General features: G+C 57.6%; 57 protein-coding genes (2 of these 57 cut by a window edge). 28 read left to right on the top strand and 29 right to left on the bottom strand.

Annotation, left to right across the window (positions count from 1 at the left end):
• Positions 1-334: the 3' portion of a hypothetical protein gene (locus C8265_RS10190; RefSeq protein WP_108483886.1), read on the top strand. 65 nt of this gene lie to the left of the window's left edge; the window shows 334 of its 399 coding nt (coding positions 66-399); its start codon lies beyond the left edge, outside the window; its stop codon occupies positions 332-334.
• A 493-nt stretch (positions 335-827) separates the two neighbouring features.
• Here the strand turns inward: C8265_RS10190 and gyrB are convergent, their stop codons facing one another.
• From gyrB to mutM, 8 genes are all read right to left on the bottom strand, one after another.
• Positions 828-3,245: a DNA topoisomerase (ATP-hydrolyzing) subunit B gene (gene gyrB, locus C8265_RS10185; RefSeq protein WP_108483885.1), complete on the bottom strand. Its 2,418-nt coding sequence runs from the start codon at positions 3,243-3,245 to the stop codon at positions 828-830.
• Positions 3,246-3,325: 80 nt separating this feature from the next.
• Positions 3,326-3,946: a LysE family translocator gene (locus tag C8265_RS10180; protein ID WP_108483884.1), complete on the bottom strand. Its 621-nt coding sequence runs from the start codon at positions 3,944-3,946 to the stop codon at positions 3,326-3,328.
• Complete coding sequence (recF, locus tag C8265_RS10175) at positions 3,943-5,031, bottom strand: DNA replication/repair protein RecF (RefSeq protein WP_108483883.1); 1,089 nt, start codon at positions 5,029-5,031, stop codon at positions 3,943-3,945. Before recF ends, C8265_RS10180 begins: the two co-directional genes overlap by 4 nt.
• Positions 5,032-5,087: 56 nt before the next feature.
• Complete coding sequence (gene dnaN, locus C8265_RS10170) at positions 5,088-6,206, bottom strand: DNA polymerase III subunit beta (RefSeq protein ID WP_108483882.1); 1,119 nt, start codon at positions 6,204-6,206, stop codon at positions 5,088-5,090.
• A gap of 103 nt (positions 6,207-6,309) precedes the next feature.
• Positions 6,310-7,671 carry a chromosomal replication initiator protein DnaA gene (dnaA, locus tag C8265_RS10165; RefSeq protein ID WP_108483881.1) on the bottom strand — a complete coding sequence of 454 codons (1,362 nt, stop codon included), beginning with the start codon at positions 7,669-7,671 and terminating at the stop codon, positions 6,310-6,312.
• 591 nt (positions 7,672-8,262) lie between these two features.
• A complete protein-coding gene (gene rpsT / locus C8265_RS10160) occupies positions 8,263-8,526 on the bottom strand; it encodes a 30S ribosomal protein S20 (protein ID WP_108483880.1) in 264 nt (87 codons plus the stop codon).
• Positions 8,527-8,680: 154 nt separating this feature from the next.
• Positions 8,681-9,457, bottom strand: a complete 777-nt coding sequence (locus C8265_RS10155) for an enoyl-CoA hydratase (RefSeq protein ID WP_108483879.1) — start codon at positions 9,455-9,457, stop codon at positions 8,681-8,683.
• A 64-nt stretch (positions 9,458-9,521) separates the two neighbouring features.
• Positions 9,522-10,373, bottom strand: a complete 852-nt coding sequence (gene mutM, locus C8265_RS10150) for a bifunctional DNA-formamidopyrimidine glycosylase/DNA-(apurinic or apyrimidinic site) lyase (protein WP_108483878.1) — start codon at positions 10,371-10,373, stop codon at positions 9,522-9,524.
• A 77-nt stretch (positions 10,374-10,450) separates the two neighbouring features.
• Here mutM and ubiE point away from each other — a divergent pair, with 77 nt between their 5' ends.
• Positions 10,451-11,206, top strand: coding sequence for a bifunctional demethylmenaquinone methyltransferase/2-methoxy-6-polyprenyl-1,4-benzoquinol methylase UbiE (ubiE, locus tag C8265_RS10145; protein WP_108483877.1), 756 nt, complete (start codon positions 10,451-10,453; stop codon positions 11,204-11,206).
• Position 11,207: 1 nt separating this feature from the next.
• Positions 11,208-12,746, top strand: coding sequence for a 2-polyprenylphenol 6-hydroxylase (ubiB, locus tag C8265_RS10140; RefSeq protein WP_108483925.1), 1,539 nt, complete (start codon positions 11,208-11,210; stop codon positions 12,744-12,746).
• Here the strand turns inward: ubiB and C8265_RS10135 are convergent.
• The 3 genes from C8265_RS10135 to C8265_RS10125 are packed head-to-tail and all read right to left on the bottom strand — an operon-like array spanning position 12,720 to position 16,682.
• On the bottom strand, positions 12,720-13,595 hold the full coding sequence (locus C8265_RS10135) for a phosphotransferase family protein (RefSeq protein ID WP_108483876.1): 876 nt from the start codon (positions 13,593-13,595) through the stop codon (positions 12,720-12,722). The two genes, ubiB and C8265_RS10135, sit on opposite strands and share 27 nt — an antisense overlap.
• Positions 13,596-13,642: 47 nt before the next feature.
• Entirely contained in the window at positions 13,643-14,326 is a 684-nt protein-coding gene (locus C8265_RS10130; RefSeq protein ID WP_108483875.1) for a flagellar hook capping FlgD N-terminal domain-containing protein, read from the bottom strand.
• 10 nt (positions 14,327-14,336) lie between these two features.
• Complete coding sequence (locus C8265_RS10125; protein ID WP_108483874.1) at positions 14,337-16,682, bottom strand: flagellar hook-length control protein FliK; 2,346 nt, start codon at positions 16,680-16,682, stop codon at positions 14,337-14,339.
• A gap of 106 nt (positions 16,683-16,788) precedes the next feature.
• Between C8265_RS10125 and C8265_RS10120 the strand changes: the two genes are divergently transcribed.
• The 6 genes from C8265_RS10120 to C8265_RS10095 all read left to right on the top strand — a co-directional run bounded on the left by C8265_RS10120 (position 16,789) and on the right by C8265_RS10095 (position 20,579).
• The gene (locus C8265_RS10120) at positions 16,789-17,064 is read left to right on the top strand and encodes a rod-binding protein (RefSeq protein ID WP_240611040.1); all 276 of its coding nucleotides are present in this window, start codon (positions 16,789-16,791) and stop codon (positions 17,062-17,064) included.
• Positions 17,061-17,402 (top strand): flagellar biosynthesis protein FlgN, encoded by a 342-nt coding sequence (locus C8265_RS10115; RefSeq protein ID WP_108483872.1) that lies wholly within the window; start codon positions 17,061-17,063, stop codon positions 17,400-17,402. Before C8265_RS10120 ends, C8265_RS10115 begins: the two co-directional genes overlap by 4 nt.
• A gap of 224 nt (positions 17,403-17,626) precedes the next feature.
• Positions 17,627-18,928 carry a flagellin gene (locus C8265_RS10110; RefSeq protein WP_108483871.1) on the top strand — a complete coding sequence of 434 codons (1,302 nt, stop codon included), beginning with the start codon at positions 17,627-17,629 and terminating at the stop codon, positions 18,926-18,928.
• A gap of 87 nt (positions 18,929-19,015) precedes the next feature.
• Positions 19,016-19,378: a flagellar biosynthesis regulator FlaF gene (gene flaF / locus C8265_RS10105; RefSeq protein ID WP_108483870.1), complete on the top strand. Its 363-nt coding sequence runs from the start codon at positions 19,016-19,018 to the stop codon at positions 19,376-19,378.
• Positions 19,375-19,779 carry a flagellar biosynthesis repressor FlbT gene (flbT, locus tag C8265_RS10100; protein ID WP_108483869.1) on the top strand — a complete coding sequence of 135 codons (405 nt, stop codon included), beginning with the start codon at positions 19,375-19,377 and terminating at the stop codon, positions 19,777-19,779. Before flaF ends, flbT begins: the two co-directional genes overlap by 4 nt.
• Positions 19,776-20,579: a DUF1217 domain-containing protein gene (locus tag C8265_RS10095; protein WP_108483868.1), complete on the top strand. Its 804-nt coding sequence runs from the start codon at positions 19,776-19,778 to the stop codon at positions 20,577-20,579. Before flbT ends, C8265_RS10095 begins: the two co-directional genes overlap by 4 nt.
• A 12-nt stretch (positions 20,580-20,591) precedes the next feature.
• On the opposite strand, the gene C8265_RS10090 is transcribed toward C8265_RS10095, so the two are convergent.
• Positions 20,592-21,968 (bottom strand): FliI/YscN family ATPase, encoded by a 1,377-nt coding sequence (locus C8265_RS10090; RefSeq protein ID WP_108483867.1) that lies wholly within the window; start codon positions 21,966-21,968, stop codon positions 20,592-20,594.
• An 85-nt stretch (positions 21,969-22,053) separates the two neighbouring features.
• Here C8265_RS10090 and C8265_RS10085 point away from each other — a divergent pair, with 85 nt between their 5' ends.
• Genes C8265_RS10085 through C8265_RS10045 form a run of 9 tightly spaced genes read left to right on the top strand, consistent with a single transcriptional unit; the run spans position 22,054 to position 26,634 of the window.
• A complete protein-coding gene (locus tag C8265_RS10085; RefSeq protein ID WP_108483866.1) occupies positions 22,054-22,443 on the top strand; it encodes a FlgB family protein in 390 nt (129 codons plus the stop codon).
• Positions 22,444-22,458: 15 nt separating this feature from the next.
• A complete protein-coding gene (gene flgC, locus C8265_RS10080) occupies positions 22,459-22,848 on the top strand; it encodes a flagellar basal body rod protein FlgC (RefSeq protein ID WP_108483865.1) in 390 nt (129 codons plus the stop codon).
• 35 nt (positions 22,849-22,883) lie between these two features.
• Positions 22,884-23,171: a flagellar hook-basal body complex protein FliE gene (fliE, locus tag C8265_RS10075; RefSeq protein ID WP_108483864.1), complete on the top strand. Its 288-nt coding sequence runs from the start codon at positions 22,884-22,886 to the stop codon at positions 23,169-23,171.
• A gap of 6 nt (positions 23,172-23,177) precedes the next feature.
• A complete protein-coding gene (locus C8265_RS10070) occupies positions 23,178-23,444 on the top strand; it encodes a flagellar biosynthetic protein FliQ (RefSeq protein ID WP_108483863.1) in 267 nt (88 codons plus the stop codon).
• Between the two features lie 2 nt (positions 23,445-23,446).
• The gene (locus C8265_RS10065; RefSeq protein ID WP_108483862.1) at positions 23,447-24,163 is read left to right on the top strand and encodes a flagellar hook-basal body complex protein; all 717 of its coding nucleotides are present in this window, start codon (positions 23,447-23,449) and stop codon (positions 24,161-24,163) included.
• Between the two features lie 20 nt (positions 24,164-24,183).
• Positions 24,184-24,969, top strand: a complete 786-nt coding sequence (flgG, locus tag C8265_RS10060; RefSeq protein WP_108483861.1) for a flagellar basal-body rod protein FlgG — start codon at positions 24,184-24,186, stop codon at positions 24,967-24,969.
• The gene (gene flgA / locus C8265_RS10055; protein ID WP_108483860.1) at positions 24,966-25,394 is read left to right on the top strand and encodes a flagellar basal body P-ring formation chaperone FlgA; all 429 of its coding nucleotides are present in this window, start codon (positions 24,966-24,968) and stop codon (positions 25,392-25,394) included. Before flgG ends, flgA begins: the two co-directional genes overlap by 4 nt.
• Before the next feature lie 10 nt (positions 25,395-25,404).
• Positions 25,405-26,127: a flagellar basal body L-ring protein FlgH gene (gene flgH / locus C8265_RS10050; RefSeq protein ID WP_108483924.1), complete on the top strand. Its 723-nt coding sequence runs from the start codon at positions 25,405-25,407 to the stop codon at positions 26,125-26,127.
• Between the two features lie 9 nt (positions 26,128-26,136).
• Positions 26,137-26,634 carry a flagellar basal body-associated FliL family protein gene (locus tag C8265_RS10045; RefSeq protein WP_108483859.1) on the top strand — a complete coding sequence of 166 codons (498 nt, stop codon included), beginning with the start codon at positions 26,137-26,139 and terminating at the stop codon, positions 26,632-26,634.
• Positions 26,635-26,665: 31 nt separating this feature from the next.
• Here the strand turns inward: C8265_RS10045 and C8265_RS10040 are convergent, their stop codons facing one another.
• The 9 genes from C8265_RS10040 to C8265_RS10000 all read right to left on the bottom strand — a co-directional run bounded on the left by C8265_RS10040 (position 26,666) and on the right by C8265_RS10000 (position 35,871).
• The gene (locus C8265_RS10040) at positions 26,666-27,022 is read right to left on the bottom strand and encodes a hypothetical protein (protein ID WP_108483858.1); all 357 of its coding nucleotides are present in this window, start codon (positions 27,020-27,022) and stop codon (positions 26,666-26,668) included.
• Positions 27,019-28,107, bottom strand: coding sequence for an EscU/YscU/HrcU family type III secretion system export apparatus switch protein (locus C8265_RS10035; RefSeq protein ID WP_108483857.1), 1,089 nt, complete (start codon positions 28,105-28,107; stop codon positions 27,019-27,021). Before C8265_RS10035 ends, C8265_RS10040 begins: the two co-directional genes overlap by 4 nt.
• A complete protein-coding gene (locus C8265_RS10030) occupies positions 28,104-28,877 on the bottom strand; it encodes a flagellar biosynthetic protein FliR (protein WP_108483856.1) in 774 nt (257 codons plus the stop codon). The genes C8265_RS10035 and C8265_RS10030 overlap by 4 nt, the downstream gene beginning before the upstream one ends.
• On the bottom strand, positions 28,877-30,964 hold the full coding sequence (gene flhA, locus C8265_RS10025; protein WP_108483855.1) for a flagellar biosynthesis protein FlhA: 2,088 nt from the start codon (positions 30,962-30,964) through the stop codon (positions 28,877-28,879). The genes C8265_RS10030 and flhA overlap by 1 nt, the downstream gene beginning before the upstream one ends.
• Positions 30,965-31,247: 283 nt before the next feature.
• Positions 31,248-33,389, bottom strand: a complete 2,142-nt coding sequence (locus C8265_RS10020) for a hypothetical protein (RefSeq protein ID WP_126623163.1) — start codon at positions 33,387-33,389, stop codon at positions 31,248-31,250.
• Positions 33,386-34,249, bottom strand: coding sequence for a flagellar motor stator protein MotA (motA, locus tag C8265_RS10015; protein ID WP_108483853.1), 864 nt, complete (start codon positions 34,247-34,249; stop codon positions 33,386-33,388). Before motA ends, C8265_RS10020 begins: the two co-directional genes overlap by 4 nt.
• Before the next feature lie 96 nt (positions 34,250-34,345).
• A complete protein-coding gene (locus tag C8265_RS10010) occupies positions 34,346-34,933 on the bottom strand; it encodes a MotE family protein (protein ID WP_108483852.1) in 588 nt (195 codons plus the stop codon).
• 14 nt (positions 34,934-34,947) lie between these two features.
• Positions 34,948-35,370: a hypothetical protein gene (locus C8265_RS10005; protein WP_240611039.1), complete on the bottom strand. Its 423-nt coding sequence runs from the start codon at positions 35,368-35,370 to the stop codon at positions 34,948-34,950.
• Positions 35,371-35,379: 9 nt separating this feature from the next.
• Positions 35,380-35,871, bottom strand: a complete 492-nt coding sequence (locus tag C8265_RS10000) for a flagellar basal body-associated FliL family protein (RefSeq protein WP_108483851.1) — start codon at positions 35,869-35,871, stop codon at positions 35,380-35,382.
• Positions 35,872-35,988: 117 nt separating this feature from the next.
• Here C8265_RS10000 and fliF point away from each other — a divergent pair, with 117 nt between their 5' ends.
• From fliF to fliP, 4 genes are read left to right on the top strand one after another with little or no spacing between them, the layout of a single operon-like run.
• Positions 35,989-37,608, top strand: coding sequence for a flagellar basal-body MS-ring/collar protein FliF (gene fliF, locus C8265_RS09995; RefSeq protein ID WP_206050320.1), 1,620 nt, complete (start codon positions 35,989-35,991; stop codon positions 37,606-37,608).
• Positions 37,608-38,222, top strand: coding sequence for a FliH/SctL family protein (locus C8265_RS09990; protein ID WP_108483850.1), 615 nt, complete (start codon positions 37,608-37,610; stop codon positions 38,220-38,222). Before fliF ends, C8265_RS09990 begins: the two co-directional genes overlap by 1 nt.
• Positions 38,215-38,514 carry a FliM/FliN family flagellar motor switch protein gene (locus C8265_RS09985; RefSeq protein ID WP_108483849.1) on the top strand — a complete coding sequence of 100 codons (300 nt, stop codon included), beginning with the start codon at positions 38,215-38,217 and terminating at the stop codon, positions 38,512-38,514. Before C8265_RS09990 ends, C8265_RS09985 begins: the two co-directional genes overlap by 8 nt.
• Positions 38,515-38,517: 3 nt before the next feature.
• On the top strand, positions 38,518-39,246 hold the full coding sequence (gene fliP / locus C8265_RS09980) for a flagellar type III secretion system pore protein FliP (RefSeq protein WP_108483848.1): 729 nt from the start codon (positions 38,518-38,520) through the stop codon (positions 39,244-39,246).
• Between the two features lie 147 nt (positions 39,247-39,393).
• Here the strand turns inward: fliP and C8265_RS09975 are convergent, their stop codons facing one another.
• On the bottom strand, positions 39,394-40,647 hold the full coding sequence (locus tag C8265_RS09975; protein ID WP_108483847.1) for an aminotransferase class V-fold PLP-dependent enzyme: 1,254 nt from the start codon (positions 40,645-40,647) through the stop codon (positions 39,394-39,396).
• A gap of 195 nt (positions 40,648-40,842) precedes the next feature.
• Here C8265_RS09975 and C8265_RS09970 point away from each other — a divergent pair, with 195 nt between their 5' ends.
• The 5 genes from C8265_RS09970 to C8265_RS09950 are packed head-to-tail and all read left to right on the top strand — an operon-like array spanning position 40,843 to position 46,404.
• Complete coding sequence (locus C8265_RS09970) at positions 40,843-42,162, top strand: NAD(P)H-dependent oxidoreductase (RefSeq protein ID WP_108483846.1); 1,320 nt, start codon at positions 40,843-40,845, stop codon at positions 42,160-42,162.
• Complete coding sequence (locus C8265_RS09965) at positions 42,159-43,160, top strand: thiamine pyrophosphate-dependent dehydrogenase E1 component subunit alpha (RefSeq protein ID WP_108483845.1); 1,002 nt, start codon at positions 42,159-42,161, stop codon at positions 43,158-43,160. Before C8265_RS09970 ends, C8265_RS09965 begins: the two co-directional genes overlap by 4 nt.
• Positions 43,157-44,146, top strand: coding sequence for an alpha-ketoacid dehydrogenase subunit beta (locus C8265_RS09960; protein WP_108483844.1), 990 nt, complete (start codon positions 43,157-43,159; stop codon positions 44,144-44,146). The genes C8265_RS09965 and C8265_RS09960 overlap by 4 nt, the downstream gene beginning before the upstream one ends.
• Complete coding sequence (locus C8265_RS09955; RefSeq protein ID WP_108483843.1) at positions 44,146-45,393, top strand: acetoin dehydrogenase dihydrolipoyllysine-residue acetyltransferase subunit; 1,248 nt, start codon at positions 44,146-44,148, stop codon at positions 45,391-45,393. Before C8265_RS09960 ends, C8265_RS09955 begins: the two co-directional genes overlap by 1 nt.
• 48 nt (positions 45,394-45,441) lie before the next feature.
• Complete coding sequence (locus C8265_RS09950; protein ID WP_240611038.1) at positions 45,442-46,404, top strand: sugar-binding transcriptional regulator; 963 nt, start codon at positions 45,442-45,444, stop codon at positions 46,402-46,404.
• Here C8265_RS09950 and C8265_RS09945 read toward each other — a convergent pair.
• From C8265_RS09945 to C8265_RS09920, 6 genes are all read right to left on the bottom strand, one after another.
• Positions 46,401-47,741, bottom strand: coding sequence for an HAD family phosphatase (locus C8265_RS09945; protein WP_126623162.1), 1,341 nt, complete (start codon positions 47,739-47,741; stop codon positions 46,401-46,403). The genes C8265_RS09950 and C8265_RS09945 overlap by 4 nt on opposite strands.
• A gap of 80 nt (positions 47,742-47,821) precedes the next feature.
• A complete protein-coding gene (locus C8265_RS09940; RefSeq protein WP_108483841.1) occupies positions 47,822-48,568 on the bottom strand; it encodes a 5'/3'-nucleotidase SurE in 747 nt (248 codons plus the stop codon).
• Positions 48,556-49,731 carry an MBL fold metallo-hydrolase gene (locus C8265_RS09935; RefSeq protein ID WP_108483840.1) on the bottom strand — a complete coding sequence of 392 codons (1,176 nt, stop codon included), beginning with the start codon at positions 49,729-49,731 and terminating at the stop codon, positions 48,556-48,558. Before C8265_RS09935 ends, C8265_RS09940 begins: the two co-directional genes overlap by 13 nt.
• Entirely contained in the window at positions 49,731-50,810 is a 1,080-nt protein-coding gene (locus C8265_RS09930) for an ABC transporter ATP-binding protein (RefSeq protein WP_108483839.1), read from the bottom strand. The genes C8265_RS09935 and C8265_RS09930 overlap by 1 nt, the downstream gene beginning before the upstream one ends.
• Positions 50,798-52,501, bottom strand: a complete 1,704-nt coding sequence (locus C8265_RS09925; RefSeq protein ID WP_108483838.1) for an ABC transporter permease — start codon at positions 52,499-52,501, stop codon at positions 50,798-50,800. Before C8265_RS09925 ends, C8265_RS09930 begins: the two co-directional genes overlap by 13 nt.
• 8 nt (positions 52,502-52,509) lie before the next feature.
• Entirely contained in the window at positions 52,510-53,490 is a 981-nt protein-coding gene (locus tag C8265_RS09920) for an ABC transporter substrate-binding protein (protein WP_108483837.1), read from the bottom strand.
• 286 nt (positions 53,491-53,776) lie between these two features.
• Here C8265_RS09920 and C8265_RS09915 point away from each other — a divergent pair, with 286 nt between their 5' ends.
• Positions 53,777-55,444 carry a Na/Pi cotransporter family protein gene (locus tag C8265_RS09915; RefSeq protein ID WP_108483836.1) on the top strand — a complete coding sequence of 556 codons (1,668 nt, stop codon included), beginning with the start codon at positions 53,777-53,779 and terminating at the stop codon, positions 55,442-55,444.
• Positions 55,445-55,523: 79 nt separating this feature from the next.
• Here C8265_RS09915 and cysQ read toward each other — a convergent pair whose 3' ends face one another.
• Positions 55,524-56,303: the 3' portion of a 3'(2'),5'-bisphosphate nucleotidase CysQ gene (gene cysQ, locus C8265_RS09910; protein ID WP_108483835.1), read on the bottom strand. 18 nt of this gene lie beyond the right edge of the window; only the last 780 of its 798 coding nucleotides appear in the window; its start codon lies off the right edge, out of view; its stop codon occupies positions 55,524-55,526.

The following is a 56,303-nucleotide window of genomic DNA, read 5'->3' as shown; positions in this document are numbered from 1 at the left end:
TCCCGGCGAATTCGGGATGGAGCAGGACATCTGCGACGTGACGTTGTGGTTGAACGAGAAATCTGAGGAGCATTCGCTTCTTCTCTGGATCGACCGACATTATTTCTATCACGGTCCGGAAATTGCCAACGTGAAGGTGCTGACTGTGCCCAAGCACCCCGAGCCTCTGACCGCAATGGCGCGCGATGCATTCGTCGCGCTTGGTTATGTGATCGAAAACAGCGGCGCGGATACCTATGGCTTTCCGCTCTATGATGGCCATCATTCGCGGCACGAAGCCATTCAGGCCTTCGCGCGGATCGAAGCCGCCTTGCGAAGGTGGCGATCAGCGTAAACTTACAACCATAATTTCATCCGAGGGCGGCGCGAGTCGCCCTTTTTTCATGCCTGTCGTTTCTCGACCTGGCGACCGGTCCGACTTTGCGCTTCAACGTCACAGAGAGCACTCCGAACCCTGGCGGTGCAACCCTACCTGTGAAATAGCGCACAGCTGACACCAACCGTTCATGCACTATCCGCATTTGCGTCAACCGGGGTGAATCCCGATGCGGTAATCCACACGATCTAAAAAGATCGCGGTTGCGCAAGAAAATATCGAAATTTGTTTTGGCATCCCTGTTCCCGGAACCATCTCTCTCAGGACAGAGTCAAACCCTGCGAACATGGGTGTAGACCCAAAGAACGCGAAAACCGGGCGATGCCGCCCGGGATGACACCGCCGGTTTGTTTATCTTGTTCAGTTCCCACCTTTGCGATGACGCAAACTTATGGGCAAATCGCGCAAACCTTTGGGCATCGCGCACGATTACACGCAATCCTACAACCGTCTAAAAATCGAGATTTTCGACGCTCAGCGCGTTTGCGCGGATGAAATCGCGGCGGGGTTCGACCACGTCGCCCATTAATTTGGTAAAGATATCATCGGCTTCGGCCACATCTTCCACCTTGACCTGCAACAGCGTGCGCGCCTCGGGGTCAAGGGTGGTTTCCCATAACTGATCGGGGTTCATTTCGCCCAAACCTTTGTAACGTTGTAGGGTTAGACCCTTTTCGCCCTCTTTCAAAATCGCCGACAGTAAATCCAGCGGCCCATAAATCGGCGTTTCGCGGTCTTTACGCACCAGACGGGCCGGTTGGCGATATACCTCGTGCAAGGCTTCGGTTTCACCGCCCAATCGCCGCGCCTCGCCAGAGCGTAAAACCGCCCCGTCCAGCGTGCGCACCTCTTCGACACCGCGCAACAGGCGGGTCAATTTGATGCCGTGATCCTGGGTGATGCGCCCCTGCCAGCCCTTTTCATATTCCTCGGCGATCAGATCCAGACGCTGTGCCACCTGATCGGCCACGCCTTGCAAATCAGCATCGGCAGCGCCAGTCACAAAAGCGCCGGCAATTGCCGCCTGTTCCAGGATCTTCGGCGGATAATGGGTTGGGAACGCTTCGATAATCCGTTTCAGGGTGCGCGCACCATTGACCACACGGGCCAAATCGGCGCCAACGATTTCTTCGCCGGTTTTCAGGCGCAACATCGCGCCTTCGACCCCTTGATCGATCAGATAATCATCCAGCGACGCCTGATCCTTCAAATACACTTCGGATTTGCCGCGCGCCACTTTGTACAGGGGCGGCTGCGCGATATAAAGATATCCGCGTTCGATGATTTCGGGCATATGTCGGAAAAAGAAGGTGAGCAAAAGCGTGCGAATATGCGCGCCATCCACATCGGCATCAGTCATGATGATGATCTTGTGATAGCGCAGCTTTTCAATATCGAACTCATCGCGCCCGATGCCGGTGCCAAATGCGGTGATCATCATGCCAATCATGTCTGACCCCAGCATTCGGTCAAACCGCGCCCGCTCAACGTTCAAAATTTTACCGCGCAGGGGCAGAACCGCCTGGTTATAGCGTGACCGCCCCTGTTTGGCCGACCCACCCGCACTATCACCCTCGACGATGAAAACTTCGCGCAGGGCCGGGTCTTTTACCTGACAATCGGCCAGTTTTCCGGGCAGGTTGGCCACATCAAGCGATGTCTTTTTGCGGGTCATTTCGCGGGCCTTGCGCGCTGCCTCGCGGGCCAGGGCCGCCTCAACCACCTTGCTGATGATCTGTTTGGCCAGTTGCGGGTTTTCTTCGAACCACTCGGCCAGCTTTTCATTGACCAGGCTTTCGACCGCCGGGCGCACCTCGGAACTGACCAGTTTATCTTTGGTCTGGCTGGAGAATTTCGGATCAGGCACTTTGACCGACAACACACAGGTCAGACCTTCGCGCGCATCATCGCCGGTGAAATTCACCTTTTCTTTTTTGGCAATGCCCGATGATCCGGCATAGAGGTTCATCGTGCGGGTCAGCGCGCCGCGAAACCCGGCCAAATGCGCGCCGCCGTCGCGCTGGGGGATGTTGTTGGTAAACGGCAGCACCATTTCGTTATAGCTATCGTTCCACCACATGGCGATTTCCACGCCGATGCCGTCTTTTTCGCCGACCATATAGATCGGTTCATCGAGGATCGAAGATTTCGACCGGTCCAGATATTTAACGAATTCCTTAACACCACCGTCGTAATACAGCTCGGTGCGCAGGGGTTCGGCGGGGCGTTCATCTTCCAGGATGATCCGCACGCCGGAATTGAGAAAGGCCAATTCGCGCAGGCGATTTTCGAGGGTTTTGAACACGTAATCAAGGTTGGAAAAGGTTGAAAGACTGGCCAGAAACCGCACTTCGGTGCCTTTGCGGCCATTGGCATCGCCCACAACCTCAAGATGATGCACGGTATCGCCGCGCTCAAACCGCACGTAATGTTCTTTGCCATCGCGCCAAATGCGCAGCTCTAACCAATCAGACAGGGCGTTGACCACCGAAACACCCACGCCGTGCAAGCCGCCCGAAACCTTGTAACTGTTCTGGTCGAATTTGCCGCCGGCGTGCAGCTGGGTCATGATGACTTCGGCGGCGGATACGCCTTCTTCCTCGTGGATGCCCACCGGAATACCGCGCCCGTTATCGCCCACCGAAACGCTGCCATCGGCGTGAATTTTCACGTTTACCGCATCGGCGTGACCGGCCAACGCCTCGTCGATGCCATTGTCGACGACTTCGTACACCATATGGTGCAGACCCGAGCCATCGTCGGTGTCGCCGATATACATGCCCGGACGTTTACGCACGGCATCCAAGCCCTTGAGAACTTTGATAGAATCCGCGCCATATGATTCGGGAATGTTGGGGGTATCGGTCATGCTGGCCTGCTGTTGTTGTTATGCCCGATTTATAGGGCTTTTGGCCGGGGTTGTCACGCATTCGCCACAAGATTTAGCGCCTAAGTCAGCGGAATCACACAGCCCACAGCAATCAGCAACCAACCCGCCGTCAGGTTGGTGCGGCGCAGCGCCTTGGGCGAACTCAGCACCCGGCGCGCCCGGTCGATAAAGACGGCAAATGCCAGATTGCAAATCAGCGGCAGGATGATCGAAATTGCCACCACCACGGCTATATCGGTGGCGGTAACCCGGGTCAGATCAAAAAAGCCGGGCAGCACACCCATGTAAAACAAGATCGCCTTGGGGTTGCCCAGAATCACCGCCACGCCGGCGGCAAATCCGGCCCATTGGCCGGGGCGTGTCAGGCGTGAATCTGCGCCCACCTGCCGCCCGGCGTTGCGGATCAACACCGTACCCATCAACAAAAACACACCCGCCGCGACCCATTTCAGCACGACCATGAAGCCGGCAAAGACCGACACGATCCAAGTGACCCCCAGAATTGCCAACAGCGGCCAGAGCGCATCACCGATCGCCACACCCAGAGCAAGCGGCCAGGCGGCGGTAAATCCGCCGGAAAGCGCGCGCGCCGTTAGGGCCACCCAAACCGGCCCCGGCGTCAGAAACAGCACCACCAAAGCCCCGGCATACAGCGCCAGATCCCATGCTCCAATCGTCATAATTTCACAACCTGTGACTGCCCGGCGTCTTCGCGCACCTCAAGATACTGCGCGCGCTGCCCCAATGCAGCGAATAATTCAGGCCCGGTGCCGGTCATCCAGGCCTGTGCGCCCAGCGCGCAAATTTCGTCAAACAGCGCGGCGCGCCGGTCAGCGTCCAGATGCGCCGCGACCTCATCCAACAATAGGATTGGCGGCGCGCCCAATTCTTCGGTCAGGGCGCGGGCATTGGCCAGGATCAATGAGATCAGCATCGCCTTTTGCTCGCCCGTGGAACATTGCGCCGCCGGCACGCCCTTGGCCACAAACTCGGCCCCCAGATCGGCCCGATGCGGCCCGGTCAGCGTGCGCCCCGCCGCCATATCGCGGCGTCGGCCTTCGGCAAAGGCCGCGGCCAGATCATCGGCGGTTTCGGCATCATCACCATCGGCGCGCAGCCCGGTCAGCCCGGCAATGGGAAAATCCGTTGGTGCGCGGTCTTGCGCGGCCATCACGCGCGCCATCGCCTCGGCCCGGTTGGCGATGATCCGCGCGCCCGATTGCGCCATCTGCGATTCAAGCGCGGTGTACCACGCGCCATCGCGCACCTGATCCTTAAGCAGGCGGTTGCGCTCGCGCATTGCCTTTTCGTAACTCAGCACCGCCTCACCATGGCCCGGCTCAAAACTCAGGGTCATGCGATCCCAGAACCGCCGCCGCCCTTCGGCCCCCTCAATCCACAGGCGATCCATTGAGGGCACCAGCCACAGCATCCGCACAATCCGGCCCAGCGCCACTTGCGGTGCGACCTTGCCATCAATCCGGGTGACGCGGGCCTGCCCTGCCTCGGCGCGGGTGTCGATTTCGTGCCCTGCCACCTCGGCTGCGACGCGCCATCCCACAGCTTCGGGGCGGCGCACCAATTCGTCGGCGCCGGCCCGGCGCAATCCGCGCCCCGGCGACAAAAGCGAGACCGCCTCGATCAGGTTGGTTTTGCCCGCGCCGTTGGGGCCATAAATCGCCACAGGCCCCGGCCCCAGATCCAACGCAACCCGCCGGTGCGATCTGAAATGCGAAAGTGCGAGATGGGTCAGCGCCATTGGCATGGCTCACCCGCCCGCGGATTTTGGAATTGGCAAAACGATCCCTCGGGACCGTTGCGTTAAACGCGCATCGGCATCACGACATAGACCGCCGAGGTATCATTGCCCTCTTGCATCAATGTCGGATCACCGGGCGAGTTGAACAAGAACACCGCGTTTTCCCGATCTACCTGATTGGCGATCTCCAACAGATATTTGGCGTTAAACCCGATTTCCAGCTTTTCATCGCCATAGGCCACGGCCAGCTCTTCTTCGGCATTGCCGCTGTCGGGCGCGTTGACCGACAGGATCAGACGATCCTCGTCGATCTGCATTTTCACGGCGCGCGAGCGTTCCGATGAAACGGTGGCGACACGATCCACCGCATGGGCGAATTCCTTGGCGTCCACCTCTAACCGTTTGGTATTGCCCTTGGGAATGACGCGGGTGTAATCGGGGAATGTGCCATCGATGACTTTTGAGGTCAGGGTGATGGCGGGCGTGGCAAACCGCACCTTGGTTTCTGAAACGGATACCGCAATCGCAACATCGTCATCATCCAGCAATTTGCGCATTTCACCCACGGTCTTGCGCGGCACGATCACGCCTGGCATGCCTTCGGCGCCCATGGGCAGCGGCGCGTCAATCCGAGCCAATCGGTGGCCATCGGTGGCGACACAGCGCAACGTCATATTCCCGCCCTCATCGGCCAGGTGCATATAGACACCGTTGAGGTAATATCGGGTTTCTTCGGTCGAAATCGCGAATTTGCTTTTGTCAAACAACCGGCGCAGTTCCGGCGCGGGGATCGAGAAATTCGTGGTGTATTCCGATGTAGCCATCACCGGAAAATCCTCACGTGGGAGGGTGGCGAGTTGAAAGTTCGACCGCCCCGCCTCGACGATCAACCGCCCCGAGGCGCCATCGTCAGACAGCGACACCAACGCGCCGTCGGGCAATTTGCGCACGATTTCATGCAACGTCACCGCGCCAACAGTGGTTGATCCCGCGCGCTCAACCTGGGCACTGGCATTGTCCACCACTTCGACATCCAGATCGGTGGCCCGGAAACTGACGGTGTCCCCCTTGGCCTCGATCAGAACATTCGCGAGGATCGGAATGGTATTGCGCCGTTCGACCACGGATTGGGCGTGGGCCACCGCCTTTAGCAATGTGGCGCGTTCGATGCTCAGCTTCATTATCCAACCTCACGGTATATCGGGGCGTGAAACCTACCTGTTTCACGCCCCGACGCAATAGATTTTGTCAAACTGTTTCGAGGATTGTAAAAAACGTCAACCCTTACTGATCTTCCAAAGAGCGGCGCAGCAGATTCAGATCTTCTGCCATCTGGTTATCTTTTTGTTTCAACTCTTCGATTCGCTTGATCCCGTGCATGATCGTGGTGTGATCACGCCCGCCAAACCGGCGGCCAATTTCGGGCAACGAACGTTGGGTCAGATGTTTGCAAAGATACATCGCCACCTGACGCGGGCGGGCAAAGGTGCGCACCCGTTTCGGGCCAATCAGATCGGACAGGCGGATGTTGTAATGGTCAGACACCTTGCGCTGAATTTCCTCAACGGTGGTTTTGCGATCGGACAGGCGCAGGATATCGGTCAGACATTCCTGAGTCAGTTGCAAATCGACAACGCGCCCCACCAGACTGCCAAAGGCAAACAGCCGCATCAGCGCGCCTTCCAGCACGCGCACGTTGCTGGTGATTCGGTGGGCCAGAAACTCCAACACACCATCGGCCAGGGTCACGCCCTGAAACTGTGGGTGAAACTGTTCCACCTTCTTTTGCAAAATCCCAAGGCGCAATTCATAGCTGGTGGGGTGCAGATCAACCACCAAACCCGATTGCAGCCGGGAAACCACCCGGCTTTCCAGCCCTTCAATTTCGCCCGGTGCACGGTCGGCGGAAATGATGATCTGTTTGCGTTGATCGACCAGGGCGTTGAACGTGTGAAAGAATTCTTCCTGGGTTGAATCCTTACCGGCGATGAACTGCACGTCATCCACCATCAACACATCGACAGACCGGAACAGATGTTTGAAATCCATCATCTGTTTGTCACGCAACGCCTGAACAAAGCGATACATGAACTGTTCCGCCGACAGATACAGCACCCGAACATTCGGGTCGCGGGTTTGCAATTCGTGGGCAATGGCGTGCATCAGGTGGGTTTTGCCCAGGCCAACGCCACCATATAAAAACAGCGGATTGAATGTAACCGGCCCGCCTTCGGCGACGCGGCGCGCGGCGGCATGGGCCAATTCATTGGGTTTGCCCACGACGAAACTGTCAAAGGTAAACCGGTCATCCAACGTGGCACCGGGCAAATCCGCGCTGGTTGTGCGGCTGGCCGTGACCGGCTTTGGCGCGATGATGGTGGCAGCGCCGTTGGGTTTTGCGCCCCCGGTGGGCACGCGAAATTCAACGCGGTTCACCACGGCGCCGGTTTTGCCGATCTGCGACAGAATCTGATCGCCAAAATTGCGCTGAACCCAATCGCCCATGAAAACGGTCGGCACATGAAACAGCGCGACGCCGTCTGTCATGTCGGCCAGTTCCAATGGCTCGATCCAGTTGCGATAATTGTTTTGTCCCACCGACTTGAGAAGCTCTTGCCGGACTGTCCCCCAGGTTTCTTTTGTCATTTTACGTCTCGACGTCCCCATACCATGCCTGTCGCGTCCGAACCTGTCGGAACGCCTGCTCGATCCCGGGGCGTGCAGATCGCCCCCAAACCACGCCACATCACCCAAGGGAGAGGGCCGGGGCCCGCATATATACGCCTGACATCGCGGGCAGCCCGCCGTCAAAGGTGCCTCCGCCCGAAAGCGGAAGCCGTATATCGAACATGATCCGACACTGACGTGCCGAATGGCCCCGCAAAAGCGGATATCGGACCAGAAATGCACCACCCCACATGGTGCGTCCTCTGTCGATTTGGCAGCCGAACCCGTGTTTCACCTTGCGCAGGGTTGATCCTGCTTATCCGTGAAATCGGCGGTTCGATTCTCTCATGTCCCCCAAGCGACGTGAATCGCAGGGTCAACGTAGCAAGGGGTTTGAAGGGGCTGCAACCGAACTATGCTGTTGACTCAAACATTGGCTGACGCGAATCTCAGAGAGTGTTGAAAAGCCGCTGAAGAGGTGACTGAAAGTCCACAGTGTGTAAAAATCGGCACCAAATGAAAAACGCGCCACAAGGGCGCGTCTTACGATTCGAAAAGGCGAATAATCGCTTATCCCAAGGCTTTGACCCGGCTGGACAGCCGCGAAATTTTCCGTGCCACGGTGTTCTTGTGATAGACGCCTTTGGTGACGCCCCGCATCATTTCGGGCTGAGCGGCGCGCAAAGCGGCAACCGATGCCTCTTTGTCACCGGAGGCAATCGCCTCTTCGACCTTGCGCAGGAATGTGCGAATCCGCGAACGGCGGGCCTTGTTGATTTGAAAACGGGCTTCGTTGTGGCGGGCGCGCTTTTTCGACTGGGGGGAGTTTGCCATGTCTGATCTCTTTCATCGGTGGTTCAAAATGCGGTTATGCGCGGAAAACCCCGACCTTCGGGTTTATATACCGAAGTGATCTGGCCAGGCGGGCCTCACGCGCATGTTGGCGCGCCGTATAGCGCGCCATTTCGGGTTTGTATAGCGCGAAACGCTATTTATCGCGGAACTGTGGCTGGCGCTTTTCCATAAAGGCCGACATGCCCTCTTTCTGATCTTCGGTCGCAAACATTCCACCAAACAGGCGGCGTTCGTGCAACAGCCCCTCGGCAAGGGTCGTTTCGAAACTACGATTCACCGCCTCTTTTGCGGCCATCACCGCCAGTTGCGATTTTTCGGCGATCTTTTGCGCCGCGCCTTGCACTTCTTCCATCAGTTTTTTGGCGGGCACAACGCGCGACACAAGGCCCGAACGCTCGGCCTCTTCGGCATCCATGAACCGGCCGGTCAGATGCATCTCCATCGCCTTGGATTTGCCCACATACCGCGTCAGACGCTGTGACCCGCCCATGCCGGCAATGATCCCAAGGTTGATTTCGGGCTGGCCGAATTTCGCCGTATCCGCCGCGATGATGAAATCACAGGCCATGGCCAATTCGCACCCGCCCCCAAGGGCATAACCGGCGACGCCGGCGATGATTGGTTTGCGGCACTGTTCCAACGCGCGCATTTCGGCGGCAAACAATTCGCCTTCGAATATGTCAACAAAGGTCTTGTCGGCCATTTCGGTAATGTCGGCGCCGGCGGCGAATGCCTTTTCCGATCCGGTGATGACGATACAGCGCACTTTTTCGTTCTTGTCGGCGTCGCGCACGGCTGTTGCCAGCTCGCCCAGAAGTTCAGAGTTCAGGGCATTCATCGCATCGGGGCGATTCAGCCGAATCAGGGCGACGTGATCGTCAATTTCAACAATTATCGTCTTAAAGGCCATGGTATCCAAGCTTTCGCTGTAAACATAAGCAGGAACCCTTACCAATCCTTTACAGGGTTTCAAGCTATCTTTGGCATTGCGGGCAATAGAAGGACGACCGGCCCGATTGCACGATTCGCCGGATCGTACCGGCGCAATCGGCGGTGACACAGGGCGCATCTTCTTGATCATACACACGAAATCCGTGCTGAAAATAGCCCAGCGCGCCATCTGCCTGGCGGTGATCGCGCAGGGATGATCCGCCCGCCGCGATCGCCTCGGACAAAACATCGCGGATGATCGGCACAAGGCTGCCTGCACGCGCGCGCGAAAGGCTGCCTGCCGATCGTTTGGGCGAAATTCCCGCCCGGTGCAGTGTTTCACACACATAAATATTGCCAAGCCCGGCCACGATACGCTGATCCAGCAGTGCGGTTTTGATCGGCATGCGGCGCGGTTTCAGGGCATTGGCCAGATAGGTTTCGTTAAATTCATTGGAAAACGGTTCTGGCCCGATCTTTTCAATCAGCCAGTGGCGTTCGATATCTGCCGTGGGCCACAGATCCATCGCCCCGAACCGGCGCGGATCGTTGAACGTGACCCGCGCGCCGCCTTCCATGTCGAACACCACATGGTCGTGTTTTTGCGGCGCGGGATGATCGTGATGAAACGTGCCCAGCGTGCTGCCCGAAACCTGCATCCGCCCCGACATGCCCAGATGCACGATCAGGGTTTCACCCGATGACAGATCAGCCAACAGATATTTTGACCGCCGCCCCAACCGCACGATTCGCTGACCGCTTAACCGGTCGGCCATGCGTGCGGGGAACGGCCAGCGCAAATCGGGCCGGTTTACATGGGCACGGGCGATCACTGCGCCCTCCATGATGGGGGCCAGACCGCGACGTACCGTCTCGACTTCGGGCAATTCGGGCATTTGGGTGGCCCCTTTGATTGTAACGGCGGTTCAGCGCCCTATAAGAAGGGGTGAGTTTCACAGGATCGCAAGCCCCGATGACAAACGATAACGAAAAGCGCACCACCCATTTCGGTTTTACCGACATCCCCGAGGATGAGAAAGCCGGCAAGGTGCATGGTATATTCACCAACGTCGCCAGCAAATATGACATCATGAACGATGTGATGTCCGGCGGCATTCACCGCGTCTGGAAAGATGCGATGATGGATTGGTTGGCGCCGCGCGATGGCCAGCGATTGCTGGATGTGGCGGGCGGCACCGGTGATGTGGCGTTTCGGTTTCTCAAACGCGCGCCGGGGGCCACGGCCACGGTGTGCGATCTGACCGAAGGCATGTTGATCGAGGGGCGCAAACGCGCCGAGGCCGAAGCCCTGGCCGACAGTCTGGATTGGATCGTGGGCGATGCCATGGCCCTGCCGTTCGAAGACGCGACATTTGATCGTTACACGATCAGTTTCGGCATCCGAAACGTGACCCGCGTGGACGAAGCATTATCCGAAGCGTTCCGCGTGCTGAAACCCGGGGGCCGGTTGATGGTGCTGGAATTTTCGCAATTGCCCAATGCGGCGATGCAAAAGGCGTATGATTTGTATTCCTTCAACGTGATCCCGAAAATGGGTCAGGTGATCGCGGGGGATTCGGCATCCTATCAATATCTTGTGGAATCGATCCGCAAATTTCCCGATCAGGACACCTTTGCCGATATGATCCGCACCGCCGGGTTTGAACAGGTGAAATACCGCAACCTGACCATGGGCGTTGCCGCGCTTCATTCCGGTTGGAAGATCTGAGTTGCGGGGCCCTCATAACATATGGCGGTTGATCCGCACCGGTGCCACGCTGGAACGGACCGGCGCGATGAATGTGGTTCTCGATGCGTTCCGCGCGCCGCCCTCTTTGCGCATCGCCGCCAAGGTGTTGGGCGTGCCGTTCAAATGGCTGGGCTACAACGGCGACCCGACCCAGCCCCCCGCCACCCGCGCGCTGACCGCACTTGGCCCTGCCTATATCAAATTTGGTCAGGTATTATCGACCCGCCCCGATGTGGTGGGCGATGAATTGGCGGCGCAATTGCGTGTGTTGCAGGATAAATTGCCCCCCTTCCCCGTGACCGACGCCCGCGCCATGGTAGAACAAGAGCTGGAAGCCGAGGTCGACACCCTGTTTTCCAGCTTTTCCGAACCCGTCGCCGCCGCGTCGATCGCACAGGTGCACAAGGCCACAGTGCGCGAAACCGGACAGGATGTGGCGGTAAAGGTGCTGCGCCCAGGCATCGAAAAGGCGTTCAAGAAAGACGTCGATGCGTTTTATCTGGCCGCGCGCATGGTTGAACTGTTGGCGCCGTCGGCCCGTCGGTTGCGCCCGATGGATGTGATCACACATTTCGAAGGCGTGGTTCTGGGCGAGCTGGACTTGCGGATGGAAACCTCATCCGCCGCCGAATTTGCCGCCAATACCGAACGCGATGCAGGGTTTCGCGTGCCACAGGTGGAATGGTTCTTGTCATCGCGCCGGGTGATGACCCTGGAATGGGCCGAAGGCATCGCCGCCAATGACATTCCTGCGATCATCGCCGCGGGTCATGACCGCAAGGCATTGGGCGAAGGCGTCTTGCGCCTGTTTCTGAACCATGCCCTGCGCGATGGGTTTTTCCATGCGGATATGCATCAGGGAAACCTGAAAATTGCGCCCAACGGCGACATTATCGCGCTGGATTTTGGCATCATGGGGCGGATTGATGAATACACCCGCCGCGCCTATGCCGAAATCCTGTTCGGCTTTATCCGCAAGGATTATCGCCGTGTCGCCGAAGTGCATTTTGAGGCCGGGTATGTGCCCGCCGACAAGGATATCGATGAATTTGCCCGCGCCCTTCGGTCGGTGGGTGAACCGATTTTCGGCATGGATGCCACGCGCATTTCCATGGCCCGCCTGCTGACCTATCTGTTTGAGGTGACTGAACGTTTCGGCATGGAAACCCGAACCGAGCTGATTTTGCTGCAACGCACCATGGTGGTGGTCGAAGGCGTGTCGCGCTCATTGTATCCGCAGATCAACATCTGGGAGGTCGCCCAGCCGATTGTCGAAGATTACATCAAGGAAAACATCGGCCCCAAGGCATTGTTGCGCGATCTGAGCCGCACAATGCGGGTATTGGGCCGGTTTGGACCAAAACTGCCGCAAATCGCCGAAGCCGCATTGATGCGCCAGGTGAAACAACCCGATCCCCCACCCCAGCGCAACATCTGGGAGGCTGCAGGCCTTGTTGCCTTGGGCGCGGGCGCTGTGGTTTTGGGTCTGAGCCTAGCGCATATTTTTGAGATGATGTAATTCGGCCGCCAGGGCGGGGGCATAATCATCATGCCCCCGGGCAATACGCCAGACGCAATATGCGGCCATGCGCCATGCCAAGGCGGCCTCACAGGCCAGAAACCGCTCTGCGACATCCGGGTTGCCATAGGCCCGCAAGAACGCCGCCCTTTCGTGCGGCGACAGCGGCGCGCCACGCCCCAGAACCTGCATCGCGGGGGAAAGAAACAGTGCCAGATCATGCACCGCATCACCGCGCGCCGGGCATTGCCAATCAATCAAGACCGGACCATCGGCGCCCATGATGATATTGCCCGGCACCGGATCACCGTGCAAAAATACATCTGGACCGGGCGGAATATGCGGGGCTGCCGGGCGTACGGCCGGTAAATCGAAATCATCTGCCAAGCCCTCCAGCATCTCATCTCCATGGTCCAGAATGGCGGCGCCCGACACTGAAACCATGCGCAATTCCTGCGGCGCGGCATGGGCATGCAGCCGCGCCAATATCCGCCCAACGGCGGCCGTATCGCGCCGCCAGATCGCCCCGGCGCAAGCCCGGTAGATCACGCAGGGCCCATCGGGCGTATCAACAAACACCACATCGTCCGGCACCAGTCCGCTGTTGGCCAAACCATGCAGCGCCGCGCGTTCGGCCATGGGGTGGTTGGGGAACATTGGTGTGGCGGTGTCAGCCACACTTAACTTGCAGATCAGCGGCGCGCCCCTGCCCACCAGACGCCAGACAAGATTGCTACGCCCCCCATGCATCCGATACCAACGGGCATCGCGGTCAATCACACCCTTTGTGATCAACGCCTGTCGCAGCGATCCGGCCAGGCCAGGTTTGTTTTGGCAAACGTGGGTCATCACAATTCCCTAACTCACGCAGGGGATGATCCATCGCGCGCGGTGAATCAAGCATCGCCGGGCGCTGTCGCCCCCCGAAGGCCCGATACCTCCTCCGCCGCGAGCTGAACGCCGCCCGCAAAGACAAGGACGGGGCCTGTACGCTCCATGCGCACCTCCTCGACACGGCCATAGGTTTGCGCGGCGGCTGTTGCGACCAGACGGTCGTCTTCGTAACTTTCCAGGCGAAACCCATAAAGGCCCGGGGCCACAGTGGTGCCGTTGGGTAAAACGCCATCCCATTGAACCGATCCCGAGCCGGGCGTATAGCCCGCGCGCCAGATTTCATTCCCATCTATGTCGATCGCAACCAAATCATGGCTGTTTCCTGCGAAGGTGGTCGGCGGTGTGACCGACAAGGGTTCACCCGAATAATAGGTCGGCATTGGCGCACGGGCCTCCATTCCGACCCAACCTGCCATCTGGCTGAAACCGCTTCCCGACAACTGGCTCGTCAGGGTTTCAATCAACTGGTTGGTGCGCACTTGCTGCTCAACACCCGAAAATGTTGCCAGTTGCACGGCGAATTGTTCCGAATTCATCGGGTTCAACGGATCCTGATTGGAAATCTGCGCCGTCAGCATGCGCAAAAAAGTATCGAAATCCGATGTGATCGCCGCCCCATTCTGGGGTTGCGCGGCGGTGGTTGCCCCGGGGCCAGACAGGCTTGCTGTGGTTGGGGAAATTTCCATATCATTCTCCTTAGAGGCGTAAATCCAACCGATCGGATTGCGGACCTGAAGTTGGGTATTGTGCGGCGGGCGTTATTTTCAAACCGTCAGGCTGATCATCGGCACCAGAATTTACAGCCCCGCCCGATGCATGATCGCTATGGCGATCGGACTGACCGGAGCCAAATTGAAACGACAGGTTTTCAAACCCCAAATCATGCAAATCTGCGGCCAGCGATTCAAGATTGCGGCGGAGCAAAGCCAAAGTATCATCGCGATCTGCCGAAATAGATAAGATCAAACCGTTTTCCGCCGCAGAGAGCGTCATTCGGACACGGCCCAACTCCTCGGGCGACAATGTCACCTCGACCTGGCCATGGCCCAACTGGCCACTCACCTGAACCAACTGCTGCAAGACTGCGGTGGCGGGGGTGGTTTGCGGTGCGCCGGGTGATCCCTGTACCGCCGCCGCGCCGCCAACCCGCAGATCATGGGGTGTCGTCACCCCAAGAGATTGATCGCCGGGTTGAATTTCGGGGCGATTCGGCTCCATTCGGGTGGGCATGAAGGCCTGACCCGCCAATTTTGTGATCATATCCGGTGCAGTGGGGGCCAAAGGCGGCAAGATTTGTGCCGTTCCTTTGGACCCAGATTCGGAGGGAACCGCCGAACCCTCATGCCGTTCGGATCGGGTGCGCGCGTCAGGTATGGGTTGCCAGCCCGGTTGACGAATCTGCACTGGCGCGTCGCTGGTGACGCTTGGCATTTTTGTCTCAACCGGGTGATTCGCCGTGGCCCGCGGCGCATCGGATTCAGAGTTCAACCCGTGCATAAGCATATTTGGCCGATCAAATTCCGCTTTCGGATCAGATATCGCCGCCTGCCCCGAAACCAACGCACCGTGAACCCCGGATCGAATCACTGCGGAATATCCCGTAGAAGCATCCGATGAACCAGCGGCCATTGCGGGCCGCTCCGGTGTCAGCCCCGCCCAATCGGGTTGGGAAAACGTTGTGCGTGCAGCTTTTGGCGCAATGTTTATTCCTGTGTCATCAACGGCGAACCTACTGTCTGACATGGCCGAAGTACCCGGCAACGCCGGATGATCTACACCAGTCTGTGCATACGGAATCCGAATGGCCCCAAGGCCGCCGCCCAGCGATTGCGCCGCCTGATACCCCCCATTTGACTGCGGCATCGCGGCATAACCTTGGTCGCCAACCGGTTGCGTTGGCTGAGACTTGGCAGAGTGTTGTTGGGTTTGGGCAGATGGGAATTCGGTCGAGTCACCCTTCGCCGGTTCGGCAACCTGAGACGGATTTTTGACGCCGTCACTCACCGGCGCAGTTTCAGCAGGCAACATTGCGCCGGTTTGCAATACCTCATGAGCGTCAAGATGCGGTACCTCAGTGACCGAAGAAAGCGACCGCCCACTTGAAGCCTGATCAGCCTTTGTCGGCTGTTGAGCTGGCTGCCCGATATCTGGCTCTTTCACAGGGTGCGACGATTTTTGCGTAACGGAATGCGCCCCCATTAAGGTGGGAATTATCTGATCGGGCCGCTGGGCGCCGGTCTTTTCCGTCTCTCCCCCTGCCACATCCAGAACCTGCACCAGCGAATCGGATGATTTTAATTGGGGTGCCGTGCCTTTGGCTGTTTCGGGAAGTTTGGTTTTTGGATTTTCGATGCCTTGGTTATTCTGAATAGATTTGGCCGTAGAGAAATTATGAACATCTTTTGGGGTGTTCGATCCGATATTTTCCGGCGCCGCCGGGATCGAATGGTTTAGGCTGGCTTCCACTGTTTCGGATCGCCAAGGCACCGGGTGGAGATCATTTGACAGATGGCTGGTTTTCGGTGCGTCTACTGCAACACGGTGCATCGCAACCGGCAAATCCCTATTGCCTACGGTTTCTGTTGCGATAGCCTTATCGCCCTGGTTTCCAAAGAAATCCGGCTCTGATTGGTTCGTTTCATTCAACGGCTGCTGCGCATTCTTCTCTTCTGTGGGCGTCTTTTGCGCGACGGGGTCCAGGGGTGTTTTTGGCCCCGCCCCCCTTGGCAACTCCACTAATAACGAACGGCTGAAGTCCGGGCGCTGCGGCGTAGATTTGACATCAGCCGCCTGTGTCTCCACCGGTTTTGAACCATCGTGATCTGGTGCGTTTTCAGAGACCTCTGGCTGCCGTGCGGCGGTTTCCGGTTTGTTAAGCGGAACTTGCACCTCTTCCGATGCTGCATCGGGCAGCCCAGCAGGCCGGAGATTGGATAAAATTGAGGCAAAAGCCGCCGCGCTGTCTGACATAGACACGGCTATATTTTGCCTGCGCAAGGGGAGCATTGGGCCCGCAGCTTTGGTGATTCCTGGATTCTCCATGATCGTCCCTCTGAGACTCGGCTGATTTATTCGGTATGGGCGAATTTGGTTACCGGATGTTTACCGCGTTGAGGTTTTATGCAGTCAGATTTTGAAAGGACGCATGATGATCCCATCGGTTTCGCCCAACCTCGGCCTGACACCCCACCAACGTGACACGGCGCTGCGCGATGCGGCGCAAGCGCTTGAAGTCAACTTTCTCACCGAGATATTGAAATCCACCGGGCTGGGCAAAACCAGCGAAACCTTTGGAGGCGGCGCAGGAGAAGATCAGTTTGCGTCGTTTCTGACCCGCGCACAGGCCGAAAAGATGGTCGATGCCGGGGGAATCGGTTTGGCTGAACACCTGTTCAATGCCTTGAAACAAGGAACGAAAGAATGAATGAAAATCGTACACTGCACCAACTTGAACAGGTTTTTGATGAAGAACGGCGCCAGTTGGTTCAGGGCAATCTGGCGCGCCTGGCCCGTCTGGCCGATCGCAAGGAAAAACTTTTGCTTGCCTTGCAGGATGTCAAGCTAACGAAAGACACCTTGGAACGGCTATCTGATTTGTCTGAACGCAATCAGGCATTGATCACGGCGGCGCAAGATGGCGTGCGTTCGGTGCGTGATCGGTTGACCGAAATTCAACGCGGCGCACCCGTTGAAACCTATTCCCGTACCGGAGAGAAATCGCAGATCGAAAAACCGGTCCGAACCCTGCAACGCCGTGCCTGATAAATTCGTCTCAAATATGAGATATTTCATCGCCCGCCATTAGGGAGTTGTTAGGCCCCTCGGGCGATGATGTCCCAAGCACCAGTACGGTGCATCTGTTTGTCAAACTGGCCAAGCCAGAAACGACACCGGAACCGTCAGAATGACGTTTTAACCGCTGCCTCATGTTCTGTGGGGTGGTTCTGACATCGGGCGCAAAAGCGTCTTCAAATCAAGGAATTCACATGTCCAGCATTCTGACGAACACCGGCGCAATGGTTGCGCTGCAAAGCCTCAAGTCGATCAACCAGAACCTGTTGAAAACCCAGGACGAGATTTCAACCGGTAAATCCGTTGCAACGGCCAAGGACAACTCTGCCATCTGGGCGATTTCCAAAGTCATGGAATCCGACGTCGCAGGGTTCAAGGCGATCTCGCAAACGCTTGCTTTGGGTGAATCAACCGTGACCGTTGCGCGCGAGGCGGCAGAATCGGTCACCGATCTTTTGACGCAGATGAAAGAAAAGATCGTATCGTCACAAGAAGAAAACGTTGATCGAGACACGATTCAAAAAGACATCACCGCCCTGAGTGAACAGATCACCAATATCACCGGCGCCGCGCAATTCAACGGTCTGAACCTTTTGTCGAACCGCGAGACCGAAGCGGGCACTGGCAGCATCGACATTTTGTCATCTCTCGATCGCAACGGCAGTGGTGTAACCTCCAGCGATATCAATGTGCGCAAGCAGGATTTGGGCAGCCAGCAGGCCGAAATTGACTATACAGGAACGGTTGTCACAGCCGCCACCGATGATATCGCGGTCGGCGGCACGGCAGCACAGGTTGCCACCGCTGTGGCAGGTGCCGCCACACCAAACACCACAGACGTGGATATTGCATCAGCCGGCAGTGATGCCATTGAGGCCGGCGCCGGGTTCCAGATCATGATCACCGCCAGTGGCGGGGCCGCTGCCGGTATCGACTCGGCCGATGGGGATATTATCTATGTTGCCCGTGATGGTGACACCGCGGCCGATGTGGCAAAAGGTCTTGCTGATAGCTTTAACAAACACATCAAGGCAACCTTAGGCGATAACAACAACACAATCGCCGCTGTTGCCAATGGCAATTCGGTAGAAATCACCGGTTATACCGGCGCCGCGGGTGACACTTTGTCAATCAATGCCGAACAATATGGCGCGGCAGACACCACCATCGGCGGCGGCTTGGCTGCAATGGCGAATATTGACGTGACAACCGCCGCAGGCACGGAAAGCGCGCTGGAAGAAATCGAAGGCCTGATCCAGACGTCGATCAACGCGGCGGCCTCCTTCGGGTCGTCACAGGGGCGGATTGAAACCCAGTCCGATTTTGTTTCCGGCATGACTGACGCCCTGAAGGCCGGAATCGGGTCGTTGGTTGACGCCAATATGGAAGAAACCTCGGCCCGCCTTCAAGCACTTCAGGTGCAACAGCAGCTGGGGGTTCAGGCGATGTCGATCGCCAATCAGGCGCCGCAAAGCATCCTGTCCCTGTTCCGTTAATATCCGATAGCGGGGGCGCCATAACGGCGCCCCCATTTCGCGCCGCTCTGCGCGGCTTGACTGCGCCCGTCTAAAAAAGGACACGCCGTGAACGCCTTTCAACTTGCCAAAACAGCTTATTCTCCTGTGGCCACGCCCCTGCGTAGCGCACAAAGTAACGAATACGAAGCCTTTGCCATGGTCACCCGTGGCCTGCGAAATGCAAATACGATCCCGGAAATTGCCAAAGCCATTTTTGACAATCGCCAACTTTGGACCCTTCTCGCCACCGATGTGGTATTGCCCGGCAACACCCTGCCGGCCGCATTGCGTGCGCAAATCTTCTATCTTTCGGAATTTACCACCGTGCACAGCCGCAAGGTTCTGGCAGGAACCGCAACAGCAGATGCGTTGGTCGACATAAACAGTTCGATCATGGCGGGCCTTCGCCAACAAGGGGCGGCGGCATGAGTGGCCTGGTATTGAAACTTGCTCCCAATGAACGGGTATTGATCAACGGTGCCGTCATTGAGAACGGCAGTCGTCGGGGCAGACTGAATATCGTGACACCTGGGGCAAATATTCTGCGATTGCGCGATGCCCTTCACCCAGAAGAGGTAAATACGCCCGTGCGCCGGGTCTGTTATATCGCACAAATGGTATTGTGTGGCGAAGCGGATGAGCAAACCGCCACACCGCAGCTGTTAAGCGGTATTTCACAACTGTCGCAGGTGTTGGTGGATCTGGAAAGTCAGGAAACCCTGGCTCAAGCGAAACAAGCCGTTGAGCAGAAACAGCATTATTACACCTTGAAACATCTGCGCCAGCTACTGCCATTTGAAGAGCAATTGTTCGCCGTGGCACAATCATGAGCTTTCAACCGGTTGTCCCCATTGGTGGAAATGCCGGTTGGGCGTTTCTGCAACGCACGCGCGAAAGCCAGCAAGAGGCGTTTAACAACGGCCCCCGGTTAAATCGGACCGTCGAGCATTTCAAAGAACATATCGGTAAGATTACCAGTGCCGAAGATCTGGTGAATGATCGGCGCCTTCTTGAGGTTGCGCTGGGGGCCTTTGGCCTGGATGAAGACATCAACAACAAATATTTCATTCAAAAAATCCTGGAATCCAGTTCAGACGAACCGAAGGATCTCGCCAATCGCTTGTCTGACAAGCGCTATCTCGCCATGGCCGAGGCCTTCGGCTTTGGCGAACCGTTTGGACCGCGCAATTTTGACGCCGGATTCAAAGAGAAGATGCTGACCGCTTACAAAGATCGACAGTTCGAAATCGCAATCGGGAACAGCGCGCCATCCATGCGCCTTGCCTTGGGGTTGGAGCGCGATCTGGGCGAGATTGCATCGCGCAGCCTGTCCGATAACGGCATGTGGTTTACGGTTATGGCAACCAAACCCGTTCGCGCAGTATTCGAAGCGGCCCTGGGAATGCCCGAAAGTGTTGGGGCTTTGGATCTTGATCGCCAATTGGTCGAATTTCGCGACAGATCAGAACGGGTGTTTGGCATATCGGAATTCAAAGACTTCAACACGCCGGAAAAAATCGAAGAGCTGACACGCGCCTTCCTTACCCGTGATCAGGCGATGAACGGTTTCGCCGGATACTCAGCCCAAAGCGCGGCCTTGGCCATTTTGCAATCAGGCCCACGCTTTTAAAGCTGGTTCTCTTTACTGATTTTGCGCCATCGTGGCCAAGGCCGCATCACCATTTCCTTTTTGCGTACCTTTTGATTTTGCATCAAAGCATTGGGCCAGTGATGCAAAACTTGCCTCGCTGTTCTGGGTTTCGCGCTGGGCGACAAATTGATCCAGTTTTGGCCAGGCAATGATCGCCGCATCAATTGCCGCGTCAGAACCGGCCGCATACAGGCCCGATTGTATCATCAGCTCGGCACGTTCATACGCGCCCAACATACGGCGGGCCTCGGCGATCAGCTTGTTTTCCGCTTCGGTTGCGGCCAATGGCAACGCCCGCGATACCGAACGCAGCACATCAATGGCCGGAAAGCGCCCGCGTTCCGCGATGCGCCTGTCCAACACCACATGCCCGTCCAAAACGCCCCGCAATATGTCGGCGACAGGCTCCTCCATATCAGACCCGGCGACAAGAACGGTAAATATCGCTGTAATATCCCCCATTTGCCCTTCGCCCGGACCGGCCCGTTCGCACAATGTGGTAATCATTGATGCTGTTGTGGGCGGATAGCCCCGCAAACTGGCAGATTCGCCGCCTGATACGGCAATTTCACGGTGGGCGTCAGCCAAGCGTGTGATCGAATCTGCCAAAAGAAGAACTTGTTTGCCCTGATCGCGGAAATGTTCGGCCACAGTCATCGCCGCCAACGCACAGCGGCGACGCAACGCCGCCGATCGATCAGACGTTGCCGCCACGATCACAGTGCGCGCCATGCCCTGCGGGCCAAGCACGCGTTCGACAAATTCGCGCACCTCGCGCCCGCGTTCCCCCACCATGGCGATCACCACCACATCCGCGCTGATCCGCTGCGCCAACATTGCCATGATTGTTGATTTTCCAACGCCCGATCCGGCAAACAGCCCCAATCTTTGCCCCCGCACGATTGGCAGTAATGTGTTGAAAACACACAGGCCGGTTTCCAAACGCGTGCCCAATCCCCGGCGGGTTGTGGGATTTAATGGTTTGCCGGTCAAACGGCGCGGCATTGTCCCCGGCAACAGGGGTTTATTGTCCAACGGTTCGCCATATGGGTCGATCACCCGCCCAATCCATGTGTCGTCCGGTGCCAGCTTTGCAGCCCCCAGCAATGCAACCCGCACACCGATTCCAAGCCCTTCCAATGGCACATCGGGCAAGACAGCGATCTTTTGGTCATCAATTCTTACTATTTCGCCACGGGCGAACCCATCTGGCGTCTGGATGCGGACCAGATCGCCCATTGCGGCGAATTGCGACAACCCGCCAACGATCAATCGCCCATCTTCAATCGCAATGATTCGCCCGACCGGGCAGGAAACAGATGTGGTTTCCACCACTCCCAATACATTTTCAAAACCGACCTGGGCCATTTTGGCGCCTCCTTTACCGATGCAAACCCTTTGTAAAGGAATCAGGGTTAAGCCTTCGTATAGTTTGATCGAGGGAGAAGCCCCGATGTTCCATAACATCGAAATGATGCAGACGGCGCAGGCCATGGCCCGCCATGCAAGTGACCGGCAGATGCTGATCGCAAGAAATGTCGCGAACGCCGATACACCGGGCTATCGCGCCCAAGACATGCCCAGTTTCACAGAAACACTCGACGCACCCACCAAAGATATGACGCTGCGTGCGACGCGGGCGGCCCATATCACCGACGGGATTGGCGCCAAGGGGCAGATGAACGCCATCGATTCGCAGGCCGAAGCCGCGCCAAATGGCAACACCGTGTCAATCGAGCAAGAAATGGTGAAAGCCGCCGAGGTGCGCCAGCAACATGACATGGCCATGGCGATCTATAGCAAGGGCCGGGACATTTTGCGCGCCAGCCTCGGACGTGGATAAAAGGAATTTCATAAAATGAGCAACATTTTAAACGCTTTAAGCCTCTCGGCCAGCGGGATGGACGCACAGGCCAGCCGCCTGCGCCATGTCTCCGAAAACATCGCCAATGCCGATACACCCGGCTATCGCCGCAAGACCGTCAGTTTTGACTCCGACATGCGCGCGCCGGTTCCGGGTACTGTATCGGTTGGAAAGGTCGCTCTCGACAAATCGGAACTGTCCGAAATGTTTGATCCCGGTCACCCGTTGGCGGACGCCAATGGCAAATATCAGGGGTCGAACGTCGATATCCTAATTGAAATTGCCGATGCCCGCGAGGCGCAGCGCAGTTATGACGCCAACCTCAAAATTTTCGATCAGGCCCGCCAGATGAGCCAGGGCCTGCTTGAACTTCTCCGCCGCTAGTTTCCTGTTTTCAATATCGTGAAAGGATTTCCAGAATGGAAATGAACCCTCTCAACGCCGTGCAAAATTACAATGCGGCCCGCACTGCCACCGCCGCAAGCGAAGGCGAAACGGGCAACAATGCCTTTTCAAAAGTGGCGGCCGATTTTCTGACGACCCTGCAACAGGGCGAAGACACCGCGCGCGCAACCATGACGGGCGGCGCCGACCCTCATTCGCTGGTGCAGGCGTTGGCGCAGACAGAACTGGCCGTCGAAACCGCCGTGACCGTGCGCAACAAAGTTGTCGAAGCCTATCAGGAAATCCTGCGGATGCCGGTGTAAATCAGCATGAGCGAGGCGCTTTTTTACGACGTTTTGCGTCAGGGATTATGGCTGGCGGTGTTGATTTCAACACCGATCCTGGCTGTGGCCCTTGTGACCGGTCTGGTTGTGGGGCTGTTTCAGGCGCTGACCTCGATTCAGGAAATGACCCTGACATTCGTGCCAAAACTGGCCGCGATCGTCGTCGTATTTTGGGGGACCATGGGGTTCATGACCGAAGCCCTGGTTGCCTATTTTCAAACCACTGTCGTTCCGATCATTGCAGGAGGCTGACCATGGACAATTCCATATATACGACCCTCACACGACAATCCGGCCTGATGCGTGAAATGCAGTTGGTGGCCAATAACATCGCCAATATGTCGACCACCGGATTTCGCAAAGAAGGGGTGATCTTCTCCGAATTTGTAAAAAAACTCGACGATGACGCGCCGTCGCTTTCCATGGCCGCGGCGCACGGTCGACTGACCGATCAACAGCAGGGCGTCCTGACCCAAACCGGGGGCCAGTTTGATTTCGGAATTGAGGGCGAGGGATTTTTTCTTGTCGAAACCCCCGATGGTCAGGCGCTGACCCGGGCGGGCGCGTTTACGCCCTCGGCCGAGGGTGAGTTGGTCACGCCCGATGGCTATCGTTTGCTTGATAATGGGGGCGCGCCTGTTTTTGTGCCGCCCGATGCCAGATCCATCGCAATGGCCACCGACGGCACATTTTCGGCCGATGGCCAGCCTCTTGCGCAGATCGGATTGTGGCGCCCCGGCGCGCCAGAGGACATGACGCGCCGCGATGGCGTGATGTTCAACCTGTCTGCCCCGCCCGAACCGGTGCTGGAGGGCACGATTCTTCAAGGTTTCGTCGAAGGATCGAACGTAAACCCAATCTCAGAAATCTCTCGCATGATCCAGGTGCAGCGCGCCTATGAAATGGGTCAGGGATTTTTGGACAAGGAAGATCAACGCATTCGCAATGTCCTCAGCACACTTGGACGCTAACCCAATAACAGGAGTACGCCATGCGCGCCCTTCAAATCGCCGCCACGGGCATGAGTGCCCAACAAATGCGGGTCGAGGTGATTTCAAACAACCTCGCCAATATGTCGACCACCGGATATAATGCCAGACGGGCAGAATTTGCCGATCTGCATTATCAACAATTGTCGCGCGCCGGCACGATCAACGCATCCGATGGCACGCAATTGCCCACCGGAGTCCAGCTGGGCCTGGGCGTGCGGCCCTCGGCGATTAGCATGAATGTACAACAAGGCAGCCTCTCACAAACCGGCGCCGATCTGGACATCGCCATTGAAGGTGGCGGTTTTCTTGAGGTGACGCTGCCATCGGGGCAATCGGCCTATACCCGGGATGGCGGATTGAAACGCACCGGTGACGGATTGATCGTGACCAATGATGGTCATCCCGTCGTGCCCGATATCACGATCCCAAATGATGCCCGGGCGATTTCAATCAATGCCGACGGCGAGGTTTACGCCTATTTCAACGATCAGGTGCAGCCACAGGTTTTGGGGCAATTTTCCCTTGCCGGATTCACCAATATCAAAGGGCTTGAGGCGATGGGATCAAACCTGTTTCTGGAAACCCCCGCATCTGGCCCGGCCTTGGTGGGCAATCCCGGCCAGGATGGGTTGGGCACCCTGCGCCAGGGATACCTGGAAAGCAGTTCGGTGGATGCGGTGCGCGAAGTGACACAATTGATCGAGGCCCAGCGCGGATATGAATTGAACGCCAAGGTCATCACCGCCTCGGATCAAATGCTCAGCGCGACGACACAGATCAGATGATCCGTGCATTGATCACCTGCCTGATCGTGGCCCCCGGCGCAACATTTGCCGACAGCGTCGTGGCCGCGCGCACCATTCGATCACAGGCCATTCTTGGCCCTGCTGATCTGACCATGGTAACCGCGGATTTGCCCGGCACATTTTCCAATCCCGACGACGTGATCGGAATGGAGGCGCGCGTGGTTTTATACGCCGGGCGCCCTATCCGCGCCTCTGATATCGGCCCCCCGGCCTTGGTCGAGCGCAATCAGATCGTGATGGTTTATTACCGCGCGGGCCCTTTGAATATCGTGATGGAGGGGCGCACCCTGGCCCGCGCCGGGGTTGGCGACCGTTTGCGCGTGATGAACCTGGAATCGCGCAACACCGTGACCGGCATTGTATCGCAAGACGGGTCGATCATTGTCACAAACACCCTGCCTTAAGGACTGAATGATGCGCAAACTCTGCCTGATCCTGCTGTGTACCGCCGCCTGCGGCCGCCTTGGCGATGTCGGCCAAACGCCCGATTTCACGACACCGGGCGACGCCAACAATGAAATCAGCGCCATGGCCAACCCCGGCCTGCCGGAAACATTGGAACGTCGCCGCCCTCATACCCAGGCCTCTCTTTGGAGCGGCGGGCGGCAATCTCTTTTGGGGGATCGGCGCGCTGATACCCGGGGCGATATTCTGACGGTTGTCATCGAAATTGACGAAAGTGCCGAAATTTCCAATTCATCCGAACGCTCACGCAGTGGTTCGGAATCCTTGGGTATTCCATCGTTTTTCGGCATTCCGCAACGCGTGAACGAGCGTCTGCCAGAAGGTGCCAGCATGGCCGATGCGGTTTCGACCAATTCCTCCAGCAACAGTGCCGGCGACGGGTCGGTACGCCGCAACGAAAAACTGACGCTGCGGGTGGCGGCCACGGTGGTGAACGAACTGTCAAACGGCGTTTTGCAAATTGAAGGCAGCCAGGAAGTGCGTGTCAATTTTGAACTGCGCGAACTGATCGTGACAGGATATGTGCGGCCTCAGGATATCTCGCGCCAAAACGAAATCACCTATGACAAAATCGCCTCTGCACGCATTTCATATGGCGGGCGCGGCCAGATCACCGATGTGCAACAACCCCGCTGGGGTCAGCAGATCGCCGATATCGTTCTGCCATTTTAAGGATCTGAAATGCTTGGCAAACTCATCCCCCTTATCATCGCCATCATTGGATTGGCCGCAGGGGTCGGTGCGGGCTTTGTCTTGCGCCCCGGCCCCGAACCCGCCGTTGCCAACACCGCCTTGGCGGAAAACGTTGAAATCGCTGAGGTCGTTCAAAAACCGCCCGCCGAACAGAAACCGCGCGCCAGCGAGTTTATCGCGCTGAACAATCAATTTGTTTTTCCGTTGATTGAGGATGGCCGCGTTTCATCGCTGGTTGCGCTTTCGATCACGCTTGAGGTTTCGCCGGATCAAAAAGATGCGGTCTATATCCGCGAACCAAAACTGCGCGACGGGTTCTTGCGGGTCTTGCTTGATCACGCCAACGCGGGGGGGTTTGACGGTGCGTTCACCTCAAACGAGGCGATGGGCGCCCTGCGTCGCGCCCTGTTGGAAAAGGGCCGCGAGGATATGGGGGACGCTCTTTATGATATCCTTATTCTGGATATAAATCGCCAGGACACCTGATATGGTTTCTGCATAACGCCGCGCCCGACCATCAGTCGGAGCGCGGTTTTTTCTGTTGGTTGTTGAGCTTGTCCAAAACGTCTGCCCGCCCGAATGATGTGCGCGCCTTGCCCATGAACATTTCGCGCGCCATCGCCAATTCAGCCATGCGCGCCTGATGATGGCGTACGGTCTGATCGACCCACCGCCGCCAAACCACATCAACGCCCGTCATCCGCGCCGGATCAAGGGTCAGATCCTCGTCGCGCGCCTTTACCTCATCGCGCAGGGCGTCAATCTCACGCTGCAAGGCATTCATTTGTCCGGTGATCCGGCTGACGTCTTGCAAATCCACATCACGTTTCATTGCCGCCAGTTGCGCCAATCGGGTTAAATTCTCGGGGTTCATCGGGTGCGCGCCTTTTTACGCATTTCTTCGGCAAAGCGGATGGCAGCGGCCACTACGCCGTAGTGATCAGGCCGGATTTCATCGCCGATCTCCATCACTCCATACAACAACCGCGCGGTTGGCGGATCGCTATGCAACGGAACGCCATGTTCCTGTGCTTTTTCACGGATACGCATGGCAATCACATCCACGCCCTTTGCCACGACAATCGGCGCGCGTCCCGTGCGGCGATCCCATTTTAGCGCGACGGCATAGTGGGTCGGGTTCACCACGATAACATCAGCCGATTTAACATCATTCAACATCTGGTTGGTGGCAATATCATACCCCCGTTGGCGACGCTGTTGTTTCATATGCGGATCGCCCTCGGATTCCTTTTGCTCGTCGGTCATATCCTTGTGCGACATGCGATTTTTGCGCAAATGCTCGGCCCGCTGCCACAAGAAATCAACCGCCCCCAATACAAAGGCGATGACCAGAACCAGCATGAAGAATTTTAGAGCCAGATCCAGCATCATCGCCGTGACCATTGCGGGGCCCATGGCGACCGTGCCCAAAATGCCGGGCATCTGAATATACAGGAACCAAAACAAGATGGTGCAATAGATGACAAGCTTGAAAAAGCTTTTCGCAAATTCGAACAATCCATTGCGACCGAATTTATTCTTTGCATTCGCCAACGGCGATATCCGGTTTAATTTCGGCTGAAGTTTCGTCCCTGTAACAGTAAATGCCTGCTGAGCAAAAACCGATAGCAGCGCAAGTATTCCCGGTGCCAACGCCCACGGCGCCAGATCGCGGATAAGGTCGCGCCCGGCGGCGGCGCTGACTGGTGCGCCAGAGCCATTGAAAATCAACGCCGACATGGTATCCGCGCGCCCGATGATTGCGGCCAGAACCTGCCCCATGTCCGAAAGTGACGCGGCCCCCACCGCCAAACTTGCCAGCAAAAAGCCGGCATATCCCGACGCTGTGATCAGATCATTTGATCGCGGAACCTCACCCTTTTTCCGAGCGTCTTCCAGTTTCTTTGCTGATGCTTCAAATTGCTTTTCTTCATCATCTTCGCCGCCGCCCTGACTCATGGTTGCGCCCCAAATGGTGCGACAAGAAACAGATCAAAGCGGCCCGACCAGACGGTAAGGATCAGTGGCAGCGAAAGCGCCAGAATGACCAATCCACCCATTGTAATGGCCGGCGCGCCCACAAAGGCCACCATCAATTGCGGCATCGCCTTGTTGATGACCCCAAGGGCAAGATTGTAAACCAATGCCGCGATGATGAAGGGTGCAGCCAGGGTGAAGGCAAGAGCAAATGCATTGGCCACTTGCGCCACACCCCAAGGCACCAGATCAGCCGCGTTTGGGAATTGGCCTGGGGGCAAAATGTCATAAGACAGCAGAAAAAGCATGGTGATTTTCACGTGCAACCCCAGCATCGCCGCCAAGGCCAAACCAGAAATCACCATGATGTGGCCAATAGCAGGGAGCGGGTCGGCCCCATGACCACCGAAAATCTGCGCCAAAGACGTCGCAGCCGCAGCCATCGATCCGGTAATGGACAGAACCAGAACAAACAAACGCAAGGTCAGGCCGATCGCGAGGCCCGCAATCGATTCGGTGGCCAATATCACCCCCCATCGCGGCGGATTCGTCAGATCAGTTACCAAAGGTATGGCACCCGGCGCCACAATCAGCGTGAAGCCCAGCGCAAGTACAAGCCGGACCCGAATGGGCACAACACGTTCACCAAACGCTGGCATAATTGCCGCCGCCGCCCCCACCCGCAAAAAAACAATAAACCCGATAATCAGGAAACCCTGTATTTCGACAAGAGCTTGGGCGGCCGTTTCCATTATGGGGCAATCATGCCAACAAGCGACGGTCGCGCATCACTTCCGATTTCCTCGAACGAAAGCACCGGATTGGCGATGCCTTTGGCGGCAAGAACCATCTGCAAGAACCGCCGCCGTCGGGTTGACGTGACCAATGCCGGGAATACCCCTGTTTCTCCGACGCTCCCCACTTTTTCTGCGATGGCCAAAGCCAGACGATTGAAATCATCAGGCGGCAGCGCAACGTCTGTGGTTCCATTTTCAACTTCGACCTGATGGGCGGTGAACGTCGCTTCCCACTCCGGCGCCAACTGCAACAAGGGCAAGGTGCCGTCAGGCCGCCTAAGTTCGGCCACCAATTGAAAGCCAAGTCTCTGCCGAACCTGTTCGCAAATCGCCTCGGGTGAAACACGCGCACCGCGCGCATCGGCGATCGCCTCAAGAATCAAGGGCAGGTTCCGGATTGAAACCCGTTCAGCCAACAACAACCGCAATACCGACAACAAAAGATCCACAGGCACTTTGTCTGGCACCAGTTCTTCCAACAAACGCCGGTTCGCCTCGGCCCGGCCCTTGTCACTCAGCTGAACAAACTCATCCAGCAGACGGCGCAACGTTTTCATCGTCAAAAGACGCGGGAAATTCTGTTTCATCACCTCTAACAGGTGCGTCGCCAGAACTTCGGTCGGGGTCACAGTGGTTGCCCCGCTGATTGCAACCTGATCTTGCTGACTGCGCGCAATCCAACGGGCCGGTGCGCCATAGACCGGTTCTTTTACATCCTCGCCACTGGGCATTTTGGCGCCATCGTCGGTAATCAGAGCAAGAATCCGGTCAGGAATCACGCGGTCGCGGACCTGTTCAACCCCTTGAATGCGAACAACATACGTTCCAGCTGGCAGCGACGCATCATCCGTCAGCCGGATTTCTGGCAAGATCAAACCATAAACCGTCGCCACATGCCGCCGCATGTTTCCAATCCGCGCATCCAATCCCGATGCCGGATCCAGAACCATAGGAACAAGATCCGGCGCAAACTCCAGATGAATATCATCAAGATCAAGTATATCACCCATGACGGTTTCAGCGATCTCATTTTCATCGCTCATCGCATTGATCGGTGCAGTTTTCTGCGCCTCGGCCTGACGATACGCCCACACCGAAAATGCCGCCAATATCATCCCACCAACCATGAACGGGACGAATGGCAGACCTGGAAACAAGGCAAACAGAAACATCAATGCGGCGACCGTGGCCAAGGCGGCCGGATACCTGCTTAATTGTGAGAAAATGGCAGTGTCGGTCGTGCCGGTCGCCCCCCCCCGCGCCAACAAAAGCGCCGATGCGATCGAGATCACAACCGCCGGAATCTGACTGACCAACCCATCCCCAACGGTCAGAATTGCATAAGTTTCAAAGGCCTGGCCCATCGGCATATCGTGCACTACGACACCAATAATCAATCCCATGACCAGATTGAGAAGGACAATCAAAAGCCCTGCAACTGCATCACCTTTTACAAATTTCGAAGCCCCATCCAGAGAGCCGAAAAAGGTGGTTTCCTGTTGCTCCTTCTCTCTTCTCGCCTTTGCCTCCGTGTGGTCAATCGCGCCGGCCGACATATCGCTGTCGATCGCCAATTGTTTGCCTGGCATTCCATCCAACGCAAACCGCGCCCCCACTTCGGCCATTCGCGCGGCCCCTTTGGTGATCACAACAAAATTGACGATCAAAAGTACGCAAAAGACGACCAGACCAAGAAGCAAGCTTCCGCCCATGACGAACATGGCAAAACCTTCAATAACCCCGCCTGCAGCCGCGGTGCCGGTGTGGCCCTGTCCGATGATCAGCTTTGTCGAGGAAATGTTTAAGGAGAGGCGCAACATCAATGACGCTAAGAGAATTGTTGGAAATGCAGAAAAATCAAGCGGGCGCTCAATGAAAAGTGTCACCGTAAACATCAGGATCGCAAGCGCGAAAGATATGGTTAGCCCAACATCCAAGATCCAAGCAGGCATCGGCAGAATCATCATGACGATGACGCCCATCAATGCCAAAGCAAGCAAGACAGTCGGTTGAAATATCGTGCGGAGAGAGAAATTGGGCATTTCAGTCCCTCCCGCCGAGAAAAGAAGGCCTAACAAGCCGCTGTGTGAAGCCGACTGTGATTATCGCAGTGGTTGGCGTGCAGGCGGCTGATTGATTGGGAAGCACTCGCTTACCCGAAAAGAATCGGAAACCATAAGGCCAAGCGACAAAATCACTCAGATTTTTTTCACATCTCGTTTCAATCATGCGTGCTTCCCGCATTACAGACTACGTTTTGTAGCGATTGCTTTATGTATTAATATTCGAAAGGTTTAATTTCCGTAATTTTATAGAAATATGTGCTCAGTTCTGCTCTTTTTTCAAAAGGAAGAGCAGATTTTTCCGTATTTCACGACTTTCACTCAGCAACACGCGGTTACGGGCGATTTCACCTGCTGGGTCTTCAATCTCTTCCCCAGCGGGCAAATCGGTGCTGACCACAGATTCGGAAATCTTCTCATCTGGTGAAGATCGCATCGCCATACCGGCAACCCGTTCACGAAGCTCATTCGCTCTATCACTATCCAATCCCGTCAGATAACTTTCGGCAATTCTTGGTTTACCTTCTAAAATGGCTATTTCAGTCAAAATATAACGTTCTCGATCCTTGGGAATATCCGCCCGCATTCCCAAGGTTGTGCGCGCCGGACCTTGCATTCCAAGTTTTACAAACCTCTCGGCGATCAGCAGACGTGCAGGATCTGCGACAGGATTCTGCGCAATCTCTCGCATCGCAAATGTCAAAAACTCTGTATCGGTCCCATGCTGGGCCAACTTTTCCAATATCCGCGTGCGATATTGCGCTGAGAGGTTTGGCGCCTTGGTGTCTGCGGCACCTATCTTCTTGGCAAGCGCGAATGCGTCAGCGTATCGTAAATCTTGTACATAAGCTTCGATTATTGCACCTGTTAGTCGGCTTGCCTTTGGGCCATCGCCATATTCAAACGCCAGAGCGGCAGCTTGATCTATGAGATCCTGCTCTACAGAACGACCTTCCGAAGTTCTGTTTTCAATCAGGATCGCGAGGGCATCGGCCGCTTGCGCACTGCGGGAGGTCGCAACTGTTTCCAATTTCGGCTCCGCTGCTTTTGAATTTCCATCGTCGATATCAAATGTAGCCTCAAGCATGGTTCGTTCTGGCGTAATTGGCGCATCTCCCCGTTCAATCGCATTGCGTATCTGAAGCGCGGCCTCTTTGTTACCCGAAGACATTAATTTCAAAGCCACCTTTGGGCCTAAAAATTGGCGCAAATGGGAAGGCAGGGACGATAAACTACGAACAACTGCCGACACATTTATCTCATCGGACCGCGAAATCTGATCCGCTGCCAAAACACCCCATAATGCGGATGGAGAATCGCAATTCATTTGGGTTGTCAAAATTGCATTCGTGGCCAGCGCTCTACCGTCCATTATTTCAGCGAGTTCCAGGAGAAGCGTACGATCGGGAATATCGCCAGGGCCGTCGTTAAGAAGTGTTTTCGCCTCAAGCCCGAAGGACAGGTAAATCAACATCCGTGCCAGCACACCATGGGCCAACGGATCCAACCTGTCCCGCGAATCAACAAGGTTGGCGCGGGCCTCGCCCAATCCGTTGCGTGCTGCCTCATACTCAAACCACGCCCCCACATCTATCCGAGCGGGTTCGATGCAAGGCACCAGTTGCGCATCAGACCGTTCAGGCGTGCCCTCTCTGCTGTCTCGGTCGATTTGCGTTTCGATCAGGATGTTGGGAGCTGATGTGAGGATATTCTTTGACGCGACTTTCGCCAGATCCTCTTCCAGTTTACGGCGAATTGTATCTGTGCCCGATGCGTCAAGCGTGATTAGCCCTTGCGAGGCTGCGCGCGCTGTTTGTTCCACCAAATCTGTCTGTACATCAGCGGCACGTTGAAAACCCGGATCAGGCACCGCATCAGACGCAATGGATACCAAAGGCCCCATGGTCGGTTCAGCAGGCCGAGAGGGAAGTACGACTGGCAACGTCACTGGCCGTGGAGACGCACCGGGACGGTAAGCCGGGCGCGGATTGGCATCCAAGGATTGCTCCCAGCGGTCCGTGGCGGGCGCGCCGCCATCACGCACATCAATCATCAACCCGCCATTGGGCAAGGTCCGAACGTCCAACCGGCATTCGCACCCCACGCTGAGTGCCAAACGCCCGCCGCCTAAATCTTGCAGGTCTGCAATTCGATCATCGGTAATTCGGCGAAATGCATCCCGCAGGTCAAAAACAACGTTGGTTGCATCGAGCCTTAATTCATATCTCCCGGCATTGCGGCCTAATTTCCAGTCGGGTGTTTCGGGAAAATCTATCACAAGTCGTGTAAACGTCGGATGATCGCCGGTGCGCACACGAACGCTTTGCGCCGCTGCCGCATGAGGAAGAACAATTCCAATCACACACATGACAACAGCAAAGATCCAGAGGCGATAAGAACTCATGCTGCTTTCGTGTCCTTCAACGCAGTTTCAAGATCTGTAAAAGACGGACGCATGTGATGCGGTGCGTTCTGACGGCCGACTTCGATACAAATATTGGCGGCGTGATTGTACATATTGGCAACCAGAACCTCACGGATCAATTGGTGGAAATGCGCATCATCTTCGACAACTGATTTCACTTTTGTCGCAAAAGGCCCCACCAATCCGTAGGCTAAAAATACACCCAGAAACGTTCCCACCAAAGCGCCACCAATCATTTTCCCAAGTATTTCTGGGGGTTGATCGATTGAGGCCATCGTTTTGATTACCCCCAAAACCGCCGCGACAATACCCAAAGCCGGCAGGCCATCGGCCATGGTTTGCAATGCATGACTGCCGTGCAGCGCATGATGCAAATTTGCCTCCATTCTTTTTTCCAATACTTCTTCTACTTGGTGAGGGTCGTCATAATTCATGGAGGCGGAGCGCAGGGTATCACAAATGAGAGCAACCGATTCATGATCAGCCTGAATTTTTGGATAACGGCCAAAAATCTCGCTCCCCTCGGGATCCTCAATATGTTCTTCAAGTTGAACAGGGTTCTGTTTGGCCAGCCGAATCAATTCGTATAACAGGCAAAGTAAATCCCGATAATCGTCAGGCTTCCATTTTGGGCCTTTGAAGACCAGTTTTATATCGCCCAATGTCCGCTTCACACCTGAGCTGTCATTTGACAACAAAAACGCGCCAACCGCAGCACCCCCGATCATCGAAAGCTCGAAAGGGAGAGATTTGAGGATAATTCCCATCTTGCCACCTGCGGCCAGATACCCACCGAAAACCATTACAAAAATGATTGCAATTCCAACAAAGCCAAGCATGGAAATTCGTTCTCCTTAGGTCAAACGGCACCTGTCAGGTTTCGCAGATCGGTCTTAACAAACCCTCACCAACCGCTGACTGCGCCGGCGAAACACTTATCTGGTCGGCGCTTTTGCGTTGCGGCCGGCCAGGATGACGCTGATGGAATAGGCCACTTCGGGCGTGAGCCCCTCAACCACTTTTGCCGCTGCATCCGGGCGCATGCGCCCCAGGAATCCTGCAGCGAATGCGGGGGACATGGTTTCAAACAGGCGCGCAGCCTCTTTCGGTTTCATGTTTTCATAGACCGCGGTCAGGCGTGACACATCGCCTTCTGCAGCACCCACAGCGGTGGCGAGGGTCGCCTCAAGCTTTTCTTCGGCATCCACCAATGCTGTCAGTTGTGTTTCAATTTCTTTCTCGGCTTCCGCCAAGGCTGCGGCACGTTTGGCATAATAATCTTCCTGTTCGGCAAGGCGGGTTTCACGATCGGCCAAAGCAGCAAGAACAGCGGCAATATCGGGCGGTGGCGTGCATTCACTTGGCGCGCTGAGGCCCGGCGCTGCGGCACGAAAATCGCCCACTTCCTTGGCGATGGCGGCTGCGGGCCCGCCAAAAAAACGCAGTATGCTGGAGATCAGCAATAATCCGGCCAACACGGTCAGCGGGCCAAACCCAAATTTCCGACGACGAAGACTCTTCATTTCGTTACCCCTTCTCAACTGTGCCGGTGGCTGGAAAAGAACGATTTTACCGGAGGGCTTCCGCCCATCTTTGGCTGTTCTGCAACAGGTGCGGCGACCTCGGGCTCAGTGCGGCGAAATGACATCGGCAATTCTGTGTGCTGCTCAGCCGGGTCTTCGAGATCGTGCAGAGCCGCAACGTGAAGTTCGAGCCGCCGCGCCACGTCTTCGGCACGACTTGTAAGTTCACTTAACAATTCGCCCGATGCGTTGGCCTGCGCCTGTGCTGCCTGCAATGTGCGCGTCATGTCATCAACCTGGGCTGACAGAACGGCAATCGCGCCGCCGACGCCTTTTTCCAGATCGGTAAATCGGGTCAAGCGACGCGACAGAACAACACAGTAAAACGCCGCACCTAGGGCGCCCGCGATCAATAAAATATCAGCAATTAGGGTCATCTGCCGTCCTCAGTTTAAAACGAATTCCATGATCAAAAGGTCGCGCACGCGCCCCTCCCCTGTCACGATTTGGGCACGGCGCAGCATTTGCGAGCGAATCATCGTCAGCGCACCTGGCTCTTCCAATTCGGCCGGCTCAATCGCTCTGAGATAGCTGTTCAGCACGTCCACGACGCGCGGAAGCAACATCTCCACGTCCTTTAGATACGCCTTTTCCACCTCAAGTTGTGCATGGAATCGAAGATGTTTCGCATTCGTTCCCGGGCCGAGTGACACCAGAATCGGTGTAATAGGTACAAACCCGATGTCGGGCAGACCGGGCACAACCGGGGCCGCGTAAGTTTCTTCGTTGTCATTCTGACCCAAAATGAGGCCGGACCAAACCGCATAAAATCCGCCGCCCCCGAGAAGGGCGGCCAGAACGACACCAATTATCAGGCCTTTCAAGCCGGATTTCCTTGGTGCCTCAGCGGTTGGCATATCTGCTTCTGCGTTTGCCATGGCTTTCCTGGTTTTTTGTTTCGAATCCTTTCTAACCCGCATTCGACTAACCAAATGTTAAGGCCCCTCGGCGCAGATTGATCGCAAGACAGGGCAGAAGCCCGATTCATCAGGAGGATGGTCTTGCAACAGATTACTTCGGCTTGGTCCGGCCTATCGGTACAACGTCAGGTGGTTGCGGTTTTGGCGGCCGTTGCCATGGTTGTGGCGCTTGTGGGCTTGTTCCGTATGGCGACAACACCATCCATGACGCTTCTTTATGCGGGGCTGGAAAACAGTGCCGCGGGCGAAGTGGTTCAAGCGTTGGAGGCACAGGGCGCAGCATATGAAATTCGCGGTGCGTCGATCTTTGTCGACAGCACGCTGCGCGACCAGTTGCGCCTGACCCTGGCGTCGGAGGGTCTGCCCAGCAACAATGCGCAGGGGTACGAACTGCTTGATTCGCTATCGGGGTTTGGCACCACGTCGCAAATGTTTGATGCCGCTTACTGGCGCGCAAAAGAAGGTGAGTTGGCGCGCACGATTGTCGCCAGCCCCAACATTCAGAATGCCCGCGTGCATATTGCCAACCAGGGCAGCAAGCCGTTTCAACGCGATGTACCGCCAACCGCATCGGTAACGATTACGACGGCGAATGGTGCACTTACCCCGAATCAGGCGCGCGCCCTGCGCTTTCTGGTGTCATCGGCGGTGGCCGGTCTGGCCGCCGAATCGGTATCGGTGATTGATGCCCGCAGTGGAATCATACTTTCCTCTGAAACTGACGCATTGGCACAAGCCCAGACCGACGACAAAGCCGACGAAATAAAACGAAATGTCGAACGTTTGCTTGAGGCGCGTGTCGGGTTTGGCAAGGCTGTGGTTGAGGTGAACGTCGAAACCGTCACCGAACGCGAACAGATCACCGAACGGCGGTTCGACCCCGAAGGCCGGGTGGCCATCAGCATGGACACCGAAGAAACCACCACATCCTCGACCGATCAGGGCGGCGGCGGGGTCACCGTGGCCAGCAATCTGCCCGATGGCGATGCGGGCGGGTCGGGCGACACCTCTCAGGCGGAAAATTCCCAAACCCGGGAACGGATAAACTACGAAGTCTCTGAAACGTCGCGCGAAATTCTGCGCACACCGGGGGCGATCAAGAGACTGTCGGTCGCGGTTCTGCTTGACGGGATCCGCACCACTGACGCGACCGGCGCAGAAACCTGGCAGCCGCGCTCGGACACCGAAATGGAGGCGTTGCGCGAACTGGTCGCCTCGGCGGTCGGATTCAGCGAAGAGCGCGGCGATAGCCTCACCCTGAAAACCATGGAGTTCGAAACCGTCGCCACCGAAGGCAGCCCTCCCGCCGCGGGCCTGTTTGGCCCGATTGCATTTGATGCCATGCGCCTGACCCAACTTGCCGTATTGGGCATCGTAACGCTTTTGCTGGGCCTGTTTGTCGTGCGTCCGATCCTGGCGCCAAAAAAGCAGTCAGATCAATTCGCGCTGGTCCCACCAGAACCGGAAAGCGCGGCGGCAAATCGGGCGCTGACAGGTGAAATCGATGACGGAACAGGTTTGCCGACCACAGACATGCAGATGATTTCTGACAAACAGGCCAACAACAGCGCCGGTTCGCTGAGCGATCCGGGTGTCGATCCCGTGGATCGGCTTCGCAAGCTGATTGACGAACGCCAAGAGGAATCCCTGGAGATTCTGAAAAGCTGGATGGAAGATAAAGAGGAACCCGCCTGATGCCATCAATCCTACACCTTGAAGATTTCAGCGCCGCCCAACTCACCCCGCGCCCCACCAGTGCGCTGCCAGATCTGGCAAATCCCACCCCCCCGGCCGAAGAACAGGCGCTTGCCGCCTATGACAAAGGCTATGCTGCGGGATGGGAAGATGCGAGTCTGGCCGCCAGTCAAAGCCAGGACAAATTGCAAACGGCGATGGCAAACAATATCGAAGACCTCGGGTTCACCTATCACGAGGCGCGCGCCCATGTGATGCGGTCTCTCACCCCTCTGTTGAACGGCATGCTCACCAAATTACTGCCGCGCATGATTCGCGACAGTCTGGGCGCGCGTATCATGGAAGAGATCGACAGTATCGCCCAGGGCGCCGCGGACACTCCGATCGAGCTGATGGTGTTTCCGGATGATGCGCCGCACCTCAAACCGATTGTCGATAAAATCACCTCTCTCCCGCTCTCGCTTGTTGCGGAATCAACCGTGCCCCAAGGGCAGATCTTTCTTCGGATCGGTCAGGTTGAACGCGAAATCGATCTTGAGGGTGCCATCGCCTCGATTGGACAAGCGGTCAGCGCGCTGGATGAATTGAACAAGGAAACCGCCCAACATGGATGACACCAGCCCCAGTGTTCCAAACACCGCCGACGTCAGCAAACCCCACCCGTTTACCCAGGTTCCCATCGAGATCACCGTCGCAGTGGGCAAGGCCCGCCCGGTGCTGCGCGATCTTTTGCGCCTTGGCAAGGATGCGGTGCTGCCGCTCGACACAAAGGTGGACGATCCTGTCGATCTTTACGTCGGTGATCGGCTGATCGCGCGCGGCGAGCTGCATGAACTTGATGGCGATCAGGCCGGGCAGCTGGCCGTGCGCCTGACCGAGGTGGCCGATCTCAAGAACGGGCTTTAACCCATGTTTCGTTTTGTTGCCTTGGCCGCGCTGGTGTTTCTGGCGCTGTCCGGCCCGGGTATGGCACAGGAATTGTCCGTTAATCTGGGCGACAATGGCTCACTTACGGCGCGTTCCGTACAGCTTTTGGCGCTGATCACATTGCTTAGCCTGGTGCCAGGGCTGGCAATCATGATCACGTGCTTTCCGTTCATCGTCACCGTGCTTTCAATTCTGCGCCAGGGCATCGGATTACAGCAATCGCCCCCCAACATGCTGATTGTGACACTTGCCATGTTTCTCACGTATTTCGTGATGGAGCCGGTGTTTCTCGAAGCGTGGGAGAATGCAATCAACCCCTTGATTGAGGGCACTCTTTCGGTCGAAATCGCCGTCCCCCGCGCGCTTGAGCCGTTTCGCGTTTTCATGGTGGGCCGAATCGATCCGGGCACATTCGAAAGCCTCACAACGTTGCGCCCAGACGTCGCAGATGCGGAACTCAGCCCACAATCCCCACTGTCCCTTATCGTTCCATCGTTTCTATTGTCGGAAATCGAACGGGCTTTTCAGGTCGGATTTCTGATTTTCCTGCCATTCCTCATTATCGATCTGGTGGTTGCCGCCATTCTCATGTCGATGGGCATGATGATGGTCCCACCTGTGATTGTCTCCCTGCCGTTCAAATTGGCATTCTTTGCCGTCGCCGATGGCTGGACCCTCATCTCGGGCGCCCTTGTCCGCAGTTATTTCTAGGGTCATCGCCTTTGGCCGCTGTCATATCGTGTTTGATACGCGGCCAATCGTTCAGTCATGCAAACCTCAAGCGTGACACACCCGAAACCGCCAATCGGCGCCGTCGGGTGCATCGCCGAAACTTGTGCAATCAGAAATCCAAAGCGGTCAGCCTGCGATATCTTTCATTGCGGCCAGGAATTCGGACACCTCTTCAGGGCTGTTATAATGGCACATCGACACCCGAACACAGCCCTCCAACCCCAAAGGATTCAGGATGTTGCCCGAGTAATGATCCGGTTTGCGCGTGTGGGTGCGGATGCCTTGTGCATTCAACCGATCAACCACATCAGGGGCGGCAATACCATCAACCGTAAGGGAAACCAGCCCTTCGCGCGCCGGATTGTCGGGGCCACCGATTATGGTGACACCCGGCATATCCCGCAGCCCCGGCACGTTGCCAATGCCGTTGATCATCGCGTCGGTCAGCATCTTTTCATGGTCATGGATCGCCGCCCCGGCAGCCAGAAACCGTCCACGCCGATCGGGCGCATCCGACACTTGCCCGCCCAGCCAATCGAAATAGGCCGCCACATCCGACAAGGTGGCATAAGCGCCGGTGTCACGCGTGCCCATTTCCCAGTTGTCCGCCGGACCACCGATCAGGCTGTCGTGGGGCAGTTTTGCCAACCGATCCGAAATCCAGGCCAAGCCATAGCCATGGCGCGAAAACGCCTTGTAGGGTGAGATCACGTAGCCATCGATATCATAGCTGGCGATATCGATCCGACCGTGGGCCGCGTGTTGAATACCATCAACGATAATCAGACAGTCGGGCGCAACCTTGCGAATTTCCTGTGCAACGGCGGCCACATCCACCGCCATGCCTGTCACCGGCGAGGTGTGCAGGATCGTCGCCACCACCGTATCGGGGGTGATTTCAGGGCGGTAATGATCGGCGCCAACGGTGCCTGTGGCATCGTCATGGGCCACCAGAACGTGGGTTTGTCCGGCGATGCCCGACCAGCGGGCGCAGGCGCTGCGCGTTGCCGGATGCTCCAGCGTTGATCCCAACACCCGCGCGCCCCGCGCCGTGCCCAGACAGGCCACCGTGATCAAACGAAATAACAGCTCGGTGCCGCTTTCGCCGACAAAAAACTGCCCGTCCCGGGCATTCATAAATTCGCGCATGTCGGTCTTGGCCTGATCGATCACCCGCACCAATTCTTCTGATCCGGAATTGGCGCGCCCCTGATTATCGGGAATCGCGGCGTACCGTGCCGAGGTTTCAACAACCGAATTCAACGTCAGCGCACCGCCTGCATTTTCAAAAAATATCCGCGGCCCCTGTACCGGGCAATGATCGACCTGGGCGAAACGCGATCTGATCTGTTGCAACAGATCCGGGTTAAAACCTGACATAAGACCCCCGTTGGGATTGGAACCGGCCCAATGTCTAAGACCAGCCATAAAAAATCACCACTGTGATTTGGCACATTTCCCACAAATGCCCAAGGCCTCAGATCACGGCACCGCCGTGATTGAACAAATATATTGACATGTGAACGAAAGTTCACTCTATCCTTGGGCTGAATGCGACAGCAGAGGAATCGTGCCATGGCAAGGAATGTGGCCTTGACGGGCCTTGCGCGGGATCTGTCCCAGCGGGCAAATCCGGTTCGTATCGGGCTTATCGGCTCGGGCGAAATGGGCACCGATATCGTCAGCCGGACGGCAATGATGGATGGTGTCGATGTGGCCGCCATTGCCGAAATCCGCACCCAATCGGCCCATGACGCGGTCACCACGGCCTATGGCGAACCGGGCCACAGCCGCGATGCCACCACCACCGACGCTCTGAACCGGGTGATCGAAGACCGGCGCATTGCGGTTACATCGGACCCGATGCTGATGTTTGAAAGCGGCCTTATCGACGTGGTAATCGACGCCACCGGCGTGCCGGCTGTTGGGGCCGAACTGGGCCTTGCGGCGATGGAACGTGGCAAACATCTGGTGATGATGAACGTCGAGGCCGACGTCACAATCGGCGCTTATCTGCGCCACGAGGCCGAGCGTTTGGGCGTTGTTTACTCGCTTGGTGCCGGGGACGAACCATCGTCCTGTATGGAACTGATCGAATTTGCCACCGCCATGGGCCACGATATCGTCTGTGCCGGCAAAGGCAAAAACAATCCGCTGAATTTTGATGCCACCCCCGACGCATACATGGCCGAGGCGAAAGCCCGCAACATGAACGCCCGGATGTTGGTGGAATTTGTCGATGGATCGAAAACCATGGTGGAAATGGCCGCCATCGCCAATGCCACGGGGTTGATCCCCGATTGCCCCGGCATGCACGGCCCCAATGCCGGGCCAAAGGAATTGGCCAATGTGCTGATCCCAAAATCCGATGGCGGCGTGTTAAGCGGCACAGGACGAGTTGATTTTTCTGTCGGTCAGGGGTTGGCCCCCGGTGTGTTTGTTGTGGTCCATGCCCAACATCCGCGAATTCACGAACGGATGCGCGATCTGAAAATGGGCGAAGGCCCGTATTATTCCTTTGTGCGCCCCTATCATTTGACCTCGCTTGAGGTGCCGCTGACCTGTGCGCGCGCCGTGCTGCATGGCAAGGCCGATATGGTGCCGCTGGACCGGCCCGTGGCCGAGGTTTGCGCGCTGGCCAAGCGTGATTTGCAAGTGGGCGAAACCCTGGATCAGATCGGCGAATATTGCTATCGCGCCTGGGTGATGACGGTGGACGAGGCCCGGCAAGCGGGCGCAATTCCGTGCGGTTTGTTGACCGGTGGCCGCGTCACACAGCCGATCCGCAAGGGCGAATTGATCACCACCGCCAACGCCAGTCTGCCGCAAGGGTCAGGCATTGCCGCGATGCGCGCCAAACAGGATGCGATGATTTTGCAAGGTGCGCGCCGATGACCACCGCGAATGACCCTTGGGCAATCCGCAATCTGTCGCCCGATCAGTTGCGCGAAGCGTTGCGCAAAATGTATCTGATCCGCAAATTCGAAGAAGGCGCCGAAGACAGTTACACCCGCGGCCTGATTCACGGCACCATGCACCTGTCCATCGGGCAAGAGGCCAGCGCGGTTGGCGCCTGTATCGGGCTCAGCGACGATGACAAAATCACTTCAACCCACCGGGGCCACGGGCACTGTGTGGCCAAGGGCGCCGATCTGGGCCGGATGTTTGCCGAGTTTTTCGGCAAGGAAACCGGATATTGCCGCGGGCGCGGCGGATCAATGCATATCGCCGATGTGGAAAAGGGCAATCTGGGCGCAAACGGCATTGTCGGGGGCGGCCTGCCAATTTCGGTGGGTGCGGCGCTGTCGGCAAAACGGTTGAAGACCGGCGCGGTGACCGTGTGTTTCTTTGGCGACGGGGCCAATAACGAAGGCGCGTTTCACGAGGCGTTGAACATGGCGTCGGTCTGGAAACTACCGGTGGTGTTTTTCTGTGAAAACAACGGTTATGGCATGTCGACATCCACCGCCCGGTCCACCGCTGTCAAACGGATTTCCGACCGCGCAGTGGCTTATGCGATGCCCGGCGTCACCGTCGATGGCAATGATTTTTCCGCCGTGGCCGAGGCGATGGCACAGGCCACCGAGCGCGCCCGCGCGGGCGATGGCCCGACGCTGATTGAATCGCTGACGTACCGGTGGCGCGGGCATTCGAAATCGGATCGCAACCGATACCGCACCAAGGAAGAAATCGCCGATTGGATGGCGCGCGACCCGATCCGCCGCATGGCCGATATGCTGATCGCCCATGATATTCTGACCGACGAGGACATAACCGCCATGGAGCAGGATGCCGACCGCACGATTGCCGATGCCATCGCCTTTGCCGCCGACAGCCCCGCGCCCGATGTGGCCGATCTGACCCGTGACGTTTACACAAGGCCCCTGGTATGAGCCGCGAACTTTCCTATGCCGAAGCCATCCGCGAGGCGATGGATATCGCCTTGGGCGAAGATGAGCGCGTGATTCTGATGGGCGAAGACATCGGGGTGTATGGCGGTGCCTTTCAGGTTACCGGTGATCTGATTGATAAATACGGCCCCGACCGGGTGATGGACACGCCGATTTCCGAACTCGGCGGTGCCGGTGTGGCGGTGGGCGCTGCGATGACCGGGTTACGTCCGATTTTCGAATTTCAGTTTTCCGATTTTGCCACTCTGGCGATGGAGCAGATCGTCAATCAGGCGGCCAAGGTACGGTATATGCTGGGCGGCGCGGTTTCGATCCCGCTGGTGATGCGGTTTCCCGCCGGATCCGGCACCGGGGCGGCGGCACAGCACAGCCAAAGCATTGAGGCCTGGTTGGCCCATGTGCCGGGGTTAAAGGTGGTGCAACCCGCCACGCCCCATGATGCCAAGGGCCTGTTGCTGGCCGCGCTTGATGACCCCGATCCGGTGATGATTTTCGAACACAAACTGCTGTATAAAATGAAAGGCGCGGTGCCCGAGGGGCGCTATACCGTGCCGATTGGCACGGCCGAATTGCGCCGCGAAGGCAGCGATGTGACCATCGTGGCCACATCAATCATGGTGCACAAGGCATTAGAGGCGGCCAAGGCATTGGCGGAAGATGGGATCGACTGCGAAGTCATCGATCTGCGCACGATCCGCCCGATTGATCGCGAAACCGTGCTGGCGTCGGTGCGCAAGACATCGCGCCTGATCTGCGTTTATGAGGCGGTGAAAACCCTGGGCATCGGTGCCGAAATCAGCGCCATGGTCGCCGAAAGCGATGCGTTCGATTATCTTGATGCGCCGATTGTGCGGCTGGGTGGGGCGGAATGCCCGATCCCATATAACCCCGATCTGGAAAAAGCCGCCGTGCCGCAGGTGCCCGATATCATCGCCGCCACCCGGGATCTGGTCGAAGGACGCCGCTGATGCCTGTTGTGGTGATCATGCCCAAGGTCGACATGGATATGTCGCACGGCACTGTTTCCGCCTGGCACGTGGCGGCGGGCGGAGCTGTCACCAAGGGTGATCCGCTGTTTGATATCGAAACCGACAAGGCGGCGATGGAGGTCGAAAGCCCCGGCACTGGCACGCTGCACCATATCATCGCCAATATTGGCGATACCGTCGCCATTGGTGAGCCGATCGCGTGGATTTACGCCGAGGGCGAGGCGGTGGGCGACGCCCCCCAAGGCCCGGCCAAGGCGGCAGAGGCCCCTGCGCCAGCCGATAAGGATGAGCCACCCACACCCGCACCAACCCCAGACCAAATATCGGATTCCGCGCAAAACGGTGAAACCGGCCTGCGCGCCACACCGCTTGCCCGGCGTTTGGCACGCGAACGCCAGTTAAACCTGTCCGATCTGCGCGGCACCGGTCCACGGGGCCGGATACAGGCACAGGATGTTCCGAAAAAGGCAGCAACACCTGCGCACCCCACATCCAAAGGTCACACAACCGGCCAGACGCCCATCTTACTGATCCACGGCTTTGCCAGCGATCCGGCCAGTTGGGCGCGGCTGGAACGGGAACTGGGCCAGCGGCACATCATCCGCATGGAATTGCCCGCCCATGGGCGACTGACCGGCGATGTGCCGGATTCATTTGCCGATCTTGCGCGCAGAATGCGCGATGCGTTTGATGATCTGGGTCAGGAAAACGTGCATCTTGTGGGTCATTCCCTGGGCGCGGCCGCCGCTTTGGCCATTGCCGATGTCAGACCTCGCCAGATCGCCAGCCTGACGTTGATCTCACCAGCAGGGCTTGGCCCGGAAATCAACGGTGCCGCGATCACCGGTGTGGCCGGCGCGCCCCGGGTTGAAAGCCTGGGCCCCTGGTTGCGCACACTGGCCCATGATCCCGATCTCATCACCGATGCTTATGTGCGCGCGATCATGGCGCAACGGCAGAATCCGGCAGTGCGACAGGCACAATTGGCGCTGGCCGATGCGGTATTTCCCGATGGGGTACAGGCGTTTGATTTACGCGCCGCGCTGGACCGGGTCGATATGCCAACGCGCATCATCTGGGGCCGGAACGACCGGATCATCCCGTGGAAACACGCATTGAGCGCGCCGGGCCGGGTGTCGTTGAACCTGTTTGAACGCACCGGCCACATGCCCCATATCGAAAAACCCGCCGAAATCGCTTTTTTGTTGCGACAACGGGGCGAATAACGTCCCATATGGGGGAAAGCAGCCACAAGACAGCCGGGCCCCCGACCTATGACGACGAAAACGCGTACGAAATCCGATGCCAGCGATGAATTGCGCCTGCGTGCCGCGTGGATTTATTATATGGAGGGCGAAACCCAAAGCAACGTCGCCGCAATTCTGGGGGTGAACCGCATCACCGTCACGCGCCTGTTGTCCGAGGCGCGGCGGCGCGGCGAAGTTGCAATTCAGATCAAGGGCGATCTGGCCCCCCTTGTGGCCCTGCAACGGGATCTGGAAAAAAAGTTCGGGCTGGACCGCGCCATCATCGCCCCCCTGTCAGACGCCAGCGCCGACCCGACGGCGGTGATTGCCGTGGCGGCGGGCGCGCATGTGTCATCGGTGATGCGGGCCGGTCTGACCATTGGCGTGGGCTGGGGGCGCACATTGCATGAAAGCCTGCCCCATATCGAAGGGCGCACCCTGAACAATGTGCGGGTGATTTCCCTGCTCGGCGGCATCATGGAGGCGCGCCGGTTCAACCCCACAGAATTTGCCTGGCGGTTCGCCGAATTGTTCGAGGCGGATGGATACCTTATTCCGGCCCCCGCCCTGGTTGACAGCACTGAGGCGCGGCGCGTTTTGCTGGAACAATGCGGTTTGGATCATGTGTTCGAATTGGCCGAAACCGGGGAAATCGCGGTGTTTGGCGCGGGCGGCATATCCGAGGCTTCAACCACCTATCGTCTGGGCCATCTGAACGAGGATGAGCGCCGATCACTGGCCCATGCCGGGGCGGTGGGCGATGTGTTGTATAATTTCATTGATGCCAAGGGGCAGCGCGTCGATCATCCGATCAATGATCGGGTGATTTCGATTTCACTGGAAAATCTTGCACGCATCCCGCACCGCATTCTGGTGTCGGGCGGACAGGATAAGATCACCGTCATCCGCGCCGCGCTGCACGCCAAATACCCAACGGTTCTGGTCACCGATGAGATCACGGCGCGCACCCTTGTATCACAGGACGGCTAACCGCCCAATATATCCAGATCGCCAATCACCGACCGCGCCCCGGCACAGTTCAGCGCATAACGCTCTGTGACCCTGTCTTGGCGCACCAGCCCATAGGCCGGCATCATAAGTTGGCGCGCCATCCCGATGCCAACCGCACTGGCATCAATCAACACCGCATTTTGTGGCGCATGGCCCAAGGCATTGGCAACCTGTCGCAATCCGTTTTCCGGCCCGCCCTCGGGGTCAAGCATATGAACCGGCCCAATGGCGCGCAGCATGGCAAGGGCTGGAAGGGATTGCGCCGCACCAACCCGGCGCGCGCGCCCGTGCGACACCATGGCGATATCGCGGCCAGTTTCCCTGATGCGCTGAATGAACGCGTCGATCCCCGGCATCGGTGCCAAATCGCGCTGGTCGCGTTTGATCAGGCGCTGATCCAGCTGGGCCAGAAACCCGCCGGGGCACAATTGCCCGGTGCGTTCGGCCACCACGGTCATCGCCGCCGAAACCGGCTGCCCGAAGAACCGTTCGCGGGTTTCTTCGGGGGTCATCTGCACATTGTGTTCGCGCAACAGGATCGAAAGCTCTTCACTGTCGATGACATCGGTTTTTACCGCCACCCCCTCAAACGCGATCAATACCAACCGGCAGCTGGCCGACAGGCGGATCAGGGGGCGGGGCGTGCGGTCAGACACCAATCGCAAGCGGGGCGTCGATGCTTTGGCGACAGGCCCTGTATCGGCATTGGCCTGCTGTTGTGCCAGGGTCCAAAGCCGTTTGCCAAACCCGCCTTCGGATTTGACCATTTTCGGAAATTTGATTGCCCGCGTTTCATTGGTGAACAGGGTCAGAAATTCAATGGCGGCCGCCCTGTCCTGTGCCAGACCGTCAGAATACTCATTCCAGATCTCAGGGTCGTCCAACCGGTCAGGCATGTGGGGATCAAGCCAGAAATCCTGCCCCAGAATGGCCTGCCGAATGACGTGGCAATAGGATGCGTACAAATACACCTCGGGGTGGGTCAGGGCCGGGATGGTATCATCCCGGGCCACGCTGCCACGGCGCACCGATACCGGGCGTTTGCGCAGCAGTTCATGAAACATCATCCCGGCGGCAAACCCGACATAATCGCGCCGCACCATGCGCGATGCGGGCTTCTGGCTGTCAAAGGCCCGGTGCCAGGCCAGAAACGTATCGATCATCTGCCGATCACTCAGATGATATTGCACACCGGTCTGCGCCGAAATCGCCGCCATGCGCGCGCGAAACGACGCCTGGAACCAGCGCAATTGGCGTATCGATTTGCGCGTAGGAAGCGGCGTTCCCGTGGCTTTATCAACAACAGCAGAGCACATGTGCGATTCCGGTCAAGATTGGTCAGCGGTCAATGTATAACATAAGCCGCCAACCGCAAAGATGCACCTGTCGCGGGCGGCTATTTGTCGGGCAAGCCCGCGATCAACCCATCGCTCACATCGGTATGGCCCAACCACGACAGCCGCGTCAGGGTGGCGGCACCCTGCCCCAGCAGATCGTTTTCATCGCCGTCCTGCCCGCCGCCCTCCCGGCCCCGGGGCACGATCAATTCGGTGCGCGCGCCGTTCGTGGACACCACATCACTGGTCGATGCAATCTTGTCACGGCCAATTTTTGCCTGACGCACCGGCGCGGGGAGGGCGGCGGGCAGGTTGATTGACAACCAATGCCCATCCAGCACCCAATCCTGCCGTTTGTCCCACAGTTGCGCGATCAGACGGGTCAGAAACTCGGCATCTTCCGGGGCCAGATCGGGTTTTTTGACCCGCGACATGCCAATGGCGGGTATGTCCCAAAACGTCGCCTCGCGCGCGATGCCGAGGGTGCCGGAATAGGCGATGTCTTCGGCCACATTGGGGCCATCGTTAACCCCCGACAGCACCAGATCGGGCTTTTGGCCATCTTTGAACAACCAGGTCATGGCGGTGACGATACAATCGGCGGGCGTGCCAGAGCAGCTGAATTTTTGCGCCCCGGTTTCGGTCATCATCAACGGGCGGCCGACGGTCAGGGATGATCCTGCCGCCGTGCGCTTTGCCTCGGGGGCGACGATCCAGACATCATCGCTCAGTTTGCGCGCCGCCTTTTCGGCCAAGGCTATACCGGGGGCGTCGATGCCATCATCATTGGCGATCAGGATTCGCATGATGCATCCTTTCTTTTCAAAACATGGGTCTGTCCTATGACCACTGTGGGGTCCAGGTTGGGGATGTGTCGGGCCAGATCGGCCATGCCCTCAGGCGGGCAGGAATGGCCAAACACCTGTGGCACGTTGGTGGATTGGCCCATCGCGACGTTTTCATCCAATGTGGGATGGGTTGGCATCCGGATCCAATCGGCGCGCCCATCGGCGTGGGCCATGGCACCGGGCGATCCGGCAGGCAAATGGCCGGTAAACAGCATGGGATGGTTGCGCGCCAGGGCCAGAGGAATCGCCGTGGCCGCCGGCCCGGCAGAGCCCATGCCATCATGCACCAACAGCGGCATATTGGGGAAATCATCGGTGTCCTGCCAGTTCCGGGCGGAACGCACCCTGTCGGACAGTTTGCCAAACATTGCCGGGTCAAGGCCGGTGATTGAGTCGATCTGCGCCAACAAGGGCGCGGCCATATCCGCCGCAATCGCAAACGGCCCCGGTTGAATCGCGATCAATTCCAACGAGCGACCAGACAGCGGCGTGGGCAACAGCGCCCCATCCGAATGGTCGGCGATCCAGGCGGCAATCGCGACCGCGCGATCCTTGGACGAGACCGGATCGGCCCCATAGGACGCATCCAGAAGCAACACATCACAGCCCGGCAGCGGCGTCATCGGGAAGACATCGCTGTTGGGCACCACATCACCACAATGCATGACCCGGCCCGCCGTGCCGGTCACCGCGATCCACATGCCACCGGCCACATGGCCGGAATGGCCGGTGTCAATCGACAGCTTGCCGATTTCAAACCGCTGACCGATTTCAACAAGCTGAATATCAAGCGACGACAGGGGATGAGCGGCCAAATCGGCAGGCCGGGCATATTGCGCCAGGGTCATGGGCGTTTCGGCCAGTGTTTCCGCTGTCATATAAATCGGGCCGGAAAACCCCTGCGCCGCCAACCAACACAGGGCGCCCACGTGATCCTCGTGGGCGTGGGTGATGACCACCGCGTCAATTTCATCGGCGGGCAGGGCAAGCTGGGGGTGATAGTCGGCATCCGGTGCGCCCACCTTGATGCCGGCATCCAGCATGACGGTGGTGCCATCGCCCTCAACACAAACGCTCAACCGGCCTTTTTCGCCAAACCCGCCCTGAAAATGAATCTGCATCACGCCGGATCCTGTTCCGGGATCAACCAACCACCGACAAAGGCCAGACGCGCAGATTGACCCGGTTTCAGGGTGACGGGATCGGGCTGTACGAAATGTACGATCCTTTCGGGCGCGGCATCGGGGGCAAATTCGATCCGGGCCAAGCCACCCTGATAAATCACCCGCTCGATTTTTCCATCAAACCCCGGTGCGCCGGGTTCAACAACCTGCACCGCCTCGGATCGGCAACAGGCCAGCGCCCCGTCGCGCGGGCCATCGCCGGGGCGACAGCGCAGCGTCAAAGGCTGACCAAACAGATCAGCGGCACAGGTGCCATCGGCCCCCGCGCCCGACACGGTGACCGGCAAAACGATGCCTTGGGAAATGAACGAAGCCACCATCGGCGTGGCCGGTTCATGATATAGCTTGTGCGGCGTATCCAGTTGCACCAACCGCCCGTGATCCATCACCGCGATCCGGTCGGCAAGGGCCATCGCCTCGGATTGATCATGGGTGATGTACACGATGGTGGTTCCGGTGCGTTTGTGAAAATCGGCAAACTCATCTTCCATCGAGGCGCGCAAATGCACATCGAGGTTTGCCAAAGGCTCATCAAACAGCACCAGTTCCGGCGTGGCCACCAGACACCGCGCCAAGGCGACACGTTGGCGTTGCCCGCCCGACAGATTGGCAGGCGCGCGGTCGCCATACCCTTGCATATCGACCAGCTTCAAAGCTTCGGCCACACGGCGTTCACGCTCGGGTTTGGCGACTTTGGCGATCTTCAGGGAATAGCCGATGTTTTCGGCCACGCTCATATGGGGCCAAAGGGCATAGTTTTGAAACACGATGCCGATCCGGCGGTTTTCCGGCGCGACGTTCAGATCGGGCGACGATACCACCTTGTCGCCCAGCCGCACCTCGCCTGCGCTGACCTTTTCAAATCCGGCGATGATCCTGAGCAGGGTGGTTTTACCACAGCCCGACGGGCCGAGCACCGCCAGAAATTCACCCTCGCGCACGTCGATTGAAACGCCTTTCAGGGCCTGAAACGCATGAAAGCTTTTCGTGACGTTGTCGATTGTCAGTCCCGCCACGGCAGTACTCCACTTGGTAATTTCTTGGCAAAAAGATTGGCGAACAGCATCAGCGCAAAGGTGAACGCCACCAAAAGCGCCGAAATCGCAGCGGCGTATTTGGTATCGCCGCCCTGTTCGAACGAAAAGATGATCACGCCCAATGTTTCAGCCCCCGATGACCAGAGCAGCGCCGAAACCGTCAGCTCCGACAGGGCGGTCATGAAGATCAGCAAACCACCGGCCATGGCGGCGGGCGCGATCATCGGAAAGATGATCGTGCGCATCCGGGTCAACAGGCGCGCGCCGCCGATCTGTGCCGCCTCTTCCAGCGCGCGATCAATTTGCAGGTATCCGTTCACCACCGGACGCACGCCCAGAACCAGGAACCGTGCGAGATAGGCAAACAGGATGATCCAGACGGTATTATACAACTGTATGCCCAGAATCGGGATCGGTTTGAGAAACATCAAAATCGCGGCAATCGACAGCACCACACCGGGCAGGGCATAGGGCATTTCCACCACGATATTCAAAACCTTGGTCCAGCGCCCCTTGTGCCAGGCAATGACATACCCAATGGGAATCGCCACAAACATCGCAAAAATCGCCGCCGCAAGCGACAACATGAAACTGTTGGCAAAGGCACGGCGCGCCGCGATATGCTCCATGATCACAAAGCGGTAATTGTCCAACGTCACACTGTCGGCGGTCAGGGTCACACCATAGCCCCGCACCAGCGACGTCAGGATCAGACCGGTCAGGGGCAAGACCAAGATCACCATCATCAACAGCCACATCGCCGCCTCAACCGGAATCCGCCAGCGGCCCAGCGCATAGGGGGCCAAAGCCGCCGATGTGCCGGAAATCCGATAATCGCGCCGCGAACTGAAGTAATCTTGCAGAAATATGCCGATCATCGCGATCACGGCAATCAACATCGACAAAACCGCCACCTCGGACAACACGGCGGGGCCGCCCCCGGCCAGGCGTTGAAAGATCAGCGTTGGCAAAACCAGATAATTGGCCGGAATCCCCAGAAACGCAGGAATGCCAAAGTTTCCGACGCAGGATACAAAGGTGAGCGCCGCCGCCGCCACAATCGCCGGTGTGGCCAAGGGCAAAATGATCGTGGCGATAATCCGGAATGGCCCGGCACCGCTGCTTTGCGCGGCTTCGACCAATTCACGGGGCAACTGGCGCAGCCCGGCGCGCACGATCAGAAACACCAAGGGCGAATATTGAATCGCCAACAGCAAAACAATGCCTTCGGGTGAATAAAGCGGGTTTGGCGTGCCCAAAGGCGGGGCCATGCCGATGAAATGCAAAATCGGGCTGGATGGGCCAAACACCTGCAGCCAGGCCAGCGCCGTCACCTGCGGCGCAATCATCAGCGGTGTCACGAAACACAGCACCAACCATTGGCGCATCCGCACATCGGTAAGCGTGACGATCAACGCAACGACAACCCCCAGAATGACCGAGGCGACCGTGCCGCCCAGACCGACAACGATGGTGTTGCGCGTGGCCCGCCAGACCGTTTGATCCGACAATCCATTGCGGATCGAATCCAGGGAAAACGTGCCGCCCGAAAATACCGTTTCCTGCAACAGACGCAGCAACGGCAGGAACGACAGCACGAAAACGATAAGACCGATAAAGGTAATCAGGGCCAAAAACTGGCCCCGATCCTTGTCGCTGCGCGATATCATGGCGCCGGTTACCCGCCAAACATATCGGCAAAACGCTTTTTATTATCAGCGATTTTCGGCGAAACCGTTGGCACGGAGATATCCATCACCTTGACGCTGGTGCCTTCGGGCAGCCAATCGGGTTGACCCACCGATGCCTTGGCCGGCAGATACCCCTGGCTCAGCGCCAGTTTCTGACCATCGTCGGACAGGATGAAATCAACGAACTTTTGCGCATCATCGACATTTTTCGCGCTCGACATGATGGCAACCGGTTCGGTCACGGCGGGCACGCCTTCGGGGGGGAACACAAATTCTACGGGTGATCCGTCTTTTTTGGCATTCATCGCCAGAAAATCAACCACCACACCATAGGCGTTTTCACCCGAGGCAACCGATTTCAAGACCGCGCCATTGCCGCGCACAGCGGTCAGGCCGTTGGCCTGCATGGTTTCGAAAAATTCCCACCCCAGGTCGGGGTCTTCGACAAAGCCCGACAAAAGAAACGCCGCCGCGCCGGAATACAGCGGGCTGGGCATTACCACGAGGTTTTTATAGGCGTCGCCGGTCAGATCGCTCCAGGTTGCGGGCTTTTCGGCGGCAGCGGTGTTGTACATGATGCCGGTGGTGATCAGTTTGCTGCCGAAATAATATCCGTCGGGGTCGATCGCGTTGGCGTCAAAACCTTCGGTGTTTGCGCCGTCATATTTCATCAGGCGGTCATCGGCCTTCAGGGTTTCCATGCTGACCGCATCGGCAATCAACAAAACATCGGGCTGTGGCGCGCCGGCGGCAAATTCGGCGGCCAGTTTGCTCAGCAGATCACTGGTGCCCGAGCGAAAGACCTGAACCGTGACATCAGGGTTTGCCGCCTGAAACGCGGCGACGGTTTCGGCGGCATCCGCATCGGGCTGTGATGTATACAGCATCAGATCGCCCGCAAACGCCGCCTGCGCAAACATCACTGCGGCAACGGCGGTGGTGGTCATTTTAAGTGAAGATCGTGTCATTCATTCTCTCCCAGTGTGGTTGAACCCGGTGCTCTTGCTTTCGGGCCCTGTTCGAATACTTTCCCAACTCGACGCGACAAGCCATCGCAAAAGGGTGTATTTTCGTGTTTAAGCTACAATTGTAAAACTTTTGCTACAATTGCACATACTTGATGATTCGCGTCAAACTTTTTCATACGTTTGAAGTGGCGATTCTGTTACCCATGCTGTTTGCCCCGCAAAAAGGATATTTTGTGATACCATCCCTGCGCCCCTGCCCTTTGCTGTTTGATACGGCGGAGATGTCGTGACCATTCTGTCGTTTCTCATTCATCTGATGGGCGCAACCATGCTGCTGCTTTATGCGGTACGGATGGTGCGCACCGGGATCGAACGCGCGTTTGGGGCCTCGTTCCGGCGGCTGATGACGCGCACCTCAAACGTGTTTGGCGCGGCGGCGACCGGTTTGGTTCTGGCGGTGATCCTGCAAAGTTCGGCGGCGGTGGGCCTGTTGGTGGCGGGGTTTACCGGCACGGCGGCGGTCGGGTTTGGCATGGGGCTGGCAATGACGCTGGGCGCGGATCTGGGATCGGCGCTGTTGATTCAGGTGTTGTCATTTCCGCTGGATTGGTTGGTGCCGCTGTTTCTGGCGGTTGGCGGGCTGACCTTTATCCGTTCGACCGGGCGCAATGCGAAACAGACGGGCCGGATCATCCTGGGCATCGCATTCATCCTGATTTCTTTGCGGTTTCTACGCGAAACCATGGATCCGATCCGCGACAGCAGCTTTTTGCCCGCGGTCGCCGGTTATCTTGCACAGGATTACATCACCGCCTTTATCGTCGGCGCGGCGCTGGCACTGGTGATGCATTCATCGCTGGCGGTGGTGCTGATGTGTGTGACCCTTGTCAGCCTTCAGGCAATTCCGGTGGTTGCCGGTGTTTCGTTGGTGTTGGGGGCCAATCTTGGGTCGTCGGCGATTCCGGTCTGGCTGAGTCGGGGAATGACGCCGGTATCGCGCCGGGTGCCGCTGGCCAATTTCATGATCCGGGGCAGTTGGGCGATCATTGCTGTGGGGCTGGTAAACAATCTGCCGGTTTTGCCCTATCTCACGATGGGTGGCCCGGCGCAAACCCTGGTGAATGTGCATATCGCCTTCAACGTCGCGCAACTGGCCGCCTTGCCCTTTTGCCGCTTTGTCGAGGCGCCGCTGGCGCGGCTTTTGCCCGATATCACTGCCGATCAAACCCTGACCCCGCTTATTCACCGCAGTGTGCTGGATGACCACGCCCTGGCCACGCCCGTCCTTGCCCAGGCGTCCCTCAAGCGCGAGGTTTTGCGGATGATTCAGATCGTCGAGGGCATGATGTTGCCGGTGATGGAGATCTATACCACCTATGACAAGGACCGCGCCGCCGCTTTGCGTGCCGAAGATGGCGCACTGAACCGCGCCCTGGATGGAATCCGGAGGTATGTGATGGCAATGCCCAATGATCCGGCCCGAAAGCGCGAATTCAAACAGGCGCGCGAACTGACCGAATATGCGATTGCGATTGAATCGGCAGGCGATCTGATTGTCAAAAACCTGCTGCCGCTGGCACAGGAAAAAGACAAACACGCGATCCAGTTTTCCGCCGCCGAACAGGGCGAACTGCTGGCGATGCACGACCGGGTGATGGCCAACCTGAAACTGGCCTCTAATGTTCTGATTTCCGATGACATTGCCAGCGCGCGGATGCTTTTGGAAGAAAAGACGGAAATGACCCAGATGGAGCGGGCCAGCCGCAAAAAACACCTGCGCCGGTTAAGCGAGGGCACAGTGAAAAGTTTCGAGGCAAGCGATATTCATCTGGAGACAACCCAGGCGTTGAAAGAGTTCAACAGCCATATCTCGGCCGTGGCCTATCCGATCCTGTATCGCGGCGGGCAACTTCTGGAAACGCGATTGATCGAGAATCTGGAGCGTGACGGCTGACGTGCCCACCACTGCGCTGGCCAAAGGTTGCCCAATAGCGGGCACGGATTTTTCCGCACCCGCCAATGGGGCGAACAGATTACGCCGGTTTCAGCGCCACTTCGGGTGAATAGGCGATGAAGAACGGGTTGGCATATTCGGCTTTGCCATAAATCAGCGGCGTGTGATCATCAAACCGCACAACCCGCCCGCCCGCGCCATTCAAAACGGCATGGCCTGCGGCGGTGTCCCACTCCATGGTGCGGCCCAGACGGGGGTAAATATCGGCCTCGCCGGTCGCAATCAGGCAGAACTTCAATGACGATCCGGCGCTTTTCATATCGGCGACATCATATTTCTTGATGTAATCATCGGTGGCCTGATCGCGGTGCGATTTGCTGGCCACAACCAACAGGGCGGTGTTGTCGGGGTCGGACACGGTGATCTCGGTCGTTTCACCGACTGTTTCCTTATCGAACGGTCCGGTTTCCTCAACGCTTTTGCCTTGGGTGGTGGTGTAAAACAGCCGTTCTTTTGCGGGGGCATAGACCACGCCGCGCACCGGCAAACCATCAACCACATAGGCAATGTTGACGGTAAAATCGCCGCGCCGCTGCACAAATTCCTTGGTGCCGTCCAGCGGATCAACGATCAGGAATGTCGACGCCTTTACACCGTGCGATGCGGCCTGTTCTTCGGTGATCAGCGCCACATCGGGAAACGCTTCGCGCAAGCCCGCCGAGATGATTTCATCGGCGGCTTCGTCCGCTTCGGTGACCGGGCTGTTGTCGGATTTCGATTTCACGTCAAAATTCGGGGCCGCGTAAATTTCCATGATCTTATCGCCCGCTTCAAGAGCAAGACGCCGCATGACATGGGT

This window comes from Oceaniglobus ichthyenteri (assembly GCF_003057885.1).
Classification (GTDB): domain Bacteria; phylum Pseudomonadota; class Alphaproteobacteria; order Rhodobacterales; family Rhodobacteraceae; genus Oceaniglobus; species Oceaniglobus ichthyenteri.
The sequence above is the reverse complement of the archived record's forward strand: the minus strand, read 5'-3'. Positions and strand labels throughout refer to the sequence as shown.

What these genes read in the sequence shown, in the direction of transcription:
- gyrB (WP_108483885.1), bottom strand. Translation starts at nt 3,245, where the DNA reads ATGACCGATACCCCCAACATTCCCGAATCATATGGCGCGGATTCTATC.
- C8265_RS10180 (WP_108483884.1), bottom strand. Translation starts at nt 3,946, where the DNA reads ATGACGATTGGAGCATGGGATCTGGCGCTGTATGCCGGGGCTTTGGTG.
- recF (WP_108483883.1), bottom strand. Translation starts at nt 5,031, where the DNA reads ATGCCAATGGCGCTGACCCATCTCGCACTTTCGCATTTCAGATCGCAC.
- dnaN (WP_108483882.1), bottom strand. Translation starts at nt 6,206, where the DNA reads ATGAAGCTGAGCATCGAACGCGCCACATTGCTAAAGGCGGTGGCCCAC.
- dnaA (WP_108483881.1), bottom strand. Translation starts at nt 7,671, where the DNA reads ATGACAAAAGAAACCTGGGGGACAGTCCGGCAAGAGCTTCTCAAGTCG.
- rpsT (WP_108483880.1), bottom strand. Translation starts at nt 8,526, where the DNA reads ATGGCAAACTCCCCCCAGTCGAAAAAGCGCGCCCGCCACAACGAAGCC.
- C8265_RS10155 (WP_108483879.1), bottom strand. Translation starts at nt 9,457, where the DNA reads ATGGCCTTTAAGACGATAATTGTTGAAATTGACGATCACGTCGCCCTG.
- mutM (WP_108483878.1), bottom strand. Translation starts at nt 10,373, where the DNA reads ATGCCCGAATTGCCCGAAGTCGAGACGGTACGTCGCGGTCTGGCCCCC.
- ubiE (WP_108483877.1), top strand. Translation starts at nt 10,451, where the DNA reads ATGACAAACGATAACGAAAAGCGCACCACCCATTTCGGTTTTACCGAC.
- C8265_RS10135 (WP_108483876.1), bottom strand. Translation starts at nt 13,595, where the DNA reads ATGACCCACGTTTGCCAAAACAAACCTGGCCTGGCCGGATCGCTGCGA.
- C8265_RS10130 (WP_108483875.1), bottom strand. Translation starts at nt 14,326, where the DNA reads ATGGAAATTTCCCCAACCACAGCAAGCCTGTCTGGCCCCGGGGCAACC.
- C8265_RS10125 (WP_108483874.1), bottom strand. Translation starts at nt 16,682, where the DNA reads ATGGAGAATCCAGGAATCACCAAAGCTGCGGGCCCAATGCTCCCCTTG.
- C8265_RS10120 (WP_240611040.1), top strand. Translation starts at nt 16,789, where the DNA reads ATGATCCCATCGGTTTCGCCCAACCTCGGCCTGACACCCCACCAACGT.
- C8265_RS10115 (WP_108483872.1), top strand. Translation starts at nt 17,061, where the DNA reads ATGAATGAAAATCGTACACTGCACCAACTTGAACAGGTTTTTGATGAA.
- C8265_RS10110 (WP_108483871.1), top strand. Translation starts at nt 17,627, where the DNA reads ATGTCCAGCATTCTGACGAACACCGGCGCAATGGTTGCGCTGCAAAGC.
- flbT (WP_108483869.1), top strand. Translation starts at nt 19,375, where the DNA reads ATGAGTGGCCTGGTATTGAAACTTGCTCCCAATGAACGGGTATTGATC.
- C8265_RS10095 (WP_108483868.1), top strand. Translation starts at nt 19,776, where the DNA reads ATGAGCTTTCAACCGGTTGTCCCCATTGGTGGAAATGCCGGTTGGGCG.
- C8265_RS10090 (WP_108483867.1), bottom strand. Translation starts at nt 21,968, where the DNA reads ATGGCCCAGGTCGGTTTTGAAAATGTATTGGGAGTGGTGGAAACCACA.
- C8265_RS10085 (WP_108483866.1), top strand. Translation starts at nt 22,054, where the DNA reads ATGTTCCATAACATCGAAATGATGCAGACGGCGCAGGCCATGGCCCGC.
- flgC (WP_108483865.1), top strand. Translation starts at nt 22,459, where the DNA reads ATGAGCAACATTTTAAACGCTTTAAGCCTCTCGGCCAGCGGGATGGAC.
- fliE (WP_108483864.1), top strand. Translation starts at nt 22,884, where the DNA reads ATGGAAATGAACCCTCTCAACGCCGTGCAAAATTACAATGCGGCCCGC.
- C8265_RS10070 (WP_108483863.1), top strand. Translation starts at nt 23,178, where the DNA reads ATGAGCGAGGCGCTTTTTTACGACGTTTTGCGTCAGGGATTATGGCTG.
- C8265_RS10065 (WP_108483862.1), top strand. Translation starts at nt 23,447, where the DNA reads ATGGACAATTCCATATATACGACCCTCACACGACAATCCGGCCTGATG.
- flgG (WP_108483861.1), top strand. Translation starts at nt 24,184, where the DNA reads ATGCGCGCCCTTCAAATCGCCGCCACGGGCATGAGTGCCCAACAAATG.
- flgA (WP_108483860.1), top strand. Translation starts at nt 24,966, where the DNA reads ATGATCCGTGCATTGATCACCTGCCTGATCGTGGCCCCCGGCGCAACA.
- flgH (WP_108483924.1), top strand. Translation starts at nt 25,405, where the DNA reads ATGCGCAAACTCTGCCTGATCCTGCTGTGTACCGCCGCCTGCGGCCGC.
- C8265_RS10045 (WP_108483859.1), top strand. Translation starts at nt 26,137, where the DNA reads ATGCTTGGCAAACTCATCCCCCTTATCATCGCCATCATTGGATTGGCC.
- C8265_RS10040 (WP_108483858.1), bottom strand. Translation starts at nt 27,022, where the DNA reads ATGAACCCCGAGAATTTAACCCGATTGGCGCAACTGGCGGCAATGAAA.
- C8265_RS10035 (WP_108483857.1), bottom strand. Translation starts at nt 28,107, where the DNA reads ATGAGTCAGGGCGGCGGCGAAGATGATGAAGAAAAGCAATTTGAAGCA.
- C8265_RS10030 (WP_108483856.1), bottom strand. Translation starts at nt 28,877, where the DNA reads ATGGAAACGGCCGCCCAAGCTCTTGTCGAAATACAGGGTTTCCTGATT.
- flhA (WP_108483855.1), bottom strand. Translation starts at nt 30,964, where the DNA reads ATGCCCAATTTCTCTCTCCGCACGATATTTCAACCGACTGTCTTGCTT.
- C8265_RS10020 (WP_126623163.1), bottom strand. Translation starts at nt 33,389, where the DNA reads ATGAGTTCTTATCGCCTCTGGATCTTTGCTGTTGTCATGTGTGTGATT.
- motA (WP_108483853.1), bottom strand. Translation starts at nt 34,249, where the DNA reads ATGCTTGGCTTTGTTGGAATTGCAATCATTTTTGTAATGGTTTTCGGT.
- C8265_RS10010 (WP_108483852.1), bottom strand. Translation starts at nt 34,933, where the DNA reads ATGAAGAGTCTTCGTCGTCGGAAATTTGGGTTTGGCCCGCTGACCGTG.
- C8265_RS10005 (WP_240611039.1), bottom strand. Translation starts at nt 35,370, where the DNA reads ATGACCCTAATTGCTGATATTTTATTGATCGCGGGCGCCCTAGGTGCG.
- C8265_RS10000 (WP_108483851.1), bottom strand. Translation starts at nt 35,871, where the DNA reads ATGGCAAACGCAGAAGCAGATATGCCAACCGCTGAGGCACCAAGGAAA.
- fliF (WP_206050320.1), top strand. Translation starts at nt 35,989, where the DNA reads ATGGTCTTGCAACAGATTACTTCGGCTTGGTCCGGCCTATCGGTACAA.
- C8265_RS09990 (WP_108483850.1), top strand. Translation starts at nt 37,608, where the DNA reads ATGCCATCAATCCTACACCTTGAAGATTTCAGCGCCGCCCAACTCACC.
- C8265_RS09985 (WP_108483849.1), top strand. Translation starts at nt 38,215, where the DNA reads ATGGATGACACCAGCCCCAGTGTTCCAAACACCGCCGACGTCAGCAAA.
- fliP (WP_108483848.1), top strand. Translation starts at nt 38,518, where the DNA reads ATGTTTCGTTTTGTTGCCTTGGCCGCGCTGGTGTTTCTGGCGCTGTCC.
- C8265_RS09975 (WP_108483847.1), bottom strand. Translation starts at nt 40,647, where the DNA reads ATGTCAGGTTTTAACCCGGATCTGTTGCAACAGATCAGATCGCGTTTC.
- C8265_RS09970 (WP_108483846.1), top strand. Translation starts at nt 40,843, where the DNA reads ATGGCAAGGAATGTGGCCTTGACGGGCCTTGCGCGGGATCTGTCCCAG.
- C8265_RS09965 (WP_108483845.1), top strand. Translation starts at nt 42,159, where the DNA reads ATGACCACCGCGAATGACCCTTGGGCAATCCGCAATCTGTCGCCCGAT.
- C8265_RS09960 (WP_108483844.1), top strand. Translation starts at nt 43,157, where the DNA reads ATGAGCCGCGAACTTTCCTATGCCGAAGCCATCCGCGAGGCGATGGAT.
- C8265_RS09955 (WP_108483843.1), top strand. Translation starts at nt 44,146, where the DNA reads ATGCCTGTTGTGGTGATCATGCCCAAGGTCGACATGGATATGTCGCAC.
- C8265_RS09950 (WP_240611038.1), top strand. Translation starts at nt 45,442, where the DNA reads ATGACGACGAAAACGCGTACGAAATCCGATGCCAGCGATGAATTGCGC.
- C8265_RS09945 (WP_126623162.1), bottom strand. Translation starts at nt 47,741, where the DNA reads ATGTGCTCTGCTGTTGTTGATAAAGCCACGGGAACGCCGCTTCCTACG.
- C8265_RS09940 (WP_108483841.1), bottom strand. Translation starts at nt 48,568, where the DNA reads ATGCGAATCCTGATCGCCAATGATGATGGCATCGACGCCCCCGGTATA.
- C8265_RS09935 (WP_108483840.1), bottom strand. Translation starts at nt 49,731, where the DNA reads ATGCAGATTCATTTTCAGGGCGGGTTTGGCGAAAAAGGCCGGTTGAGC.
- C8265_RS09925 (WP_108483838.1), bottom strand. Translation starts at nt 52,501, where the DNA reads ATGATATCGCGCAGCGACAAGGATCGGGGCCAGTTTTTGGCCCTGATT.
- C8265_RS09920 (WP_108483837.1), bottom strand. Translation starts at nt 53,490, where the DNA reads ATGACACGATCTTCACTTAAAATGACCACCACCGCCGTTGCCGCAGTG.